At 57.0% G+C, this 54,234-nt stretch carries 42 protein-coding genes and 1 pseudogene (1 of these 43 cut by a window edge); 26 read left to right on the forward strand and 17 right to left on the reverse strand.

What is annotated here, in order from left to right:
* The 15 genes from tssC to tagF all read left to right on the forward strand — a co-directional run.
* A protein-coding gene (tssC, locus tag JWR17_RS18080) for a type VI secretion system contractile sheath large subunit (protein ID WP_299833328.1) crosses the window boundary here: on the forward strand, positions 1-1,282 show its 3' portion. It extends 206 nt beyond the left edge of the window; the window shows 1,282 of its 1,488 coding nt (coding positions 207-1,488); its start codon lies off the left edge, out of view; the stop codon is at positions 1,280-1,282.
* Between the two features lie 84 nt (positions 1,283-1,366).
* On the forward strand, positions 1,367-1,858 hold the full coding sequence (locus tag JWR17_RS18085) for a type VI secretion system tube protein Hcp (RefSeq protein ID WP_299833329.1): 492 nt from the start codon (positions 1,367-1,369) through the stop codon (positions 1,856-1,858).
* A 51-nt stretch (positions 1,859-1,909) separates the two neighbouring features.
* Positions 1,910-2,731, forward strand: coding sequence for a type VI secretion system accessory protein TagJ (locus JWR17_RS18090; protein ID WP_299833330.1), 822 nt, complete (start codon positions 1,910-1,912; stop codon positions 2,729-2,731).
* Positions 2,724-3,236 carry a type VI secretion system baseplate subunit TssE gene (gene tssE, locus JWR17_RS18095; protein WP_299833331.1) on the forward strand — a complete coding sequence of 171 codons (513 nt, stop codon included), beginning with the start codon at positions 2,724-2,726 and terminating at the stop codon, positions 3,234-3,236. The genes JWR17_RS18090 and tssE overlap by 8 nt, the downstream gene beginning before the upstream one ends.
* On the forward strand, positions 3,233-5,110 hold the full coding sequence (tssF, locus tag JWR17_RS18100) for a type VI secretion system baseplate subunit TssF (RefSeq protein ID WP_299833332.1): 1,878 nt from the start codon (positions 3,233-3,235) through the stop codon (positions 5,108-5,110). Before tssE ends, tssF begins: the two co-directional genes overlap by 4 nt.
* On the forward strand, positions 5,095-6,129 hold the full coding sequence (gene tssG / locus JWR17_RS18105) for a type VI secretion system baseplate subunit TssG (protein ID WP_299833333.1): 1,035 nt from the start codon (positions 5,095-5,097) through the stop codon (positions 6,127-6,129). The genes tssF and tssG overlap by 16 nt, the downstream gene beginning before the upstream one ends.
* A gap of 30 nt (positions 6,130-6,159) precedes the next feature.
* On the forward strand, positions 6,160-8,880 hold the full coding sequence (tssH, locus tag JWR17_RS18110; protein WP_299833334.1) for a type VI secretion system ATPase TssH: 2,721 nt from the start codon (positions 6,160-6,162) through the stop codon (positions 8,878-8,880).
* A gap of 111 nt (positions 8,881-8,991) precedes the next feature.
* Positions 8,992-9,879: a hypothetical protein gene (locus tag JWR17_RS18115; protein ID WP_299833335.1), complete on the forward strand. Its 888-nt coding sequence runs from the start codon at positions 8,992-8,994 to the stop codon at positions 9,877-9,879.
* A gap of 16 nt (positions 9,880-9,895) precedes the next feature.
* Positions 9,896-10,285 (forward strand): DUF4280 domain-containing protein, encoded by a 390-nt coding sequence (locus JWR17_RS18120; protein ID WP_299833336.1) that lies wholly within the window; start codon positions 9,896-9,898, stop codon positions 10,283-10,285.
* Positions 10,286-10,337: 52 nt separating this feature from the next.
* On the forward strand, positions 10,338-12,104 hold the full coding sequence (gene tssI / locus JWR17_RS18125; RefSeq protein ID WP_299833337.1) for a type VI secretion system Vgr family protein: 1,767 nt from the start codon (positions 10,338-10,340) through the stop codon (positions 12,102-12,104).
* A 216-nt stretch (positions 12,105-12,320) separates the two neighbouring features.
* Positions 12,321-13,826 carry a type VI secretion system-associated FHA domain protein TagH gene (gene tagH, locus JWR17_RS18130; RefSeq protein WP_299833338.1) on the forward strand — a complete coding sequence of 502 codons (1,506 nt, stop codon included), beginning with the start codon at positions 12,321-12,323 and terminating at the stop codon, positions 13,824-13,826.
* 42 nt (positions 13,827-13,868) lie between these two features.
* Positions 13,869-15,200 carry a type VI secretion system baseplate subunit TssK gene (tssK, locus tag JWR17_RS18135; RefSeq protein WP_299833339.1) on the forward strand — a complete coding sequence of 444 codons (1,332 nt, stop codon included), beginning with the start codon at positions 13,869-13,871 and terminating at the stop codon, positions 15,198-15,200.
* A gap of 6 nt (positions 15,201-15,206) precedes the next feature.
* On the forward strand, positions 15,207-16,544 hold the full coding sequence (gene icmH, locus JWR17_RS18140; RefSeq protein WP_299833340.1) for a type IVB secretion system protein IcmH/DotU: 1,338 nt from the start codon (positions 15,207-15,209) through the stop codon (positions 16,542-16,544).
* 46 nt (positions 16,545-16,590) lie between these two features.
* The gene (gene tssM, locus JWR17_RS18145) at positions 16,591-20,127 is read left to right on the forward strand and encodes a type VI secretion system membrane subunit TssM (protein WP_299833341.1); all 3,537 of its coding nucleotides are present in this window, start codon (positions 16,591-16,593) and stop codon (positions 20,125-20,127) included.
* A 1-nt stretch (position 20,128) separates the two neighbouring features.
* A complete protein-coding gene (tagF, locus tag JWR17_RS18150) occupies positions 20,129-20,842 on the forward strand; it encodes a type VI secretion system-associated protein TagF (RefSeq protein WP_299833343.1) in 714 nt (237 codons plus the stop codon).
* On the opposite strand, the gene JWR17_RS18155 is transcribed toward tagF, so the two are convergent.
* A complete protein-coding gene (locus JWR17_RS18155) occupies positions 20,843-21,718 on the reverse strand; it encodes a protein phosphatase 2C domain-containing protein (RefSeq protein ID WP_299833345.1) in 876 nt (291 codons plus the stop codon).
* 295 nt (positions 21,719-22,013) lie between these two features.
* On the opposite strand from JWR17_RS18155, the gene JWR17_RS18160 reads away from it, so the two are divergent.
* The 3 genes from JWR17_RS18160 to JWR17_RS18170 are packed head-to-tail and all read left to right on the forward strand — an operon-like array spanning position 22,014 to position 25,816.
* Entirely contained in the window at positions 22,014-24,626 is a 2,613-nt protein-coding gene (locus JWR17_RS18160; protein ID WP_299833347.1) for a cache domain-containing protein, read from the forward strand.
* 57 nt (positions 24,627-24,683) lie between these two features.
* Complete coding sequence (locus JWR17_RS18165; protein WP_299833348.1) at positions 24,684-25,271, forward strand: hypothetical protein; 588 nt, start codon at positions 24,684-24,686, stop codon at positions 25,269-25,271.
* On the forward strand, positions 25,268-25,816 hold the full coding sequence (locus JWR17_RS18170) for a DUF4123 domain-containing protein (protein WP_299833350.1): 549 nt from the start codon (positions 25,268-25,270) through the stop codon (positions 25,814-25,816). The genes JWR17_RS18165 and JWR17_RS18170 overlap by 4 nt, the downstream gene beginning before the upstream one ends.
* Positions 25,817-25,845: 29 nt before the next feature.
* On the opposite strand, the gene JWR17_RS18175 is transcribed toward JWR17_RS18170, so the two are convergent.
* The 7 genes from JWR17_RS18175 to JWR17_RS18205 form a co-directional block, all read right to left on the reverse strand.
* Positions 25,846-27,300, reverse strand: coding sequence for a serine/threonine-protein kinase (locus JWR17_RS18175; RefSeq protein ID WP_299833352.1), 1,455 nt, complete (start codon positions 27,298-27,300; stop codon positions 25,846-25,848).
* A gap of 43 nt (positions 27,301-27,343) precedes the next feature.
* Positions 27,344-28,222 (reverse strand): DUF3365 domain-containing protein, encoded by an 879-nt coding sequence (locus tag JWR17_RS18180; protein WP_299833354.1) that lies wholly within the window; start codon positions 28,220-28,222, stop codon positions 27,344-27,346.
* Positions 28,223-28,453: 231 nt separating this feature from the next.
* Positions 28,454-29,770: an MFS transporter gene (locus tag JWR17_RS18185; RefSeq protein WP_299833356.1), complete on the reverse strand. Its 1,317-nt coding sequence runs from the start codon at positions 29,768-29,770 to the stop codon at positions 28,454-28,456.
* Between the two features lie 107 nt (positions 29,771-29,877).
* Positions 29,878-30,699: an enoyl-CoA hydratase gene (locus JWR17_RS18190; RefSeq protein WP_299833358.1), complete on the reverse strand. Its 822-nt coding sequence runs from the start codon at positions 30,697-30,699 to the stop codon at positions 29,878-29,880.
* Positions 30,696-32,129, reverse strand: a complete 1,434-nt coding sequence (locus JWR17_RS18195) for an aldehyde dehydrogenase family protein (RefSeq protein ID WP_299833359.1) — start codon at positions 32,127-32,129, stop codon at positions 30,696-30,698. Before JWR17_RS18195 ends, JWR17_RS18190 begins: the two co-directional genes overlap by 4 nt.
* Positions 32,126-32,920, reverse strand: a complete 795-nt coding sequence (locus tag JWR17_RS18200; protein ID WP_299833361.1) for an enoyl-CoA hydratase/isomerase family protein — start codon at positions 32,918-32,920, stop codon at positions 32,126-32,128. The genes JWR17_RS18195 and JWR17_RS18200 overlap by 4 nt, the downstream gene beginning before the upstream one ends.
* Positions 32,917-35,007, reverse strand: coding sequence for an acetate--CoA ligase family protein (locus tag JWR17_RS18205; RefSeq protein ID WP_299833363.1), 2,091 nt, complete (start codon positions 35,005-35,007; stop codon positions 32,917-32,919). Before JWR17_RS18205 ends, JWR17_RS18200 begins: the two co-directional genes overlap by 4 nt.
* A gap of 166 nt (positions 35,008-35,173) precedes the next feature.
* On the opposite strand from JWR17_RS18205, the gene JWR17_RS18210 reads away from it, so the two are divergent.
* Complete coding sequence (locus JWR17_RS18210) at positions 35,174-36,070, forward strand: LysR family transcriptional regulator (protein WP_299833364.1); 897 nt, start codon at positions 35,174-35,176, stop codon at positions 36,068-36,070.
* A 325-nt stretch (positions 36,071-36,395) separates the two neighbouring features.
* Here JWR17_RS18210 and JWR17_RS18215 read toward each other — a convergent pair.
* A pseudogene (locus JWR17_RS18215) lies at positions 36,396-36,554 on the reverse strand (MBL fold metallo-hydrolase); the annotation flags it as partial.
* A gap of 50 nt (positions 36,555-36,604) precedes the next feature.
* Between JWR17_RS18215 and JWR17_RS18220 the strand changes: the two are divergent.
* Complete coding sequence (locus JWR17_RS18220) at positions 36,605-36,814, forward strand: dienelactone hydrolase family protein (protein WP_299833366.1); 210 nt, start codon at positions 36,605-36,607, stop codon at positions 36,812-36,814.
* 42 nt (positions 36,815-36,856) lie between these two features.
* Here JWR17_RS18220 and JWR17_RS18225 read toward each other — a convergent pair whose 3' ends face one another.
* The gene (locus JWR17_RS18225) at positions 36,857-37,588 is read right to left on the reverse strand and encodes a TerC family protein (RefSeq protein ID WP_299833368.1); all 732 of its coding nucleotides are present in this window, start codon (positions 37,586-37,588) and stop codon (positions 36,857-36,859) included.
* Positions 37,589-37,984: 396 nt separating this feature from the next.
* On the opposite strand from JWR17_RS18225, the gene JWR17_RS18230 reads away from it, so the two are divergent.
* Together JWR17_RS18230 and JWR17_RS18235 are read left to right on the forward strand one after the other, a co-directional pair.
* Positions 37,985-39,607 (forward strand): methyl-accepting chemotaxis protein, encoded by a 1,623-nt coding sequence (locus JWR17_RS18230; RefSeq protein ID WP_299833400.1) that lies wholly within the window; start codon positions 37,985-37,987, stop codon positions 39,605-39,607.
* Positions 39,608-39,707: 100 nt separating this feature from the next.
* Complete coding sequence (locus JWR17_RS18235; RefSeq protein WP_299833369.1) at positions 39,708-40,625, forward strand: GntR family transcriptional regulator; 918 nt, start codon at positions 39,708-39,710, stop codon at positions 40,623-40,625.
* On the opposite strand, the gene JWR17_RS18240 is transcribed toward JWR17_RS18235, so the two are convergent.
* The 7 genes from JWR17_RS18240 to JWR17_RS18270 all read right to left on the reverse strand — a co-directional run bounded on the left by JWR17_RS18240 (position 40,616) and on the right by JWR17_RS18270 (position 49,738).
* Positions 40,616-41,686, reverse strand: coding sequence for a lactonase family protein (locus JWR17_RS18240; protein WP_299833402.1), 1,071 nt, complete (start codon positions 41,684-41,686; stop codon positions 40,616-40,618). The genes JWR17_RS18235 and JWR17_RS18240 overlap by 10 nt on opposite strands.
* 23 nt (positions 41,687-41,709) lie before the next feature.
* Complete coding sequence (gene acnA / locus JWR17_RS18245; RefSeq protein ID WP_299833371.1) at positions 41,710-44,412, reverse strand: aconitate hydratase AcnA; 2,703 nt, start codon at positions 44,410-44,412, stop codon at positions 41,710-41,712.
* Positions 44,413-44,537: 125 nt separating this feature from the next.
* On the reverse strand, positions 44,538-45,419 hold the full coding sequence (locus tag JWR17_RS18250) for a LysR substrate-binding domain-containing protein (protein WP_299833374.1): 882 nt from the start codon (positions 45,417-45,419) through the stop codon (positions 44,538-44,540).
* 18 nt (positions 45,420-45,437) lie between these two features.
* On the reverse strand, positions 45,438-46,067 hold the full coding sequence (otnC, locus tag JWR17_RS18255) for a 3-oxo-tetronate 4-phosphate decarboxylase (RefSeq protein ID WP_299833377.1): 630 nt from the start codon (positions 46,065-46,067) through the stop codon (positions 45,438-45,440).
* On the reverse strand, positions 46,064-47,332 hold the full coding sequence (otnK, locus tag JWR17_RS18260) for a 3-oxo-tetronate kinase (protein WP_299833379.1): 1,269 nt from the start codon (positions 47,330-47,332) through the stop codon (positions 46,064-46,066). The genes otnC and otnK overlap by 4 nt, the downstream gene beginning before the upstream one ends.
* Positions 47,333-47,458: 126 nt before the next feature.
* The gene (locus JWR17_RS18265) at positions 47,459-48,529 is read right to left on the reverse strand and encodes an isocitrate/isopropylmalate dehydrogenase family protein (RefSeq protein ID WP_299833380.1); all 1,071 of its coding nucleotides are present in this window, start codon (positions 48,527-48,529) and stop codon (positions 47,459-47,461) included.
* Between the two features lie 279 nt (positions 48,530-48,808).
* Positions 48,809-49,738 carry a GntR family transcriptional regulator gene (locus tag JWR17_RS18270; protein WP_299833404.1) on the reverse strand — a complete coding sequence of 310 codons (930 nt, stop codon included), beginning with the start codon at positions 49,736-49,738 and terminating at the stop codon, positions 48,809-48,811.
* A 154-nt stretch (positions 49,739-49,892) separates the two neighbouring features.
* Here JWR17_RS18270 and JWR17_RS18275 point away from each other — a divergent pair, with 154 nt between their 5' ends.
* From JWR17_RS18275 to JWR17_RS18290, 4 genes are all read left to right on the forward strand, one after another.
* Entirely contained in the window at positions 49,893-50,552 is a 660-nt protein-coding gene (locus JWR17_RS18275) for an aspartate/glutamate racemase family protein (RefSeq protein ID WP_299833382.1), read from the forward strand.
* Between the two features lie 387 nt (positions 50,553-50,939).
* Positions 50,940-51,683, forward strand: a complete 744-nt coding sequence (gene phbB, locus JWR17_RS18280) for an acetoacetyl-CoA reductase (RefSeq protein ID WP_299833384.1) — start codon at positions 50,940-50,942, stop codon at positions 51,681-51,683.
* A gap of 113 nt (positions 51,684-51,796) precedes the next feature.
* On the forward strand, positions 51,797-53,128 hold the full coding sequence (locus tag JWR17_RS18285; RefSeq protein ID WP_299833386.1) for a CitMHS family transporter: 1,332 nt from the start codon (positions 51,797-51,799) through the stop codon (positions 53,126-53,128).
* A gap of 244 nt (positions 53,129-53,372) precedes the next feature.
* Positions 53,373-54,047 carry an HAD family hydrolase gene (locus tag JWR17_RS18290; RefSeq protein ID WP_299833388.1) on the forward strand — a complete coding sequence of 225 codons (675 nt, stop codon included), beginning with the start codon at positions 53,373-53,375 and terminating at the stop codon, positions 54,045-54,047.
* Positions 54,048-54,234: the final 187 nt, after the last annotated feature.

Below are 54,234 nucleotides of genomic sequence, written 5' to 3' on the forward strand. Positions count from 1 at the left end.
TGCCGAGCTGGACAAGAAGCTCAGCGACCAGATCAACCTGATTTTGCATACGCCGCAATTCCAGGCGCTTGAAGGCGCATGGCGTGGTTTGCATCACCTGGTCAACAATACCGAGACAGACGAAACGCTGAAAATTCGCGTGATGAACATCTCGAAAAATGACTTGGGCAAAACCCTGAAGAAGTTCAAGGGTACGGCCTGGGATCAGAGTCCGATCTTCAAGAAGATGTACGAAGAAGAGTTTGGCCAGTTTGGTGGTGAGCCGTTTGGCTCCATCGTGGCCGATTACTACTTCGACAACAGCGCTCCTGACGTCGAACTGCTGGCTGGCATGGCGAAAATCGCGGCCGCCGCGCATGCGCCGTTCATTGCCGCTGCCGCACCGTCGGTGATGCTGATGGAGTCGTGGCAGGAGCTGTCCAATCCGCGCGATCTGACCAAAATCTTCCAGACCCCGGAACATGCTGCATGGCGTTCTTTCCGTGAGTCTGAAGACTCGCGTTACGTTGGCTTGGCCATGCCGCGCTTCCTGGCACGTCAACCCTACGGTGCCAAGACCGACCCCGTCGAAGCGTTTGACTTCGAGGAAGATACCTCGGCTGCCGAAAGCAAAAACTACACGTGGGCCAACGCGGCGTATGCCATGGCTGTCAACATCAACCGTTCCTTCAAGGAATATGGCTGGTGCTCGCGCATTCGCGGGATTGAATCAGGTGGCGCTGTCGAAGGCCTGCCTGTGCATACCTTCCCCACCGATGACGGTGGCGTAGCGATGCAGTGCCCGACCGAAATCGCGATTTCCGACCGCCGCGAAGCCGAACTGGCAGCCAACGGCTTCATGCCGCTGATCCACAAGAAAAACACTGATTTTGCCGCTTTCCTCGGCGCGCAATCGCTGCACAAACCGGCTGAATACGACGATCCGGACGCCACCGCAAACGCCAACCTGGCCGCGCGCCTGCCGTACCTGTTCTCGACCTGCCGCTTCGCGCATTACCTCAAGTGCATCGTGCGCGACAAAGTCGGTTCCTTCAAAGGCCGCGACGAAATGCAACGCTGGTTGTCGGACTGGATCACCAATTATGTCGACGGCGATCCTGCTAACTCCAGTGAAGCCACCAAGGCCAAAAAGCCGCTGGCCGCTGCTGAAGTGGTATTGGAAGAAGTCGAAGGCAACCCGGGTTATTACGCTTCGAAATTCTATCTGCGCCCGCATTACCAACTGGAAGGTTTAACCGTTTCTCTGCGTCTGGTTTCCAAGCTGCCGTCGGCGAAAGGCTGACCGCTGCAGGGACTGAATCTATCCAAACACTAGAAGGGCACGTTGTTTTGTCCTTCGCCTCTCACGCGAACAGTGGAGCAAAAAATGGCAGTCGATCTATTTATCAATATGGGTAAGGACATCGTCGGCGAGTCAGCCGACAAGGTACAGGGCAAGGCTGGCGATATCGACGTGCTGTCATGGAGCTGGGGGATGGCCCAGTCGGGCACTACCCATATGGGCACCGGCGGCGGCGCAGGCAAGGCCAGCTTCCAGGACCTTTCGTTCAATAAATACATCGACGTCGCCAGTAACGCATTGATGGTGGCGCTGGCCAAAGGCACACACATTCCAAAGGTCACGCTGTTGGCTCGCCGTGCCGGTGCCGGCCAGATCAAATACATGGAAGTGGTCATGGAAGAAGTCCTGGTGACGTCTATCTCCACCGGCGGTGGCGGTGCTGAAGACCGTTTCACTGAAAACGTGACGCTGAACTTTGCGAAAGTGAATTTCAACTACATTCCGCAAAAAGCCGACGGCAGCGCCGGCGCAGTCAAACCGTTTACGTGGAACATTGCCGGGAACTCCGATTCGTAATTTTCATGCGGGGCGGCCGTTTTGCGGCTGCCCTCTTTTTTGGAAAGTGCCATGCATCCACTAGAGCTTATCAACGAAGGCAAGCTTGCTGCGGCGCTCGCCGGGCTGCAGGACCTGGTTCGCAAGGATGCTGCAAATGCGAAATACCGAATTTTTCTGTTCCAGTTGCTTGCAGTCATGGGGCAGTGGAACCGCGCGTTGACCCAACTGAACGTGGCCGGCGAGCTTGAGGCTTCGGCCTTGCCTATGGTGCAAACCTACCGCGAAGCCATTCAGTGTGAAGCGCTGCGCAACGAGATTTTTGCTGGCGCCCGGCTGCCACTGATTTTCGGTGAGCCGCCAGCGTGGGTCGGTCAGTTGCTCGAAGCACTCAAATTCGCTGCGGCAGGCGACGCGCAACGTTCGAGCACCGCCCGTGAACTCGCGTTCGACGCCGCACCTGCCACTGGCGGCAGCATAAACGGCGAACGTTTCGAATGGCTCGCTGACGCCGACCCGCGTCTGGGGCCCGTGCTCGAAACAGTGGTCAATGGTCGCTATTTCTGGATTCCGATGCAGCGCATCCGACGTATAGAGATCGACGCCCCCGTAGATCTGCGTGACACCGTGTGGACTCCGGCCAGTTTTACCTGGACCAATGGCGCGCAAACCGTAGGCCTGATTCCAACTCGCTACGACGCAAGCGTGGCCAATGGCGATGAAGCCTTGTTGATGGCCCGCCGTACCGAGTGGGATGAAGTCACCGGTCACGGACTGGGTCAACGGATGTTGGCCACGGATGCTGGTGATTACCCACTCATGGATGTGCGTACGATCGAGTTCGACGTTTTGCCCGAACTGGAAGACGTCGCGGACGGCCCCCGCAATGGCTGAACTGGCACCCCGCGAACGGCTTCAGCCGTCATTACTTGATCGCCTCAGCGATGACGAACCGGACAAGACGGCTGAGTCCCGTGACCGACGGGTGTTGTCCCTGCGCACCTTGCGCGAAGGGGTGCTGCGTGACTTGGCCTGGCTGCTAAATACCACCAACTTGCTCTCATCGATTCAGCCAATCAAGCTGCCGCACCTGAGTAATTCGGTGATTAATTACGGTTTGCCGGATATCTCCGGGGTGACGGTTTCAAACCTTAATGTCAGTCAGCTTGAGCGGGGTATTCGCCAGGCGATCTGGGATTTCGAACCGCGCCTGATCCGCGCGTCGGTGTCGGTCAAGGCGCTCGCCAGTGCCGACAGCGATCACAATAAACTCACGTTTGAAATCGAGGCTGACCTATGGGCCCAGCCTTACCCGGAACGCCTGTACTTGAAAACCGAACTCGATCTGGACAGCGCCTCGATGTCGTTGACTGAGAACAATGGGCGAGGCAAGTCATGAATCCGCGTTTTTTACGCTATTACAGTCAGGAGTTGCAGCACCTGCGCGAAGTTGGCGGCGAGTTTGCCAGCGACTATCCGAAGATCGCCGGTCGGCTGGGCCTTGATGGATTTGAATGCGCTGACCCCTATGTAGAGAGGCTGTTGGAGGGCTTCAGTTTTCTGGCCGCGCGCGTGCAGCTGAAAATTGACTCAGAGTTCCCACGCTTCACTCAGCATTTGTCGGAACTGGTGTACCCACATTTTTTGGCACCCACACCTTCAATGGCCGTGGTGCAGTTGCAACCTGACCTCAGCAATCCAAGCTTGAAAGAGGGTTTCGTGGTGCCGCGCCACAGCACGATGCGCAGCGTGCTGGGCAAGGGCGATAACACCGCGTGCGAGTACCGTAGCGCTCACGACGTTACGCTATGGCCTATCGAACTGGTCGAGGCGAAATTCTTTACCCATGGCGGCACCCAGGCTGGGCTCGATGTGCAATTGCCGACCACGGTCAAGGCCGCTCTGCGTTTGCGTCTGCGTACCCACGGCGATGTCCCGTTCAAGGATCTGCCGCTGGATCGTTTGTGTTTGCACTTACGCGGTGGCGACGATCTACCCATGCGGATCTACGAGAAAATTCTCGGCAGTGTGCAAGGGGTGTTGGTCACACCGGTCAGTCGACCCGCTGGCTGGCATCGGTTGCTGCCTAAAAGCAGCGTGCAACCGATGGGCTTCAAAGAAAGTGAAGCGTTGTTGCCCAGTGGCAAGCGTACGTTTGCCGGTTATCGATTGCTGCAGGAGTATTTCGCTTTCTCCCAGCGCTATCAGTTTATTGAGCTGAGCGGCCTGAAACCCGCGCTGTCGTTATGCGCGGACAACGAAATCGAGATCACGATCCTGCTCAACCGTGGTGATCCACAGCTGGAGCAGTCCCTCGACCATTCGAACTTTGCGCTGCATTGCACGCCAGTGATCAACCTGTTCCAGCGACGGGCCGATCGCATTAACATCACTGACGAGCAATTTGAGTATCACGTATTGGTCGACCGCACACGGCCCATGGACTACGAAGTGTTCCAAATCGAGTCCGTCACCGGCTATGGCAACGGCCCGAACGCTGAACAGGCATTTCGTGCCTTCTATGATGCCAAGGACATTGGCGGGCTGAATCAGGATCAGGCGTTCTATCAAATACGCCGCGAACAGCGAACGATTTCGCAGCGTCAGCGACGTGACGGCCCGCGCTCCAGTTACATAGGCAGCGAGGCGTACATTTCTATCGTCGATGGTGCTGAAACACCCTATAGCAGTGAGCTGCGGCAACTCGGACTGTCGGTATGGTGCACCAACCGCGACCTGCCACTGTCGATGTCACTGGGGGTCGGCAAGACTGACTTCATCCTTGATTCCGGCGCACCCTTGATCGCGGTGCGCTGCCTGACAGGGCCAAGTCAGCCGCATCCATCCTTTGCCGAAGGCAGCGTCGCCTGGCGACTGCTCAACCAGCTCTCATTGAATTACCTGTCACTGCTCGACAGCGACCCGCAACAAGGTGCCGTCGCGCTACGGGAAATGCTGGCGCTGTATTGCCATCCCGGGGACGTCAATGGGCAGCGTCAGGTCGAGGGCGTACGTTCGATCAGTTCTCAGGCGATTACGCGCCGGATGCCGTCACCGGGGCCGATTACATTTGGCCGTGGCCTGCAAATCACCGTCACCCTCGATGACGCGGCGTTTGAAGGTACTGGCGCCTTTTTGCTGGGGGGCGTACTCAGTCAGTTCTTTGCGCAGTATGTCTCGATCAACTCGTTTACCGAGACCGTGATCAAGACTGTGGCGCGCGGCGAAATAATGCGGTGGCCGGCGAAGGAGGGGTTATGCGCGATCCTTTAGCCCTTGATGCGCAACTGGAAGCAAGCGCGGCACGCATGGATTTTTTCCAGGTGCTGCGCCTGATCGAAAATGCCCATCCGGAATTGCCGCGTATCGGCGCATCGTTGCGGCCGCGAGATGATGCCGTGCGTTTCGCACAGGATCCGACGCTGATTTTCCATCCGACCGCAGTGGGTGAGTTCACGCGTGCCAGCGCAGACGCCCGCGCTCGGCTGGCGGTCAACTTCTTCGGCTTGCTGGGCGCCAACGGGCCATTGCCTACGCACTTGACGGAATACGTACGTGACCGTTTACGCAACGGTGGCGATGGTACGTTGATCGCTTTCCTCGACGTCTTCCATCACCGCATGTTGTCGCTGTTTTATCGCGCACGAGCCAGCGCCGAGCCAACCATCAGCCTGGACCGCACCGCCGATGCCGACCGTTTTTCAGTATTTGTCGGCAGCCTGTTCGGCATCGGCGCGCCTGCTCTGCGCGAGCGCGACCATATCGGCGATTTTGCCAAGCTGCACTTCGCCGGGTTGCTGGCCAACCGGGCGCGACCGGCGTCAGGTCTGATATCGATTCTGCGAGAGTATTTCCAGTTGCCGCTGCGCATCGAGCAATTCGTCGGTCACTGGATGCAGCTGCCGAGCGAAATCCAGAGCCGGATCGGCAGCAACGAAGAGGGGAATCGCCTCGGCACTTCGTTGGTACTGGGACGCAGCGTATGGGACTGCCAAAACAAATTTCGCATCGTGGTGGGCCCGGTTGGCTACGACGACTACCAACGCTTTCTGCCGGGTGGCGACAGCCTGAAACGCATGCTGGCCTGGGTTAAAAACTATGTCGGCCTGACGCTGGACTGGGATGTGAGGCTGATTCTGGAAAAACAACAGACACCTCCTCTGCGGCTTGGCGCGGGTATGCGGCTGGGCTGGAGCACTTGGCTGACAAGTAATGTTCCACACCGTGACCCCGACCAGCTGTTGATCACTCAAAGCGTCATTGAAGGCAAAACCACCCAGGCTTGCGCATAGATCGCCTGCATATAACTCTCAAGGAAAATCATGGCCGATATCAGTCGTGTTGCATTGTTCGGAAAGCTTAATAGCCTGTGCTATAGGGCGATTGAAAGCAGCACCGTGTTTTGCAAGTTGCGTGGTAATCCTTACGTTGAACTGGTGCATTGGGTGCATCAGATTCTGCAACTGCAAGATTCCGATCTGGTTAGGATCATCAAGCAATACGAACTGGACCCGGCGATCCTGGCCGGTGATCTGATGGCGGCGCTTGATCGACTGCCCCGCGGCTCGACATCGGTCACCGACCTGTCGTCGCAATTGGAAGAGTCGGTAGAACGCGCCTGGGTCTATGGCACGCTGATGTTTGGCGAATCGCAAATCCGTTCGGGTCATCTGATCATCGGCATGCTCAAGACCAAGGGCTTGCGCAATGTGCTGGTGGGCATGTCGAAGCAGTTCGAGAAGATCAAGGTCGAGCACCTGGGCGACAACTTCGCCAGCCTGTTGAACGCATCACCCGAGGCGAATATGGTCGCCACCGACGGTTTCAGCGGTGGCGGCGCTGCACCGGGTGAGGCCAGCGGTGCCATTGCTCCGGCGGCGATGGGCAAGCAGGAAGCCCTCAAAAAATTCACCGTGGACCTGACCGAGCAGGCCCGAGCCGGCAAGATGGACCCGATCGTTGGTCGGGACGACGAGATCCGGCAGATGGTCGACATCCTGATGCGTCGCCGCCAGAACAACCCGATCATGGTCGGCGAGGCGGGTGTCGGCAAGACCGCTGTGGTTGAAGGGTTCGCCCAGCGCATCGCCCGTGGAGACGTGCCTCCGAGCCTCAAGGATGTGCAACTGTTAACCCTCGACGTCGGCCTGTTGCAGGCAGGCGCGAGCATGAAAGGCGAGTTTGAGCAGCGCCTGCGCTCGGTCATCGACGAGGTGCAAGCCAGTACCAGGCCGATCATTCTGTTCATTGACGAAACCCACACCCTGGTCGGGGCGGGGGGCGCAGCCGGTACCGGCGATGCCGCAAACCTGCTCAAACCAGCCTTGGCTCGCGGCACGTTGCGTACTATTGGTGCCACGACGTTCGCCGAGTACAAGAAGTACATCGAAAAAGATCCGGCACTGACCCGACGTTTCCAAACCATCCAGGTCGATGAGCCAAGTGAAGAACGCGCGATCCTGATGATGCGCGGTGTCGCATCGACCATGGAAAAACACCACAAGGTGCAGATCCTCGATGAAGCGCTGGAAGCAGCGGTCAAGTTGTCGCACCGCTACATCCCTGCGCGGCAGTTGCCAGATAAATCCGTGAGCCTGATCGATACCGCCTGCGCTCGCGTGGCTGTCAGTCTGCATGCGACCCCGGCTGAAGTCGACGATAGCCGTAAGCGGATAGAGGCGCTGGAAACCGAGCTCAACATCATTGGCCGCGAAAGCGCGATTGGTATAGATATCGGCAAGCGTGCGACCGAGGCCACTGTGCTGCTGGATCAAGAGCGCACACGATTGGCGGGGCTCGAAGCCCGCTGGAATGACGAGCGGCTGCTGGTTGATGAGTTGCTGTCGTTGCGTGCTCAACTGCGCGACGGTGCGCAACCGGTGGAGGGCACCGGCAGTTCCCTGGAAGCTGCAGCCATTTCTGAAGTGCCTGCTACTGCCATGACGGTAGAACAGCGCGCTGATCTGATGGAGCAACTCAAGGCGGTGCAAAGCAAACTCAGTGATCTGCAGGGGGAAACCCCGCTGATTTTGCCGACTGTAGATTATCAGGCCGTGGCGGCCGTGGTCGGTGACTGGACAGGCATCCCCGTGGGCCGCATGGCCAAGAACGAAATGGAAACCATCCTTAAGGTGGCTTCTGTGCTGAGTCAGCGGGTGATTGGCCAAGACCACGCGATGGAGATGATCGCCAAGCGTATCCAGACCTCACGCGCAGGCCTGGACAATCCGAACAAGCCGATTGGCGTATTCATGCTCGCAGGCACCTCTGGTGTGGGTAAAACCGAAACGGCACTGGCCCTGGCCGAAGCCCTGTACGGCGGCGAGCAGAACCTGATCACCATCAACATGAGCGAGTATCAGGAAGCGCACAGCGTATCGTCGCTTAAAGGTGCACCGCCTGGTTATGTGGGCTACGGCGAAGGTGGTGTGCTGACCGAGGCGGTGCGACGCAAACCCTATTCGGTGGTGTTGCTCGACGAGGTCGAGAAGGCACACCCGGACGTCCATGAGATGTTCTTCCAGGTGTTCGACAAAGGCTCGATGGAGGACGGTGAAGGCCGCTTCATCGACTTCAAGAACACCTTGATCATCCTGACTTCCAACGCCGGGACCGACCTTATTGCCGGCCTGTGCAAGGACCCCGACCTAATGCCCGACCCCGAGGGCATGGCCAAGGCTCTGCGCGGCCCGTTGCTCAAAGTGTTTCCACCGGCCCTGCTGGGGCGCTTGGTTGCGATTCCGTACTACCCGTTGTCGGACGAGATGCTGGGCAAAATCGTCAAGCTGCAACTCAACCGCATCAAGAAACGCGTCGAAGGCCGCTACAAGATCCCGTTTGACTACAGCGAAGACGTTGTGAAGTTGGTGGTGTCGCGTTGCACGGAAGGCGAGTCGGGCGGCCGGATGATCGATGCGATCCTGACCAATACCATGCTCCCGGATATTTCCCGGGAGTTCCTGGTGCGAATGATGGACGGCGCCAGCATTTCCCGGGTGCAAGTCAGCGTGAGCGACGGTGAATTCACGTACAGCTTTGATTAATGCCGACGATTGTCCCTAGCGGATAACGAACGGTTTTTACAGTCACTCGGAGGTCGCCGCGCAGTTGATGCAACCGCGGCGACGGACCGGACCTCAAACAGGGAAAATAGCATGGCGATGGTCGATTTCAATGCGGCAATACGCGATCTGATAAGCTCAATCATGCTCAATGCGCATGCTGAACTAGAGGTAAAAGACAAGCACTACAAGTGGTACCAGAAAGTCAAACGTGGTGGTATTGCCACCGTGGATGCAGGTCTTAAAGCCGGTTCGGGGGTTGCGGCTGGCGTCGGCGGGATCAAGGTTGCCACGGGGATTCCGGCCATTGCCGCCATCGGTGGTATCGGCAGCACCTTTACCCCCATCGGCTGGGCGATAAAGCCCTGGGTAGCGGCGTTTGAGGTCTACGGCATCATGGGCAAGCTGGAAGAGCTTGAAACCTTTTCAAACCCCAAGGTAGCGGCCAGTAAAAGCGCAGTGCTTTATCCGTGCACCTGCCACCTACGCAAAAAAGCCATTGAAACCGATTGGACTCCAGACAAGACCAAACTGAAGTTCAGGTACGTACAACGGGATGCGACCACGTATCCATCCTGCACCCAAATTGAGGCTTACTACCGCCATCAAATGGATTTGAAGGCAATGAAAGTGGCCGTCATGGCCACCGTCGTCGGGGCGCCGTTCTATATCGTCGGCACCATGGGTAACTTTGTGATGCGAGCCATCAAGGGCACCCGTAGCGTCGAGCGTACGCACATGGCCAAATCGTTGATTATCAACGCGCTGCCGTACTGGGATCCGAGTAGAAGGCTGCCGGGTACTGAGTTGATGATTGTCGAAGACGGCTGCCGCCGTGCTCAAGCCATGGTCGCGTTGTTCTGTAACGAACTGAAGAACCTCTCGGCGCCAGCGGACAACCCGGATAAATACCCGACGTCGCTGAAAGTGCTGCTGCACCCTGATGGTTGCCAGCCCATCATGGCCGCCTTCAACCGGTAAACCTGGAGAAAGCTCAATGCCTAAGCAGGTGTCCATGGGCGCGTTGATGAAATGCTCGTTCGGCGTTGCGCCCTCTGCGCTGGTGGTTTTGCCGAAAAACCGGGTATTGGCTGAAGGGCCGCCCGCCGCGAACATCATGGATCACATACCGTTGGTGAATATCCTGCCCTTCGGCATGTGCAACTCGATGGGCAATCCCATGGTGGCCGCTGCGACGGCGGCCGCTCTGGGAGCGTTGACACCGATGCCGTGCTTGCCGGCCACCAGCGCACCTTGGGTGCCGGGTGCGGCGACGGTCTTGATCGCCAAGATGCCGGCGTTGGACAACGTGTCCAAATGCCTGTGTAACTGGGGCGGCATCATTGAGTTCAGCACGTCGGCCACGGTCAAGACCATGATCCCGTAGCGCACTGCAATATCCAGCGACTTCACTTCACCGACAGACGATCAGAGAATTTATGCCCGCCACCCAAGCCAATCGCGAAGTCTCCATCAAAACCGCATTGGGTACCGATGTGTTGCTGTTCAGCTCAATGGACGGTGCCGAGCAGTTGGGGCGTCTATCCGAGTACCGTGTGCAGTTATTGAGTGCCAGCAGCGACTTGAAAATTGCGGACGTCCTGGGCAAGACAATGACCGTCAGCCTCGATGTGAGCGACGAGGGCGTACGCCACTTCAATGGTGTGGTCACGCGCTTTAGCTGCACCGGGTGGCGAGGTGATTTTGCGACCTACGAGGCGATTCTGCACCCATGGTTATGGCTGCTGACCCGCGCCTCGAACTGCCGGATATTCCAGGACATGACCGTAGTCGACATCGTCAAGTCGGTCTGTGACGACGGCATGTACGGGGGCATGGTGACGCTGATGGTGAACTCGCTCAGCGGTTCGTATGCGCAGTTGCCGTATTGCGTGCAGTACCGCGAGACTGATTTCGATTTCGTCTGTCGCTTGCTCGAAGAAGCTGGCATCTATTTCTTCTTCACTCACGCCATGGACAAGCACACCATGGTGCTTGCCGATTCCTACAGTGCGCACTCGCCGATTGCGGGTTACGGCAATCTCAAGTTTTCCATGGGTCAGTCTCTCGACACCCGAGTGGAAGAAAGCGTGGCCTCCTGGACGGCCGCTGGCGAGATTCAGTCCAGTAGCTATGTGTTGAACGATTTTGACTTTGAGAAAGCATCGTCCAGTTCCAATGGCGGCTTGCTGTCGACGGCGAGAATTCCTGCGGCGTTTGGCCAGTCAGCCTACGAAATGTTCGATTACCCGGGCAAATACACCACGGCCACCGAGGGTAATGCACTGGCCCGTGCCCGTATCGAACGCTTGCACGGCCAGTGCGAGCGGATCGACGCCAGTACCAATGCCCGTGGCCTGTATCCAGGCGGGCTGTTCACCTTGGTCGAACATCCACGAGACGATCAGAACCGCAGTTACCTGATTACCAGCGCCCATTATCGGATCCGTGGTACTGACTACCGCAGCGGCAGTGGCAATGCCCGGCTCGCGGTCGAATGCACCTTCACCGCCATCGGTGACGATCATGCGTACCGGCCATTGCCGACCATTGCCAAGCCCATCGTACAGGGACCGCAAACGGCGATAGTCGTCGGCAAGGCCGGTGAGGAAATCTGGACCGACAAATTTGGCCGAGTAAAAGTGCAGTTTCACTGGGATCGCCAAGGCAAGGACGACGAAAAAAGCTCTTGCTGGGTGCGGGTCTCGCAAAGCTGGGCGGGAAAGGGTTGGGGGGCAATGTTCATTCCCCGAGTCGGCATGGAAGTGATCGTCAGCTTCCTTGAAGGTGACCCGGACCGTCCGCTGATTACTGGCTGTGTCTACAACAGCGATGCGTTGCCACCCTATGCATTGCCGGCTGCGCAGACTCAGTCGGGCGTGATGTCCAATTCGTCGAAGGGCGGTGGGGGCTTCAATGAATGGCGCTTCGAGGACAAGAAGGGTGAGGAAGAGGTGTTCATGCATGCCGAGAAAGACTTCAGTCGGGTGGTCAAGAACAACGACACACTTCAGGTCACTGGAGACCAAAAGATCACGGTCAACAAAACCATCGTCATTGAGGCCACCACCTCCATCGAGTTTAAGGTAGGCGGCAGTAGCATCAAGATCGAGCCGGCGAAAATTACCGTGAAATCGGTCGCGATCGAGATTGCGGCAGACGCCAATATCAAGATTGAGGCGGGCGCAATAGTGGAGATCAACTGATGCCGGCCATTCTCTGGGTCGTACGCTGCGAGTGCGGTCATTTATATGTAGGGGAATGCCATTGAGCACACTTATGATGGTGTCCCTTAACGTCGATCCTGCCGCTGTGCCGCCACCGTCTCGACGCCATGAAGGGCGCATCAAGGCGGTGCCTCCCACTTCGTCGAGACGCCTTGGCTACGCCATGGCTACCGTCCAATACATGTCGATAATCCCATGCTGCTAATCCTGCGCGTACACACTTACCGTAACCAGCCAGCGTCTACTCTGGCAGCGGCTCGCTATTCTGCAATCGGCGGCACATTGGGTCGCTCATCTGATAACGATCTGGTGTTGGAAGATCCGGGCAAATACATATCCCGCACCCATGCCAAGGTGGCGTTTCGCGACGGCTGTTTTTTCCTGGCGGATGTGGGCAGCAACCCAAGCATTGTCAACGATCGACCGCTGGGGCAGGGCAGGGAGATCTTGCTGGGCGATGGTGATCGGATCGTGATCGGTGATTACCAGCTTGAAGCCAGGCTTGAGGAAGAACAGATCGTCATTCCGGTGATCGCGCCGGCACCGATTAACAACCCGGCCTTGCCGCTGTTCGAGCCGCCGCCGCTGGTCATTCCCGAGGTTCTGCAGCCCTTGGCGCAACGCGTGGCGCCGGTGCTCGCGGCTCAACCTGCCTTGCCGGACGCGCTGGCCGGTGCCCGAATCCTCGACCTCGGTACCGGGTTTTCGATCCAGCAGGACGATCCGCTGGGCTTGAACCTGTTCGGTACCGCGACTTCCCAAGCCCCCCACGTGCCGGATTTTGGTCTGCATGATCTGAATCCTCCCCGAGCCTTCAGCGCCACCGACAGTGATCATGTTTCACCTGAACGTGCATCGTTCGCCTTGCCGCCGGTGGCGCCTACACTGGCCGGTCGCATGGCGATTCCGGATGACTATGATCCGTTGGCCGATTTCGCTCCGCGTCCGGCGGCAACAGTGCCGTCACCGCTCGAGACATTACTGCCGGCTGCCCCTGTCTTGATGACCAGCCCACCGCCAGCAACTGCCAACCTGCTGCAACCGGTTGCCATGCCTGACACTGCGCCTTACGCCAGTCCGCAGTCTTCGATGGCTTCGCCCGCCACTGAGAGTGAGATTCTCCAGGCGTTGCTGCGGGGCCTCGGTCTGCCTGATCTCAAGCTTGATCGCTCCGGCGCAGAGCTGGCCGAGAACGTGGGCGCAATGCTCCGTGAGGCTACGGCCGGCACCATGGATGTGCTGATGGCACGGGCATTGACCAAGAAAGAAAGCCGCATAGACATGACCATGATGGCCGTGCGCTCAAACAATCCGCTGAAATTCTTCCCCAACGTCGACAGCGCAATGACTCAACTGCTAACCAACACCATGGCCGGTTATATGCCGTCGGTGCAGGCCATGGGCAGTGCCTTCGATGATCTGAAAGCACACGAATTGTCTGTTATCGCCGGCATGCGGGCGGCGCTGGAATCGTTGCTGCTGCGCTTTGACCCGAGCCGGATCGAACAACGCACTCCGGCGGCGGGCATGATGGACAAGATGGGCGGCGGTACGTCGCGCAAGGCCAAAATGTGGGACCAGTTGGTGGAGGTTTACGCCGAAGTAACCAGCGAAGTCGATGATGTGCAGGGCTTGTTCGGTGACAAATTTTCGGCCGCTTATGAAGAGCAGGTCGATCGGCTGCGCCGGGGCGGCAAATAACCCGCAGTTGGTCACAACACTATTTATTGGGGTCAAGGCATCATGGCGTGGAAGAATAAAGTTGTCTGGTCAGAGGGCATGTTGTTACAGCCCCAGCATTTGCAGCAACATGATCGCTACTGGCAAAGTCAGCTGGAAGCACGGGTCGCGGCGTTGCGTCCTTATGCCTGGGGCTTTTCCAGCCTGAAGATCGACGAACAGCAATTAGCCCTGGGCAAGCTCGCCCTCCAGGCCTGCAACCTGGTGTTGCCCGATGGCACGCCTGCAAACTTGCCCTCCGACGATGATTTGCCGCTGCCGCTGGACATCCCCGCCGATGCCCGCAACCTGCTGGTGGTGCTGGCATTGCCGCTGCGGCGCCATGGCGTGGCCGAGGTTGGTAATCAGAGTGGCCTGGATAACTTCGCCCGGCACAGCACCGACGATTACGAAGTGTGGGACAGTAACGGTCTGGACAACAGCGCGCTGATGCAGGTCGGGAAATTGCGCCTGCGCCTGGCATTGGAAAGTGAAGTTGCCAACGCCTATACCACGCTGGGTATTGCTCGGATCATCGAACGTCGCGCCGATAACCGGGTAGTGCTCGACCCGGATTACTGCGCACCGTGCCTGGATTTCCGCACTGCGCCGCGGTTGGCGGCGTTTGCCGATGAACTGGTGGGGCTGCTGCATCAGCGCGGCGAAGCATTGGCGTCGCGGCTGTCTCAGCCCGGGGCCAATGGTGCTGCCGAGATTGCTGACTTTTTATTGCTACAACTGTTAAATCGCGCCGAGCCGTTGTTCGCTCACTTGTCCGGCGCCACCGGGGTGCACCCGGAAACCTTGTACCGGGCAATGCTCGAGCTGGCCGGCGAGTTGGCGACCTTTACCGCCGCCAGCAAACGTGCGGCAGTTTACCCACTGTACCGCCATGACCAGTTGGCCGAGAGCTTCGCACCGCTGATTGGCGATCTGCGCCAGTCGTTATCGACGGTGATGGACAGCCAGGTGGTTGCGATTGCGCTGGAAGAACGGCAGTTCGGCATCCACGTTGCGGTGTTGGCCGACAAGGAACTGCTGCGCTCGGCCACCTTTGTGCTGGCGGTGAATGCGCAGATGTTGCCAGAAACGCTGCGCTCGGTGTTCCCATCTCACGTCAAGATCGGTTCGGTCGAGCAGATTCGGGACCTGGTCAATCTGCAGTTGCCGGGAATCGGCCTGCGTCCGCTGCCCGTGGCACCGCGGCAGTTGCCGTTTTATGCCGGCTTCACCTATTTCGAGCTGGACCGTGGCAGCGAATACTGGCAAGCCCTGAGTAACTCCGCGGGTTTTGCGTTGCATGTGGCGGGCGAATTTCCTGGATTGCAAATGCAGTTCTGGGCCATCAGAAGGTAGATCGCGGTGAGCACAAACGAACCATTCGGTCCTGCTCAGGACCCGGATGCAACCATGATGGTCCCGACGCCGGGTGGACGTCGCGCGCCGGCATCCAGGCCGACGGAGCCTGGGCAAGCCGAGACGCTGTCACTCGCGGCGTCTGCCATGGCGGTGCCCGGCCAGGGCCTGAATCCCCTGGTGCGTGCCGCCAATCCGTTGCTCGACCTGGTCGTACCGCTGCGCACCACCACCCAGCCGCCGGATATCGAGGAATTACGCCAGCGCCTGGCGCGAGCGGTCCAGACCTTTGAAAGCGAAGCACGAGCGGCGGGTGTCGATTCGGAGTCCATTGCCGCTGCACGTTACGCGCTCTGTACCGTACTCGACGAAACCATCGCCAGCACAGCGTGGGGCAGTGGCGTATGGGGTAGTCGTGGACTATTGGTCGCGTTCCATAACGAAGCGTCGGGCGGCGAAAAATTCTTTTTGATCCTGCAACGCCTGACTCAGGACCTGCGCAGCAACCTGAACCTCATCGAGTTGATGTACCTCTGCCTGGCACTGGGCATGGAAGGGCGCTACCGCTTGGTCGACCGCGGCCAGGAGCAACTGACCGCCTTGCGCGAGCGTTTGCAGCAGCTGATCGCCCAGCAACGAGGTACGTTCGAAGCCGAGCTGTCGCCGAATTGGCGAGGCGGTTCGGTGCTGCCTCAGTCATCGTTGCGCCGCGTTCCTCTGTGGGTGTTGGCGACGGCGGCCGGTGTGGTGTTGGTGGCGTTGCAGATTGGCTATGGGATCGTCCTGAACAACGCGTCAGACCCGGTCTACGCCAGCTTGCATCAGGTGCATGCCGCGCGGCCGGTACAGACACCGGCCGACCCTGAGCCAGCCCAGCCACCTGCACCGATCCCAGCGTCGTCGGTGCGCGTGGCGGGGTTTCTTGCTCCTGAAATCGCTGCCGGCAAAGTGACCGTGACCGAGAGCGCGGACCGTTCAGTGATCACGCTGATCGGTGAGGGCATGTTTGGCGCCGGCAAAGCCGAATTGACCCCGGCGTTTCAGACGCTACTGACCCGCATTGGTGAGGCACTGAAGCCGATACCGGGAAAGGTACTGGTGATTGGTCATACCGATAACAGCAAGCCCGGGCTATCGGCACGCTACCCGTCCAATTACGACCTGTCCAAGGCTCGCGCTCAAAGCGTCCTGCAGCGCCTGGCGCAACAGGCGGGGCCGGCTGATCGCTACAGCGCCGAAGGACGCGGCGATACGGAACCCGTTGTGAACAACGACACATCCGCTAATCGCAGCCGCAACCGTCGTGTGCAAATTATCGTGTTGACCCCGGCGCTGCCTCAATGATTGCAGGCTCGCGTGGTTTTTCTTTTGGCCGTTACGGCGGATGTCTATGAAGCGTTTGTTTGTGGGATTGCTCAAACCCTGGGTCTTGTCGCTGCTGGGCGTGTCCCTGCTGTCGTTGCTGCTCTGGTTTGAAGGGCCGCTGCTGGCTTTCAACGGTCAAGAGCCGTTCGCCGCGACAAGCACCCGCTGGTACTTCATCCTGTTTTTCGTGCTGCTGTGGGCTGGCTATTTCCTGTTCAAATATGTCGCGGGTTGGCTGGCCAATCGACGCTTGATGGTTTCGCTGGGCGGTGCCGACACGCCTGCACACGAGTCGGCACTGGAATCGACGGTGTTGGCCAAGCGCATGCAAGAGGCTCTGGCGGTGTTACGCAAGAGCAACAGCGGCAAACGCCTGGGCGGGCAATACCTCTATCAATTGCCCTGGTACATGTTTGTCGGCGCTCCGGGCAGTGGCAAGACCACTGCGCTGGTGCATTCAGGTCTTAAATTTCCGGTGGCCGACGCATTGGGCCCGCAGGCCATCGGCGGCGTTGGCGGTACCCGCAATTGTGATTGGTGGTTCACCGATGAGGCCGTGTTGCTTGATACCGCCGGCCGCTATACCACCCAGGACAGCCACGCCGAGGTGGACAATGCTGCCTGGACCGGTTTCCTCGGCTTGCTGAAAAAGCACCGTCGTCGTCGCCCGATCAATGGCGTGATAGTCGCAGTCAGCGTGTCCGACCTTCTGCAGCAAGGCGCCGCTGGCCGGCAACTGCAAGCGAAAGCGATCCGGGCCCGGATCAAGGAGCTGCACGAGCAATTGGGGATCGTCTTTCCGATCTATGTGGTAGTCACAAAATGCGACTTGCTGGCGGGTTTCGTCGAGTTTTTCGAGCCGATGGGGCGCGAGGAGCGCACGCAAGTTTGGGGCATGACTTTCCCGCTCTCACCGACGGACACGGTGGATCAGGCGTTGGCCAACTACCCCGAACAATTTCAGGTGCTTGAGCGCCAGTTGCAAGTGCGTGTGTTGTCACGCATGCAACAAGAGCGCGACCTGCAGCGACGCGCGTTGCTCTATCGTTTCCCCCAGCAATTCGCGGGGGTTGGGCAAGTGCTGGGGGACTTCCTCAACGAGGCCTTCGCGTCGACCCGTTACGAATCCCAGGCGTTGCTGCGTGGCGTGTACTTCACCAGCGGTACGCAGGAAGGCAGCCCGATTGATCGAGTGATGGCCTCGTTGGCCGGGGCTTTTGGCCTCGATCGCAAAGTATTGCCGGCCAACGCCGGGAGTGGCCGTAGTTATTTCCTCACCACTTTGCTGCGCGAGGTTGTGTTCAAGGAGGCCGAACTCGCGGGCACCAACTGGCGCTTCGAGCATCAGCGGCGGCGCCTGCAATGGCTGGGTTGTGCCGCAGTCGCAGTGTTGTTATTGCTGCTGACGGCGGCTCTTACCACCAGTTATCTGCGCAACCAGCGGTACGTCGAGTCGATCCAGACCCAGGCCGGGAAGATTGATCAACTGGCCCAATCCACCTCGTCCGACGCCAACTTGCTGGAACTGTTGCCACTGCTCAATGCCGCCCGGGATTTGCCGGGCGGGTACGCTGTGCGCACGGCCGATATCCCATTCCTGAACCGCTTTGGTCTGTCGCAAAATGACAAGTTGGGGAGCGGCGCTCAGGCCTTGTATCAGCGCCTGTTGCGCGACACCTTGCAGCCGCGGATTGTCAGTCGTCTGGAACAAGCGTTGCGTCGCGGTGATGCCAATAACCCGGAATTCCTTTACGCCACGCTACGGGTCTATTTGATGTTGGGGGACCGCCGTCACTTCGATGCCGAGTCGGTGCAGGTGTGGCTGGAAACTGACTGGTTGCGTAGCCTGACGCAAACCAACGACGCTCAGCGTGAGCAATTGTTGAACCACGCCGCAGCGTTGCTGCGCGATGGCGATGACAGCGCCGCGCCCCCCGTACTGGACGCCAACCTGATCGCGCAAACTCGCCTGACCCTGGCAATGATGCCGTTGCCACAGCGCGTGTACAACCGCGTCAAACGTCAGGTTGAGCAGGCCGGGTTGCCCGAGTTTAGCGTCAATGCTGCTGTCGGCCGTGACGTATCTTCGGTGCTGATGCAGCAAAGCGGAGCACCGCTGACCCGTGGCGTCCCAGGTTTGTACAGCGTGGCGGGCTTGCGCCAGTTCGAGCAGCAACTCGGGTCGTCGATTGCCGACATCGCCAAAGACAGTTGGGTACTCGACCGCCAGGAGTCAGCGGCAGCGACGAGTGACACGTCGTTGCAGTCGTCGGTGCAGCAGTTGTATTACAGCGACTACATCAACCAATGGGACCAGTTCCTGGCAGACGTAAGGATCGTGCCTTTTTCCAGTCTGGATCAGGCGGCGCGCATTACCAATGTCCTGGCTGCCGTCGATTCCCCGTTACGCACGTTGCTCCAGGCGGCCGCGCGGGAAACCACCCTTGAGGGTTTGAAGGCATCTCCATCAGCCGGTCAAAGCCTGGACGACTCGGTTCGCAGTAAGCTGGATGCGGCGCGCAAGAAGTTGGAGGCCGCGCTGGGCTCCAGCAATGATGCATCGGCCAATGCTGCCGAGGTGCCCGTTAATCCGGTTGACCAGCACTTCGACGCGCTGCACAAGATGGTGGGGGCGGCTGGTGCTACGACCCCGGCCCCGGTGGATCAAGTGCTGGCCATGCTCAAGGACGCCTCGCAGTATTTCGATGCCGCTGATGCGGCCCGGCGTGGCGGTATGCCTGCACCCGCCGGTGACACACTGACCCGTCTCAAGCGCGAAGCCGACGGTAAACCAGAGCCGTTGGGCGGCATGCTACAAAACATCGACAGCGTTGGCGGGGCGCTTACGCTTGGCAGTGAGCGGGCGCGCCTGAATGCGCTGTGGACTGCCTCCGCAGCCAACTTTTGCCAGCAGGCCATCGCCGGGCGCTATCCGCTGGTGCGCAGCGCCAGCAAGGATGTAACGCCTGACGATCTCGGTAAGTTCTTCGGTCCGGGTGGCGTAATGGATGATTTCTTCACCAGGAACCTGGCGACCTATGTCGACATGAGTGGTGGGCAGTGGCGCTGGCGGGTCACGGGTTCCGCGCCGCTGGGCATTTCTGCTGAAGTGCTTAAGCAGTTCCAGTTGGGCGCGCAGTTGCGCGACATGCTGTTCGTCAATGGCGGCGGGCGTCCATCGTTGCGCTTCGATCTGACCCCAATCAGCGCTGATCCCGAACTGACCCAAGTCAAACTGGACATTGATGGCCAGCCGGTCGAATACGCTGCCAATACAGCATCGCAGACGTCATCAATTCTGTTGCCCAGTGGCAAGGGCAGCGGTCAGGTGGGGTTCGAAGCAACACCGGCGTTGAGTGGCAAGCTACTCACTTCGGGTCCATGGGCCTGGTTTCGCATGATGGATCGGGGCGCGTTGCAGCCGACCGCCCAGGGAGAGCGCTACCGCCTGACCTTCACGCTCGATGGCCACAAAGTGACCTACCAACTGGATGCCAGCAGCGCGATCAACCCGTTTCGACGCAAGGAACTGGAGCAGTTCCGCTGCCCGGTAGCGCTTTAGTATGAACGTGCCATCTGATGCAAGTGCCGGCTTTTTCGGCAAAGTCACCAGCCACGGGGACTTCGTTTCTCGCCGTTTGCCTCCGGCCTTTGTCACACGGTGGGACGGCTGGTTGCAGTCTGTATTGCAAGCCAGTCGAGCTGACCTCGGGCCACGCTGGTCGAGCACCTACCTGAGCAGCTCGATTTGGCGTTTTGCATTGGCTCCCGGTGTATGTGACGACCGTTCATGGGCGGGACTGATGATGCCCAGCGTGGATCGGGTAGGGCGCCAGTTTCCACTGACCATCGTTGCTAGCGTGGCCGGCAATGCGCCGTTGCGCGAATGGGCGGCTGAGGCAGGTCCCTGGTTCGGTCAATTGGAGGCGTTGGCGCTCTGGTCGCTGCGCGAAGACTTTTCGCTGGAACAGTTCGATACAGCGTTGCGTGCTATCGCTGCACCCGCCACTGCAAAGCCCGCACCGATGGATGACATCACCCAAGGCGAACTCCCCATGGGCAGGGTGTTCGCACTGGCGGGGCTGGAATCGCTGCCCACGGCAGTGGCGCAGCTTGACCTCGCGTTTTCGGGGGAAAGTCTGTGGTGGACTGATGGTTCGGAGCAGGTGATGCCCTGTCTATTGCATTGTCGCGGGCTGCCAGCGATTGCTGCGTCCTCGGCGATGTTCGACGGTCAGTGGCGTGCACGAGGTTGGGAGGGCAGTGGGGCGCAATGATCAACCAGGATCGCTGTGACACAACATCAGCAACACAGTGATGTTGTCGCGCCCACCGTATTTTTTTGACAGCGTAACCAGTCGGGCGCAGTCCTGCTCCAGGGTGACTTCGCAGGTCGTGGCCAGAATTTGCTGAATCTCGGCATGGGACACCGCCCCGTGCAATCCATCGCTGCACAGCATCAACAGGTCATTGGGCTGGAGCTTGAACGTGCGGATTTCCGGGAGTACATCCGGTGTCGGGCCAAGCGCCTGAAGCAGCATGTTGCGCGGGGGAAGGTTGTCTCGGATGCCGGCGTCCAGCGCCTGTTGATACAGGGTCTGGTCGCGGGTCAATTGCATTAAGGCGCGATCGCGCAAGCAGTACAATCGACTATCGCCGACGTGGAAAAAGATCAGCTCGCCGTCAGCGAACGGGCGGCAGAAACCAGTCAGGGTCGTGCCCATGCCGCCCTCGGCGCGGTCATGAGCGAGGTTTTGCGCGTAGAGCGTCTGATTAGCGAATTCGACGGCGTCAAACATCAGCGAAACGGCCATGATGCCGAGGTCGGAGACCGTAGCGTCCTGGTCGTGATCAGCGCTGCGGGTGGCATCAGGGTCAATCGTCGCACTGTGATCGGCGGCCACATAAGGAACGCCATGGGCACGGGCCCGGCGAAGAAATTGCTGCACGGCATTCAGTGCGCCGGCACTGGCCACTTCACCCGCCGCATGACCGCCCATGCCGTCGGCAACGATAGCCAGATCCAACTTTTCGTCGATCAGGAAATTGTCTTCATTACTCCTGCGCACCGTGCCGATATCTGTGATGCCAAAGGCTGTTCCGATCGTCATGCGGTACGGGCGGCTGGGTGAGAGCGGTATCGAAGTATTCAAAGTGCCCTCATAAGATGACAGTGCCTAAGGAAGAACGTATCTGCTCCTTGAAAATCAAACCCTTGGGTGTCCGACTGGCGTGATATTCATCGTGTGAGCCGATGGCGATCAACGTATTGCATCCTGTGGTTTTTGTACAGAACGCCTGATTCATTGAGTGTGCGAAAAGCGGGCGTTATGGGTTCAAATCCATGGCGTTATGATATCTTTGCGCTCGCCATCTCTCATGTGGATGAGGTCCGGATTTTCGCGCCAATATCTGCGCACTCATGATGCACGACTGTCAGGACCGCGAATGAGTCACGATCATCCATTGAGCCCCTCTTGCGACCCGGACCTGACCGTTCCTGCCACACCTGCGGAGTTCGAGCGGCTATTCAAGGCCGCACCCTCCGATGCTCCCGTGTCAGGCGTGCACGATGAGGACGCCACGCTAGTCACAGCCCTCTACGCAGAGGACGGGACACAATTGGTTGCTCGCTCGACCGCAACCTCTCAACGCGCTGCGCCATCGAGGATTGCCCCTGCGCCGGCGATGGATGGCGGCACCCATTCGGCGTCCGTGTCGCTGTCGAACTCTCAGGTGTCGACCGGTTCTTTTTCCAACTCCTCGTCGTCTTCCCGCGGACCTTCGCAGTTGCGAATGCTGGCTCAGGAAGCAGCTGCGATGGAGTCGTTGCCCGTGCCCCACTACGTGGGTCCTTCGAGCTCGTTAGCGTTGCCTCCCGGTTTCGGTTTATTCGAATATCGTATCGACAAGGTCCTGGGGCAAGGCAGCTTCGGTATTACTTACCTCGCCACCGATGTGAACCTGAACATACAAGTCGCGATCAAGGAGTACCTGCCGAGCCATTGTGCCAGCCGCTCGGTTGATTATTCGGTGGTTGCGCGCTGGGCCGAGGCTGAAGAGTTTTATCTGGATGGCCTGGAAGCCTTTCTCATCGAAGCGCGTACCCTGGCGACCTTTCAACACCCGAACATTGTGCGTGTGGTGCGTTTTTTCGAGGCGTATCGAACGGCCTATATGGTGCTCGATTACGAGCAGGGGCATTCCCTGAAGCACTGGTGGGTGGCGTCGCGTGCCTCTCGGGAAGCCTGGCTGGTAGAGCTGTTGCAGCCTTTGCTCGATGGACTTGCGTTGGTACATGAGGCCGGTTATCTGCACCGGGACATCAAACCGGACAACATTTATGCAGGGCTGGACGGTGGCCGCCTGGTTTTGCTGGATTTCGGAGCCGCACGTTTGGCTGCAGGTGGTGAGCAAGCGGTGGCTGATGTACTGACTCCTGGGTATGCACCCGCTGAACAATACAACGGTGGCGCCCAAGGACCCTGGACGGATATCTACGCCTTCGGCGCCACCTTGTATTGGATGATCACCGGCAAGAAACCCGAGGCGGCGCCCGCCCGGCTGTCTGGCGAAGTCACGATGGTCGCTGCCGTGGAGGCGGGCGCCGGGCGTTATGGAACTCCTTTCCTGGCTGCCATTGACTGGGCGCTGCAACCCGAAGCTGCCAGACGCCCGCAAAACGTGCAGGATTTTGCCAACGCCTTATTCGCGGGTCATGCCGGCACGCTCAACCTGCAAGAGGCACTGCACAACAGTTCTCACAGCAGTCGTGTTTATGGGGCGCCAGCGTCGCGGCTGTCTTTTTGGCGTAGAACCGGGCGTCTGATTCAGCGCGTGCTGCATCCCAACGGCTGGCCGCTGATGCTGAAAATGACGATGCTAATGATGATGGCGGCCTTGATGCCGATGACAATCACCGCCTATTACAACCTGCACGGTTCCAGGGTGGCGATGACCGCCAACGAACAGCAGAACCTTGAAAGCCTGGCGCTGAGTACTGCGGGGCGCATCTCGCAACTGATTGGTGACAGCCGTCACCTCGCCGCTTATCTGGCCAGCGACGTGCGCTTCATTGACTATCTGAAAGATCCAACACCCGACAAAGGATCCGCGCTCCAGGCACGCCTGATGAATCTGGTCGACAGTAACCCGGATGTGCAGTTGGCGTTTTTGATGACCAGCGATGGCAGCGTGCCGGTGTCGAGCGACCCGGAAGTAGCGGGAATGAGTTTCGGCTTTCGCGAATATTTCCAACGGGCGATGGCGGGGGAGTCGTACACCTCAAACGTGGTGCTTGGCACCACCACTGGCACCGCAGGCATGTTTTTTTCCAACCCGGTACGAGACGCCGATGGCACCATAGTCGGCGTGATGGTGCTGCGCCTGAAGGCTACGTCGATCAGAGCCGTTCTTGATGAAGTGCAGGCCGGTGGCGACGAAAGCATTCCGATGATGATCGACGCCGATGGCGTGCTGATCGCTTATCCGGATGAGAAACGGCTCTATAGCACGCTGCGCGCCTTGCCCAATGAGACGTTGGTGCGCTTCGTCGCCGATCAACGTTTCAAGCGAAGCAGTTTCGATGACCTGCAAATGCCTGAGTTGGCGCAGGCGCTGATTGGTGCCAATAAGGTCGGCAACGTCAGTTATCACTCTACGCTGAGCGGCCTTGATGAATACGCGGGATTTGCGCCTGTCAAAGGCACCGGGCTGGTGGTCGCCATGAGCGAATCACGCGCTCAATTTGAGGCACCGCTGCGACGGCTGGTGCGCAATGTGCTGTACAGCGTACTCGCCGTAGGCTTGATTTTCCTGGTGTTGGTTATAGGACTGGCACGCGGCGTCGTTCGTCCGGTACTGCGTCTGATAACAGCCACTGAGGCGTTGAAGAACGGCAATTTCGAAAAGGCCAGGATCGAGGTCAGCCCGGGTCGTCACATTGACGAAATCGGCCGACTGTCCCGCACTTTCAACGTGATGATCGACGTGCTGCGCCAGCGTGAGCGAGAACGCGAACAGACCGGCCAGCGTCGACGGGGTCGTAGCCGTAAGGAGTGAACAGGCGACAGGTCTTGAGCCTGTGCAGACCCTGTGAAGCCCACACCAAGGAAGACGATGCGCATGGTGTTTTACGATCAAAGTCGACGCTTCCATATTCTAAGCGATGGCAATCTACTTCTGAGCCGGTGCCCTGGGGCCCAGGACGATTCTCAATCTAGCACCGTCATCAGTGATGAATGGCAGGCCAAAAGCTTTATCCGCAGGTGTTTTCCGGATTCGTTCGCGCTTATCCGCCTGCGCGATGCGCTGGCCCGGGATCTTTTCAACGCGACCCGATATTCCGACGATCATGTTGTCAGGGAGGCCGCTTTGCGTCTGGTCAGCGGCGCCTGGAGAGTGGTCTATGAAGAGGTCGAGGGTTCAACGGTGACCGCTTCAACAGTAAGCGCACCGGTGCCGTACCTCAAGCCGGTGCCTGGCATGCGCCAACCGGTAACTGCCCCCAGACCGGCCGCCGTCGCCAGGCAGGCTCCGGTTCTGGTCCCTTCGGAAGAAGCCTCACCGCCTGGGTCGGAGTGGCCGGAAGACGCCGATCAGATCGCCCAGGCTGACACGCTTATCAAAGCGGCGCGCCTGGGCACGCCTTTTTGCGAACCCTGCGCCGCGAAGGCAAGGGCCGTCCCGGAGAGACTCGCGTCGTGAATGAACCCACCCTTGCGCAGTTGACCCAGCTGCTCTGGCCGAACGGCGACCACCTGCAGAGCCCACAAGTGTACTGGTTGCTCGACGGCGCACGGGATCCAGACATCGCCGGTCTGGTACGGTTCGGGAATCTGGAGCATGCGTGCCTGTTTACGGGACGGCTTCATCCACGTTTACAGGCGGCCGCTCCGTACCTCGTGCATTTGTCAGCAGGTTCGCCGACGACCAACCTGCTGCTTGGCCGTGGTTGGGGGAAGGCATGGGGCATTCTGATTGTTGCGCCGCCCAATGTGACGCTGAATCAGCAGCGGCTGCACTTCAAAAAATTGTTGCGGGTCCAGACGGAAGACCGCCGCGAACTTGTCTTTCGCTTTTACGACCCGCGTGTCCTGAATCTATATTTGCCAACGTGTACGAGGGAAGAGTGTCGTACCGTTTTCGGCCCTGTGAGCCGATTCGTTGCAGAAGAGCAAATGGGACGTGCCGTCCGCGTATTTGAATTCCAGAGTGACGATTTGCGTTTCCAGGAGCATTCACTGTCCTGAGGGTCTCCGCCTTGCCAGCACAATAGGCGTCAGGCGTTTTTGGCTTCGCTGAGGAAGCGGCTGCGCTCGGCTGGCACCTCGATGTGCTCCGCCAACAGGTCGAGAAAGGCTGTCTTGTCGTTGGTCTGACGCAAGGCTCGCTTGACCACGACCTTGGCGATGGGTCCGATGAACACGGTCAGGCGCTGGGTCATAGCGTCGGCGTAAGCGGCGTCGAAGATCACCGGCGCCTGCACCTGGTTTACCGCCCAGGCCGGCGGGTTCAAGCCGCTGCCACTTATTGCCTGGCTGCGAAGCCGGTTGCCGGTTGCGGTACCGTTGGCGAGCAATTTTTTCTTGATGCCGGCAACGGCACTCTGGAACTGCACGCGCCCGACTTCTGACGGGATATGCGCCAGCAGCGATTCACACAGCTCATCGATGCCCTCAGCCTTGGACGCGGTCTTCTTCAGCAGCAGTTTAGCGATGGGGCCTATCTGCCGTGACAATACGCTCTCAAGTTCGGCAAAGGCTTCCTGTTTCCAGGGCGTAACGGTTTCGATGCCGCTGCTCGATGACGTGCCGACGGAGTAGGTGGGCGGCGTCGCTGCCACCATGTCGAGACGTACCTGGGCCACCATTTGGGTATGTTCGGCAATCGCCAGGGTGGTGGCGTCGGGATCGAAGTCACCCTCCCGTTGAGCCGTTTCCAGCGCTTGGAGGAACGCCTGCGCCGAGGCAAATCGATCGTCCGCTACCTTGGCGATAGCCTTTTCCATAACCCGGTCGAACGCCGGGCTCAGTGCTGGGTTCAGACTGGAAGGAGGCGCCGGTTCCTGGCTGAGGATCTGCTGCATGACCACGGCAGTAGATCCCGTGAAGGGACGTACTCCGGTCAGCAACTGGTACAGCACGATACCGGCCGAGAACAGATCGCTGCGGCCATCGACGGTTGCCCCGCGGATCTGCTCGGGTGACATGTAGCTCGGCGTGCCTATCATCGAGCCAACCTGGGTCAGGGTCGAAGATTCGATTCGGGCGATGCCGAAATCACTGATTTTGACCTGTGCCATATGGGTGATCAGCAAATTCGCCGGTTTGATGTCACGGTGTACCACGCCGCGTTCATGGGCGTAGGCCAGCGCCCGTAGCAGGTCTGCCATCCACAATGCAACACGGGCTGGGGCGGTGGGGCGATCGGCGACCATCAACGTATTGAGCGGCGTGCCGTCGACGAATTCCATGGCGATGTAAGCCGAATCTGGGTCTTCGCCGTAATCATAAACCGCGACGATATTCGGGTGATTCAGGCGCCCGGCGGCCTGGGCCTCTTTTTTGAAACGTCCGACTATCTCGTCTTGCTCGGCGTCGCTAAACAGCTCCTTACGAATGGTCTTGAGCGCCACGACGCGTTCGATGAACGGGTCGAATGCCTTGTACACCACGCCCATGGCGCCTTTGCCGAGAACACTGTCGATGCGGTATTTGCCCAGGTATTCAGTCATTGATGGCAGCTCTAGGTACACCGGCAGATATGAGATTAGTCATTCAGTCCTCAAGCATCTTCATGGCGCTGGCCAGGCTCGTGCGCATGCGGCTGAATGAGCGCGCCAGGACCGAGAGCTCATCGTTGCCCTTGACGTCCAGTTCCTCGGCATCCACTTGGCCCAGGCTGACCTGATCGGCGAGTCGTGACATCTGTGTGATGCGACGGGTCACGAACAGGTGCACCATGATGTTGAGCGCAATAAACAGGAAGATGAATATCCCCAGCATCGACACCATGTAGCTGCGCAGCATCAGGTTGGCACGATGGAGTGGTACGTCCATGGGCACCGAGACTACTTGGGCGCCAATGATTTCCATGTGCTTCCAGCCAAAGCCATTGGCCCGTCCGTAGATGTCCAGCATAGTCTTGGGCGCGGCATCCGGTGTGCTGTGGCATTGCAGGCATGCTTCGTTTTTGATTTGCATGGGTTGCGCGACATACAGCGCGGAGCCTGTGGACGTCAGGCGCTCGCCCACCAGCTCCGTCAGGCCTGGTTTGGCGCGCAGCGTGTTGATCAGATCGGCCTCCCAATCGGCGGCGCGGTCACGCAGGTTGGTCGGGTTCAGCGTAGCTTCTTTGTAGCTGAACTCGGGATAGGAGGCGAGCAACTGGCCCAGGTGCTCGGTGGCCGCATACGAAGGAACCGATTGCGGCACGAACTCCGTTTGCAGGCGCTCCTGCAGCAGCGGTACGATCTGGGTGGTGGTGTAGGAGCGAGCTGCCATGGCCGCTTGCATCAACAGGCGGGCATTTTGCAGCGTTTCCTGGCGGGCATTTTCTTGAAGCATGTAGTTGGTGACAGCCGTGGCCGACGCGAACCCTACGCCGAAGGTGATCAAAAATACGATGTTGAATTTTGCCGCCAGCGACAATTTCATGGTGGGCCTTGAGTGCAGAATCAGGTTGGTTTGCGTGGAGCGAGGCTGCACTCAAAAGCCCCCGTGCTCGCCGCATGCGCCCACGCAAAATGTTGGGTATTTACGTGGCTCACGCGTGGGAGCGACAGGATATGGCAGGTCGCCATATTACAGGATTACGTAGCGTTTAAAAGGGTGGTTGGGGCTGTCTCTTAAACGCTGCTGGACACTCTGCGGCGGGCGGTGTGCTATTCATCTATTTACCATTTTTGCCGGCACGAAAAGCAATATTGCCATCGCTGAAACAAACACACAGGCAGCTACAATCACCAGGCCGCTGGTCATCGATTGCGTCAAGTCTTTCAAAGCGCCAAGTAGAGCCGGGCCAACGAAGCTCGCCAGGTTGCCAGTAGAGTTGATCAGTGCAATGCCGGCCGCCGCACCTGCGCCGCCCAGAAAAGAAGTGGGTAAAGCCCAGAACATTGGCAGGGAAGTAATAATCCCTGCGGTGGCAATAATCAGTCCGGTAATGGCTAGCCACGGTGTTGACGGGAAAAATGCGCAGATCAGGAAACCGGGTACGGCCACCAGCAGCGGGATGACTGCGTGCCAGCGTCGTTCACGATGGCGGTCGGAGCTTTTACCCGCCAGATACATGCCTAGCAATGCTGCCAGATAAGGCACTGCCGAAAGGGCCCCCACCATGCGGGGGTCAGCGATACCCGAGTTACTGATAATACTTGGCTGCCAGAACCCGATGGTGCTGGTGCCCATGACCAGTAAAAACAGAATCCCGCACATCAACCAGACTTTGCCGCCCAACAATCCCTGGCGTACGGAACTGTGGGTTTTGGTGCTGTTGTCGTGCTTTATTTCTTGCGCGACCAACGCTCTTTCATCGTTGCTCAGCCACCGAGCGTCGGTGACTTTGTCGGTGAGGAAAAACAACACAACAATACCGAGGAGAAGTGCAGGTGCGGCTTCGATAATGAATAGCCACTGCCAGCCTGCCAATCCTTGTACGGCGTTCATGGCATGCAGGATATAGCCCGATACCAGGCCACCCAATATTCCTGAGACGGGGTTTCCTGCCATCAATAACGCGACCATTTTTCCACGACGATGGGCTGGAAACCACAGGGTGAGATAGAGCACGATGCCGGGGAAAAATCCGGCTTCAGCAATCCCCAGAAAAAAACGCAGTATGTAGAATTGCATCGGCGTATGGACCAGCGCAGTAGCGGCCGAGATCAGTGACCACGTGATCATGATCCGGGCGATCCAGCGTCGCGCGCCCACCCTGTGCAAGATCATGTTGCTGGGCACTTCGGCGAAGAAGTAACCAATGAAGAAAATACCGGCGCCAAGGCCGTACACCGCGTTGCTGAACGACAAATCATTGAGCATAGTCAGCTTGGCGAAGCCGACGTTGATTCTGTCCAGATAACTGACGACGTAGCAAAGAAACAGCAGCGGCATGAAGCGCCACATTATTTTCTTGAACGTTGATTCCGCCAGCGTTCGGCTGATTTCGCCGACGTGCTGCTCTGCTGTGTTGAGAATAGTCATCGCTGACTCCTGATTATTTTTATGGAGTACTCGTGATATCAGTGCCCTGTGATCGCCAGCGAAGGGGTCGTTGGCGATTGTGGCAGTTTTGAATGTTTCCTTAAAAATCAGCTTCCGCTGAAGCGCGCCGGTCGCCGTTCTATGAAATGCGCTACACCTTCCGTGAAGTCGTCGCTCTGGATACTCAGAAACATCTCGCGATTGGCTAGCGCAATGGACTCGGCAAGGGTCTGGAAAGGCGATTCACCCAACTGCTGTTTGATCACCCGCACAGACCGAGGCGAGACATTCAGCGCCAGGTCTTCGGCGTAAATCAGCGTTTGATCCAGCAAGGTATCCGGCGAAAACAGCCGCTCGACCAAGCCCATGCTCAAGGCTTCCTGAGCCGTGACCTTGCGTGACGAGAACAACAAGTCGGCGGCGTGCCCAGGCCCGACAATGCGCGGCAGTAAGTAGGCGATACCGTGTTCAGCGATCAACCCGCGCTTGGCGAAGGCCGTGGAAAATATGGCCTTATCGCTGGCAAATCGCATGTCGCTGTATAACGCGAGTACCAATCCCAGACCCGCGACAGCACCGTTGATGGCACTGATGATGGGTTTGCGTACTGCAGGAAAATACGAATAGCGGCTTTGATAGTCAGCTCGGCGATTCATGTCATACGGCCGCATCCACGCCATCTCGCTGATGTCGTCGGGCGGCAATACTTCAAGTTCATCGATGTCCATGCCAGCACAAAATGCTCGGCCGTTGCCGGTCATCACGATGACCCGAACGCTGTCATCGCGATCCAGCTGAGCAAACACTTCCCGCAGCTCGGCTTCCATGACTTTGGTCAATGCGTTCATTTTGTCGGGTCGCATCAGCGTGACGACCGCAACGCGCTCTTGCTCGCCGAAGCGGCTGAGTTCTATCTGGGTGAAGGTCATGATTTATCCCTCGCAACGGGCATCTGAATGGCACGTATTTCCACGAACTCCTCGATACCAAATGTTCCGCCTTCACGCCCCAAGCCAGAGTCGCCGAAGCCGCCGAAGGGCGCTGCCGCGTTATAGGGCGCGCCATTAACGTCGACCTGGCCGGCGCGCAATTGGCGTGCGAGCGTTAACCCCTGGTCGATTTCGCCTGCCCATACCGCAGCGGCCAATCCATAGGCGGTGCCGTTGGCAATGTCCACTGCCTGCTGTTCGTTTTCATAAGTGATGACGCTTAGCACCGGGCCAAATACTTCCTGCTGCGCCAGTGCCGAACCTGCTGGCACACGACCGAAAATCGTAGGCGCGATGAAGTAGCCATTTGCAGGTATTGCCGCTTGGCTGCCGCCGGCAATCAGGTCGAACCCTTGGGATTCGCTGTCGGCGATGAACGCCCGTACACGATCCCGATGGGCCGCAGAAACCAGTGGCCCCATGCGGGTGGCTGGGTCCAAAGGATCCCCCAACGTCAGCCGCGTTACGGCGTCAGCGAGCAAGTCGCGATAGATGTCGTACAGCTCAGCTGGAACGAGCAAGCGGGTCAGTGAATTGCACGATTGTCCCGAGTTGAGGAAACACGAGCCAACGACCTGGCGGACTACGCTTTCGGGAGACGCATCTGGTGTCGCGATGCACGCGGACTTGCCGCCCAGCTCCAGGGAAACACGCTTCAGAGCCTGGCCGGCAGAGGCGGCGATGCGGCGACCAACTGCGGTAGAGCCGGTGAACGACAATAAGGCGACATCCGGATGATCGACGAGCGCCTGGCCGGTGGCCGCATCGCCCAGAACGATGTTCAACACGCCATCAGGCAGGCCGGCTGCGAGCGCCGCTTCACCCAATGCACGCGCGGTGCATGGCGCCAATTCCGACGGTTTGAGTACCACGGTGCAGCCGGCAACCAACGCTGCGGCAACCTTGCCGGTCATCTGGTGCAGGGGATAATTCCACGGCGTAATTGCGCCGACCACTCCGACCGGAACATGGGTGATCGTGGAGTGACCGACAAAGGTGTCTGCCAGCGTCTCGACGGCCAGATCGGCTGTCCCACGCCATGCAAGAATGGGCGCCTGCACTTGAATTCTGTGGGACAGCTTGAGTGGCATGCCGACCTCGGCGGCGATCCCTTGTGCAAGCTGTTCAACCTGCTCTTCGAGTTGATCGGCGATAGCGCGCACATAGTCAGCGCGTGTGCTGACCGGTAACCTCGACCATGATGCAAACGCTTTTTTCGCAGCCCGGACGGCGAGGTCGATTTCCCCGCAGGTGCCATGGGCTACCTGCGCAAGCTCGGCTTCTGTTGCAGAGTTATAGAGGGGTGTGGTTTCGGCAGATTGCGCCGCGATCCACGACCCATTGATCAGGTGGTGTTGATAGGCAGTCATGGCTTGGTTCCTTTGCGTGAACGGGCGTCTATAAACGCACTCATCAAGGTCTGCGGTTCACCGCTGGCGTAACATTCGAGCTGTGCCCGAATGCCAGCAGTACAGGCTTCGTCGAAGCCCGGTTGAGTCATCGCCCGAAAGCGTTGTTTGGACAAACGAACGGCGGTTGCCGGGTGCTGCGCCATCGATCGGGCGCGAGCAAGCGCCGCATCTAGCAGGTCAGCGGTCTGCAGCTCTGTGATCAGTCCGATTTCATAAGCACGCTGCCCATTAATCAGTTCGCCTGACAAAGACATCTGCGTGTTGTGGGTCAGGCCCACATGCAGCGACAGTAGATATGAGCCGACAATGCTGGCGAGGCCGGCTTTTACCTCGGGTTGACCGATCCGCGCGTTGGGCGAGGCCATCCGCCAATCAGCGCACAGCGCCAACTGCATACCCGCACCGGCGGCCACGCCGTTAATCGCGACCACGCAGGGCTTGTCCAGGTCGCGTACTGCCTGATACATGGCGCGTTGCGCGGTGAGCCAAGGCGCGATCTGTTGCCATTCAATAGCGCTGGCTTCTTCCAGGTCCTGACCGGCGCAAAACGCTCGGTCTCCGGCGCCGGTCAGCACAATCGCGCCAACAGTCGGGTCTTGATTAAGCTGCTCCAGCGTTGCGATTAATGCGCAACGCAGGCTCTGATTGACCGCGTTCAAATTGGCGGGGCGATTAAGCGTCACTAGCGCAACCTGATCTTCGATTTCAACCAACACGCTGCGTTGGTTATCGACCCTGGTGATGCTCATGGTGCCTCCCGGTATTCGATAACTGCGTCAACAGCCACTACGCCTTCGGCCATAACCATGACCGGATTAATATCGACGCTCAGCAGGTTGGCCTGGTGTTGCAGGGCAAAGTTGCCCAGTGCCACCGCCGCTCTGGCCAGCGCAGGCGCGTCCAGTGCAGGTTGACCGCGAGCGCCCTTGAGTACCGGTGCGATACGCAGTCGACCGATTGCCTCCAGGGCCTGGGCCTCATTGAACGGGGCGAGCAACGACACGGAGTCGTTGCGAATCTCCACCAGGGTGCCGCCTTCGCCGATCACCACCAGTGGACCGAACAGCGGATCGACGACGACACCGAGCATGAATTCATGCAGCCCCTTGACTGAGCGGGCAACGATTAGCCGTCCATGGGGCACACCCAGCTTGTCCAGCGCTCCCAGGCATTTACGTGCTGCGTCTAAAGCGGCCTTTGGATCAGCAAGGTTGAGGTGCACCAAGCCGTGCTCACTTTTATGCGGCACCTGCGCAGCGCAACCTTTGATCACGACGCGCCCGCCAAAGTCAGCGGTGATACGCGCCGCGTTCTCGGGGTCGTGGCACACCTGGTGTTGGACCACCGGCACGCCGGCATTTGCCAGCAGGGCCAAGCTGTCGGCCTCGTCGAGCAGGCCGGCGTATGCAGCCGGCTGCGAAGCAAAAGGGGTGGGAACGGATGAGCCGTTCCACTGACAGTGCCGGGCATACTGACGAAGCGCTGACACTGCATCACTTTCGTTGCGAAAGCTCGGTACGCCTGCCTGGTGAAAAATCCCTCGAACATCTGCCTGTGGCGCCGTCATGACGACGGGTTTGCCAGTGCGCTGCATAAATTGCGCAGTGGTCTGGGCAAGTCCCGGCACATCGTAGCCTGGGCCCGCCACCGGTATGCCTATGAGAAACATGTCAGCGTCAGGGTCGTCGCCGAGGGCCTCCAGAACCCGCGGAAACATCTCTCCATTGCCCAGCAGAGCGGCCGTCAGATCCAATGGGTTAGCGGCGTTGGCGAAGTCGGGAATGAGCCCTTTGAGGCGTTCGCAAGTAGCAACAGCCAGCTCAGTCAGTGCCAGTCCGACACGGTCTGCGGCGTCCGCACACAGCACGCCGACGGCACCGCTGTGGCTCATGACTACGGTACGGCCTGCGCCCGGCTCAAAGCCATTCAGGTACAGCGGCGCGGCGTTGACCAACTCATGAATATCATGGGCGCGCCAGATGCCGTGCTTATCGAGAAAGGCGTTCAAGGCGCCGTCCTGACCGACCATGGCGCCCGTATGAGACGCGGCGGCGGCGGCGCCCTTATCGCTGACGCCTCCTTTAAGCAACACAATGTGGCAGCCGTTTTGACGACCTGCATAGGCGGCTTCTGCCAGTAATCGCGGATTGGAGACGGTTTCGACGTATACCAGAATCAGGCGAATCTGCGGGTCGTCAACCAGTAGCCGGGTCAGTTCGGAGACACCCAAATCAGCATCGTTGCCGGTGGCGGCCACATAACGAACGCCATAGCCCTGTTCACGCAGCATCGCGTAAGGCATGACGCTCGCCGCACCGCTTTGGCTTACGATCGCGATCGGCCCGTCTGCTGGCATCACTTCCATGAACATGGTGCTGAAATTCAACACGGCACCGTTGGAAAAATTGGCAAAGCCTTGTGCGTTGGGTCCGATCAATCGCATCCCATGCAAGCGCGCAAAGTGGACAATATCATTTTGTAACTGGCGACCCATCTCACCGGTTTCGGCAAAGCCGGACGCCATCACCACTGCGGTGGCTACGCCTAATCGAGCGCAGTCCTTGATTGCTTGGACTGCGGCCAAGCCAGAAACCGCGATGATTGCTGTGTCTGGAACGAGATCAAGTGCGGCCAGGTTGGGATAGCACTGAATCCCTTGTACTGATTCGCGCTTGGGATTGATGGGTAAAATGCGGCCGGTATAACCGAACTTGAGCAGGTAATGAACGGGTCGTCCGCCCACTTTATTGGGATCGTCCGACGCGCCAATGATAGCGACGCTGGAAGGGTCCAGCAGCGATGCCGCTGCCGAGCCAGTTTTATTGTTATGGGCCATAGGGCTCTCGATTCTGAGGGTGACTTCAGGGCTGATTCCGAGTCTATGGATCGGGGATGGCATCTGGAAGTGTCATATGAGCGATATCAGATAGACCGAAAAGAGATGGCTGCATGGCAATGAGTGGTTTATGTTCTGGTCACGAAAAGACGTAAGAGCGCACCCCATGAATCTCAAACAGCTACAAAGCGTGCTGCTGATGGACGAGTTGGGCTCTATCTCCAGGACCGCCGTTGCGTTAGGTACCGCTCAATCACTGGTCAGCCGCCAACTGGCTCAGCTAGAAGTCGAGTGGGGCGATCAATTGTTTGTGCGCACGGGGCGGGGACTAGTGCTGTCTGACTTTGGGCGGCTTGTTCTGCCGCAGATCCGTCTGCTGCTGGATCAAGCAGAACGGTTGGAGACCCTGGTTAGAGAGTCCGCAGGCATACCAGCAGGCACCGTACATATTGGCGTTCTTCCCTCCATGTCCCGCAGGCTATTACCCTCGTTGTTCGCCCAGTTACGAATTCATGCCCCGGCTGTGCGCCTTCACGTCGTTGAGGGTTTCAGTGGCGACCTGGATGAAAAACTGGCATCAGGTGAGCTCGATTTGATCATTGTTAACCGCTATGGCGTTTCCAACGCCCGGGATGAAGAAACGTTGGGCATCGTTGACACTTATCTGGTTGGAAAGGCCGGGAGCCTGTCGGCCCATCAACCGCAGGTACACTTCGCCGCCTTATCGGATTTCCCGCTGATTCTGCCGTCGCGTCCCAACGGATTGAGAACCACGCTCGATCAGTTGGCGCGCAAGCACCAGGTCACATTAAACGTAGTCATCGAGGTGGATACGTTGAACGCCATGAAAGATGTCGCGGCGGGGGGTGAAGCGTTCACCATCCTGCCGCTTCTGGCCGTACAAGAGGATGTCGAGCGTGGGCTGCTGGACGCGGTGCAAATTTGCAGACCGGATATCAAACGAACGATCGCATTGGCGTTCACCCATCAACATCCACTGTCCAAAGCCGCCAGGGTCGTAGGCAGTTATGTCCGGGAACTGGCTAAACCGCTTCTCGTCTAGATTGCGTTAGTACCCAAAGGACCGAGATTGAAACGCTGAGTTTCTCTCCAATGGTCGACCCACACCCCGGTCTAGATTAAGCCGGGGATGGACCTTCAATTATGAAAACGCAAGATGGTTAAACGGCTTATGGCATTGAGGATCCGGGTTGCAGCTCCTTGGCCTGTTCCACCTTGGCAGCCGAGCTCTTGCCAGTACTGACTATATTTCGCTTGCCGAATATCAACCAGTCGCCCGATAAAACAGGAGCACGGCGACTACTGCGATTGCGGTGCGCAACGCACGAGCGAAAAATATGGTATCCAGCAGACCGGGACAAATAGGGCGACAGTGAGAGGCCTATCAAATCGGGAGATAAATCGTTATAACCGTCGAAGACGGCGGTCACTTCAAAGTTGCCGACGTTAAGTCTGAAGTAGCCTGGAACTTGTGTCTTGACCTGGGCGGGCACAGTGGCCTGGACGGCACACGCTGTCAGCAGCAGATTAGCCAAAGCGCCACACGCCAGGAGATTCAGGTCTTCGACGCGCGCATTTGGCGGGTGAAGACGAGTTCATTGTCAAGTCAGCGCAACAAATCATCAATAGAGTGCCTGGCGCCAATCCCGACATCGAGATTCATACCTATCCGGGTCGCAACCATGCGTTTGCCCGGCCGAAGGGCGATCACTACGATGCGATAGACGCGGCGATGGCCAATGGCCGGACGGCAACGTTTTTGAAGAAGCGATTAGCCCTTTCTTAAGGTGATCGGCAAGCCCCTCGGGAAAGGGCTTGCCGGCACTGATTAACCTTCAGACTTCTTCCTTTGACTAGCAGTGCGCAACCGAATGTTGAGTGCTTCGACCGCCAAAGAGAACGCCATTGCGAAGTAGACGTACCCCTTCGGAATATGGAAATCGAGGGACTCACCGATTAACACGACACCCACGACAATCAGAAAGGCCAAGGCCAGCATCTTTAAGCTTGGGTGTTTGTCGATGAAGTCGCCAATAGTGCCGGCGGCCAGCATCATGAGAAGGACAGCAACAATGATCGCCGCAATCATGACTGGGACTTGCGAAACCATACCGACGGCGGTGATCACTGAATCTAGCGAGAACACAATATCAATAATCGCGATCTGAACAATGGTGCCAAGAAATCCGCTGCCTTTTTTGCCGTGAGCCTCAGGATTGTCTTCTGCACCTTCTTCACTTTGATAAATTTCAGTGCTGCTCTTCCATATCAGGAAAAGTCCGCCGAAAAACAAGATTAGATCACGTCCGGAAACGCCCTTTCCCAGTACGTTAAACAGATCGACAGTAAGCCGCATGACCCAAGTAATCGACAGCAGCAACAAGATTCTCGTCACCATTGCCAGTGCTAGACCGAAGAATCTGGTCTTGGGCTGCATTGCCTTAGGCATACGGCTCACCAGAATCGAGATCATGATGATGTTGTCGATGCCCAAGACGATTTCCAGGACGGTCAGGGTGAAGAAAGCGATCCATATTTCAGGATTTGTAAGCCATTCCATAATGCGTACGTCTCTTTGCTGATGCGTTAGAAAAACAGGTATGAAAGCCCACCGGGCTGGAAGGGAAAAGGGCAACCCGCAACGATTGGAGTTTCAGCATATTTACGCGCAAATAACCATATTATGGAAAACCGGCGACGATTCGCCTGACGTTTCAGGTGCGTTGTCTTTTCGATTATTAGTGCTTATGACTCGATAATATCCGGCTGGCTCAGTTAGCTAATTCCGGCCTGGGCTGAATAAAAACCATCCTGAATTCCAAAAAAGATTCGCACATTGGCACTCCAAAATGCAATAGTGCTTCGTCTGTTTGATGCGTTTTTGCCCTGCGGCAGATCAGCTGCTATGCGAAATTGCCCAACGCACTCCCCCATGATCGAATGCGAGACGCTACTTATGCTGATGAGGAAAATCCGGATTGCACCGCGAGCTTTCATTGGGTTCGCGGCCGTCGCTTTACTCAGTGTTTTTCTAGGATTATTTGCACTAAAGCAGATTCGGGATGTTCAGGCGCAAGCCGCGGATATCCAAGACAACTGGATGCAGAGAGTACGAACGCTTGGGACATCGAACGCGTCGCTCAACCGGTACCGCATGGGGTCAATGCAGCATATTCTCTCGACGACTGATGACGAGATGCAATCCTACGAAGAAAAGACAGCAGGGCGTTTGAAAAACGTTCATGAGCAGATGTCGATCTATGCGGGCTTGCTGAATACAGATGACGATAAAAGCCGATTGGACGCGTTTAATCGGAGCCTTGAGGCATACGCTAAAAACCATTTGGAGTTGCTTAGGCTTTCGCGCCAAGGAGATAAGGCTGGCGCTCGCGCGTACCTTATGACCATCCGCGAATCCTACGATCAAATGACCAAAAACTTCGATGATCTGATCGATCGGGCAAATTCAGGGGCTGAGATTGCCGGTAATCATTCTGAGGCCGCCTATGCAAAGGCGGTGAAGGGCATCAGCCTGGCGATTCTGCTGGTGGGTGTGGGGACGACGCTTGTGGCATGGCTGCTCACCCGAAGCATTACCTTGCCCATCATCGAGGCCGTCCGGGTGGCAGAAACTATCGCAAAGGGAAACCTGACGAAGCCGATCAATCCCCAAGGAAACGACGAAGCAAGTCGGCTGCTTACTGCTCTAGCTGTCATGCAGAGCAGCCTGCTTACAACTCTCAGGCAGATCACCGGATCCTCCACTCAACTAGCGTCCGCTGCTGAACAACTCAACGCTGTCACTGCAGAAGGTAGTCGGGATCTGCAACAGCAGCATGGGGAGATCGAGCAAGCTGCAACCGCAGTCACAGAGATGACGACTGCGATTGAAGAGGTGGCCAGGAACGCCTCTTCAACATCTGACCTTTCCAGGGAGTCCCGTACGATTGCAATGCGGGGACAGCAGCGGATGACCGAGGCAGTTACTGCTATCCAGGCGCTGACGCGCGATGTAGAAGTCGGTTCGAAGCAGGTTGGCGGGTTGGCCGATCAAGCCCAAGGTATTGGCAAGGTGCTTGATGTAATCCGTACCATCGCAGAGCAAACCAACCTGCTGGCACTCAATGCTGCAATCGAAGCTGCACGAGCAGGTGAAGCTGGTCGGGGTTTTGCTGTGGTGGCGGATGAAGTTCGAGCATTGGCACATCGCACCGCGCAGTCCACCCGGGAAATCGAGGCGATGATCGGCGGTATTCAGACGGGCACTGCCGATGCAGTGAGTACCATGCAGAACAGCAGTGACATGACGCAAAAGACCCTGGAGCTTGCAGAGCAGGCGAAGACCGCGCTGGCGGAACTCGTCGCGGCCAATGATGAGATCAATGACCGAAATCTGGTCATCACGTCTGCTGCTGAAGAGCAAGCTCACGTTGCTCGGTCGGTGGACCAGAACCTGCTCAACATACGAGAACTGTCGATCCAGTCTTCAGAGGGCTCGCATCAAACAACCGCAGCGTCCCAGTCGCTTGCTAACCTGGCCTCGGAACTCAACACAATGGTCAGGCACTTCCAGATTTGAAAACGCTTCAGAAATCAGTCGCGGGCCGTATACTCCGATGGCAATGGCCGAGCCACCACCAGGCTCCTAGTTCAGGTTTTAACAAGTCAGTGGGTCGAGAATGGCTTCAAGCGCGTTGGTCCAAAGAATCGTCGCAGAAATCCGTCAGAAAATTCAGGTGCGAGAGCTTGGAGTGGGGGCTCACATGAGCGCTCAAAAAGTGGCGGACGAATTCAAGGTGTCACGGTCGCCGGCCCGTGACGCGTTGCTGATGCTTGCGAACGACGGATACCTGGAGCAGTTTGCCAACCGAGGCTTCTTTGTTCTGGAACAGGCCCACGAAGCTGAAGCACCCAATGACGAAGTGAGATCACTTGAAGAGCCGGAGGAATATTACCGGCTTTCCGAAGACTGGCTGAATAACCAGATCCCGCAGGAGGTCACCGAGCAGTTCCTGCGCAATCGGTATAACCTGACCAAGGTTCAGGTCATTGATATCCTCAACCGTGCAGCAAAGGTCGGTTGGGTAGAGCCAAAGCCGGGTTATGGCTGGCGCTTCCTGGACGTTGCCAAGACGCCTGAAACCCTGGAACAGATCTACAAGATACGATCGCTCATCGAACCTGCGGCGTTACTCGAATCGACCTACCAGCACGACATGGAGACGTTGCGCCGTCTCAAGAAAGAGCAGCAGGACATGCTCGATGGAGGGATCGATACGCTTCCCGCGGATGTGCTACTCAGGAACGGCATTCGATTTCATGAGGACTTCATCAAGCTTTCTGGTAACCCGCTCTACCTGATGATCCTTAAACAGATGAACAACATGCGACGCCTGATCGAATACCGCTCGATGATCGACCGCAAGCGGCTCTACAAGCAGTGTGCCGAGCATATCCAGATGATCGAGCTGGTAGAGCAGGGGAATAACCTTGAAGCGGCGCATTTGATGAAGCGTCATCTCAGTGGATCGTTTGCCCACAAGTCGCCGATCTTGCGGTTGCGCGTTGAGGATCAAGCATCTACCGATCATGCGTGACACGCTCGGTCAGCAAATACCATACACACAGGACTGCCGGTCTTAACGGTTTGTTCTGTCTGGGTCAGGCGGCCCGTCTCCAGATCAACTGAGAAAGTGATTATGGTGTCGGTGTCTTCATTGGCCGCATACAGGAATTCGCCTGACGGGCTGAGCGCGAAGAAGCGAGGCGTCTTCCCACCACTGGGGAAAGCCTCCACGAACTTGAGCAGCCCACTCTTCTGGTCAATGCAGAACAGGGCGATGCTGTCGTAGCCGCGATTGGACGCGTAAAGAAACCGTCCGGTTTTATCCACTTCGATCTCAGCCGCTCGGCTAGTTCCCACGAAGCTTTCAGGCAAGGCAGAAAGTACCTGTAGGGCGGTAAGCGCCCCGGTGTTCTGGTTGAAATCGTAGGTGGCCACGGTCGAGTCGAGTTCGTTAATTGCGTAAACACGGGGCAGCGAAGGGTGAAACGCAACGTGCCGAGGGCCGGCGCCTTCTCGCGCTACAACGTGGGGAATATCAGCTGGCTTGAACCCGCCGGTCATCCCATTAAATTCAAAGCTGAAAATCCTGTCTAGCCCCTTGTCCGGGACTATGACAAAACGGCCGCTCGGATCAAACGGATTGAAATGAGGTTTCGACCCATTTTGCTCCACGCGATGCGGGCCGATTGGCCCCTCCATTGCTGTGCTTTGCACAATTGCCCCAAGTTTTCCGTCCCCAAGGATTTCAACAACGGCGAGTGAACCGCTTGAATGGTTGCTGATGACCAAAAAGCGGTTACCGGAGTCGATAGCAAGGTGCACCGGGTTGAGTCCACCGGTGGTAACGGTATTCAACAGTGACAATGTCCCGTCTTGGTTGACCGCAAATGCACTGGCCTCTTCGCGATCACCGTGGACACAGTACAGTTTGTCCTGATTCTTGTTCAATGCGAGAAAGGACGGATTAATCAGGCCTTCTACGCGTTGTATGTGAGTCAATTTACCTGTCGCGTTATCAACCTTATAGACACAAATCCCCTCACCACGAGCGTTCCTTTCTCGCGTGGTGCGAGACCCTACGTATGCATACATGGCGAGTTCTCTCATTCAACGAGTCAGGTGATTAGGCCGGCATCATGCGTTCTTGTATTGGCGACAACTTTTCTCACAACGTAAGGAAGTATTCCGCCGTGACGCAGGTAAAGAATTTCCTGCCTGGAGTCGATTTTCAAAACCAACTCGAAGATACGTTGCTCGGCATTTCGAGTAATCAGCAAGCGAATAGGGTTGACCCCAACCGTTAAAATGTCGAGCCCCTGAAGATCAAAGTATTCCGATCCGTCGAGTCTCAGGTTTGTAGCGCTTTCGCTGGTATGGAACTCGATGGGGAACACACCCATGCCGATCAGGTTACTACGGTGTATCCGTTCGAAGCTGCGAGCGATCACCGCCTTTACGCCTAGCGTTGCCTGGGCTTTAGCTGCCCAGTCTCTGCTCGACCCTGCGCCGTAGTTGAAGCCGGCGAATATGAGCAGAGGGACGTTGCTCTTTACATAAGTACGCGCCGCGTCATACACCCGCCTCACATCGCCCGAAACGCTTTTTGCCCAGCCGCCTGCAGCTGGCTGCTCCGACAACAGGAGGTTTTTCACCGCCCGGTTGACGAAGGCCCCGCGCATCATCACTTCATGGTTGCTACGTCGAGTCGAATATTGATTCAGATCGTCCACCGCTTCGCCACGATCAAGCAGCCACTGGCCGGCCTGGCTGTCGCTTGGAATTGCACTGGCAGGGGAGATATGGTCAGTCGTGACGTTATCGCCCAATACCATCAATGGTCTAGCACCCTTGATGGTCAGTGAATCAGCGGGCAGGGGGCTGAGCCCTTGCAAGTAGACCGGTCGGCGCAGATAGGTGGACGCGGGATTCCATGGGAATTGAACGCTGCCAATCGCCGGCAGTTGTTGCCAGTGATGGGTGCCATCCCACAGCGTTGCATTGCGCTTGCGAAACAGCTCCGGCAATACAGTGCGCTCGACCAATGCATTTACTTCGTCTTCGTGCGGCATCAGCTCACGCAGGAATACATCGTTACCGTCCGCATCCCGTCCCAATGGATCATGCTGAATATCCGTATCAATAGTTCCAGCGATGGCATACGCCACCACCAGAGCAGGGGATGCCAGATAACCTATCTGCACTTTTGGATTGACCCGGCCTTCGAAGTTACGGTTTCCAGACAGCACGACCACTGTCTTCAGTCCGTCGTCTGAAAACGCTTCCATATGCGACTCCAGTTTCCCGGAGTTACCGATACAGGTCATGCAGCCAAAGCCGGCCAGATCGAAGCCCAGGGCGGAGAAATCAACCATCAGGTCGGCCTTCTCAAGGTAGTCCGCGACAACCTGCGAGCCAGGCGAAAGTGAAGTTTTCACCCAAGGTTTACGCTGCAAGCCGCGGGCTCTGGCGTTGCGCGCAAGCAGTCCCGCTTGAATCATCTGGCTTGGGTTTGCGGTGTTTGTGCAACTGGTAATGGCAGCTAGCGAGATCGCGCCATGGGTGATCGGTTCGCCAAACGAAGGCTCAAAAAAGGTCGCGGTCCTGTCGGCGGAGGTGGCTATGATCTCGGCGCTCTCGCCCATGATGTCGTGGCGAAAAGACTGAGCTGCATCGGCAAGCTTGTGCCACTGGTGTGGCTGGTGAGGGCCCGCAACGCTTAACTCAATGGCATCCAGGTCAAGATCGATCACTTCTGTGAACTCGGGTTCAGGATCGTCGTCATGGCGCCAAAGCGATTGCACGCCAAGGTAGGCGTCTATTTTCGCCAGCGTGTCATCGTCACGACCTGTAAGACGCATGTACTGCATGGTGGTGTCGTCGAACGGGAAAAACACCACCGTAGCGCCGTACTCCGGTGCCATATTAGAAAGCGTGCCGCGAGCCGCCCAACTCAGTCCTGACAAGCCAGGGCCGCAGAACTCAACGAATTTACCCACGACGCCCCGGGCACGCAGAATTTGCGTCATTCGCAACGCTAAGTCCGTTGCAGTCACCCCAGGGCGCAGGCGATTGGTCAGGCGGATACCAATGACTTCGGGGAACCTGATAGGTACGGGCTCGCCCAGCATGGCTGCCTGCCCTTCAAGACCACCGACGCCCCAGCCCAGAATGCCAATGGCGTTGATCATGGGTGTGTGGCTGTCGGTCGCGACCATGTTGTCCGGGTGCAACAACGGCTCGCCATCAGTGGTACGGCTTTCCCAAACGACCGTGCCCAGAGATTCCATGTTGACTTGGTGAATGATGCCCGTGCCAGGCGGTACTACCTTGAAGTTATCCAGGCTTTCCTGCGCCCATTTAATGAATCGATAACGCTCCGAATTCCGTCGGTAGTCGATATCCAGATTGCGCTCGGCTGAGTCCGGTTGGGCATAACTTTCTACGATGACGGAGTGGTCGATGGTCAGTACGGCAGGGATCATCGGGTTCATCGTGGCGGATTTGCCTCCCATCTCATGCACCATGTCCCGCATGCCTGCAAAGTCAGCGAGCGCCGGCAAGCAGGTGGTGTCGTGAAACATCAATCGATTGGGGAAGAATGGCACTTCGCAGTCGGCTCGCTGGGTGTCCAGACATTCCAGAAAGTCTGGCAGCGCGTCTGGAGAACAGCGGGCTACGTTTTCCAACAAAATTCGCAGGGAGTAGGGGAGGGTTGCGAGATTCTCTGCTGGTACGACTCGTTTGAGATCAATAAAGGCGTATTGACGCTCACCCACGTTCAGGTGGTTGAGAAACCGAGGGTCGATGGCTGAAATCATATGACCTGCACTGCGTTCGTGGATCGAGGCGGGTGTTTGGCACCGTTTGATAGGCTGATGCTAATCAACCAACCCGCGGACGAAAATTGATCCTTAAAGAAGGTGTCGTTCTTCGCACACGAACGTTAGGCCGTTAGGTGCCCGACGAACGCCTTCGCCGTTGGGGCCAGCGCTTCAAAATTTCGAGCGACGATATTCAATTGCCGGTGGGCCCAGGTTTCTTCCAGCGCTACAGCGTGCAAGTGCAAGGGCCTGATATATCGCTTAAGTACGTCCCGCGGCAGGATACAGATGCCGAGATTGGCGGCCGCCATCTGGCACATGCATTCGAAACTGGTGACACGGATTCGCTGCCGTACAGATGTGCCAAGCTTGCTGGCATGCTCTGAGAGCAGGTTGTGTACGGAGCTTTCCTGATGCGGGCCAATAAATTCATAGGTCAGCGCCTGCTCGAACCTGACGCCTGAGTAGGCGGCCAGGGGGTGCGTCTCGCAGACAGCAACGACCAGTTCGTCAGTTCGATAGGCAATTGATTCAAGCCCCATTACCGGTGTTTGCTCGGCAATAATCCCCACGTCAGCGCGTCCGTCCGCCACCGCCCTGACAATGGCTGCACCGACACGCTCTTCGATGTCGAATTTGATTTCGGGGTAACTACTCAGGAATCGGCCGATGTCGATGGTGAGATGTTGCGCGAGTGCTGAAGTAATGGCGTGCAGACGGATATGGCCTTTAGTGCCTGATCCGTATTCGCCAAGCTCGGAATCCATGCGCTGCAGCGTTTCCATCAGTTGCACGGTGTAGTGTCGTAGGGACTGACCAGCAGGGGTGAGTTCCATACCTCGTGGGTATCTGACGAACAGACTTGCCCCGACTTTTATTTCCAGTTCACTGATCCGTTTGCTAACGGCAGAGGTCGCCAAGTGACAGCGTTGAGCTGCCTTGGTCAGGTTTCTCTGCTCAGCAACTGCCATGAAAATTTCAAGGCTCAGCAGGTCGTGGCGCATGTGTTATCTCGCTTAGCGCTATGGATACCGTCGTTGCAAATCAGCAATCTGCTCAGGTGTCAGCGTCTTGAATTTATGTTGAAAAATCAGCAGAAAAAGCTGCGCTGTCGCTTCGAGTTCTTCGGTGGCATCCACGGCGGCGCTCAGATCAGAACCCGCTACCACCGGGCCGTGGTGTGCCAACAGCATGGCGTGGTGCTTTCCGGAGAATACGCGCACTGCGTCAGCCAACGCCGGGTCACCTGGAGCGTAATACGGAACGAGCGGAAGTTTACCAATGCGCATTGCGTAGTAGGCGGTAATCGCAGGTAGCAAGTCTTCGGGATCAAGCCCGTCCAGCACAGATACGGCAACAGAGTGAGTCGAGTGCAGATGCACGACGGCACCGCTGGTAGGGCGTTCTTCGTACATTGCTAAATGCAGCAGGGCCTCTTTGGAAGGTTTGTCACCACTGAGGTGACGCCCGTTCCAATCAAGCTTCGACAACCGAGCAGGATCAAGCCTGCCCAATGAGGATCCAGTTGGCGTCAGAAGCCAACCGTCGTCTACCCTCGCGCTAATGTTCCCTGTGCCTCCGTGAGTAAGTCCACGGTCATACATGGACTTACCGAGCAGCACAATTTGTTCGCGAAGTTTGTTTTCATTCATTGCACGACCCCCAATGCTTTCTCAAAGAAGTCCACTGTTCCGAAATTGCCAGACTTCAACGCGAGGGCGATGGGCACATCTCGCAGGCCAACAGTCCAGGGTACGCCAGGATCAATCGGCGCACCGATGCGCAAGGCTTCAATGTTTAACGCCTTGACTACCGCCCCTGAAGTTTCGCCACCGGCAACCACAAGTTTCCTGACACCGAGCGCTACCAAGCCTGAAGCGATACGAGACAGCGCATCTTCTACAATCTGCCCGGCAGCCTCGACACCGAGTAGTTGTTGCGCCGCTTTAACGACTTCTGGTTTAGCACTTCCGTAAATAAGGACGGGCTCTGTCTGAATGAGGGAGCTCGCCCACTCCAGCGCCTGGGTAACCTGATCCTCGCCTTTTGACAGCGCAATAGGGTCAAGCTGAAAGCTTGGTCGGCCGAACTGCCAGTGCTCTACTTGCGCATTGGTCGCAACAGAGCAACTACCGGAAAGCACTGCACTTAGCCCACCAACCGATGGAAGTTCAGAAGCCGCTTCGCTACGAACCAGCAGTCCTTTTCGGGCGAAGTTTTCGGGCAACCCAAGCGCTATCCCCGAGCCACCCGTGATCAGCATATGGTCTTGGATAACGACGGAGATCGCCCGTAAGTCATCGTCGGAAACGGCATCGACAATTGCATAGGAGCAGCCGGAATCCTTGATTGTGGCCATGGTTTTTTCGAGAAAACGGTTGCCCTTGGATACGGCGCTATGGGGCACCAAACCAACCTTTCTCCTGGTTTGCTGTTGAAGGACACGTACCAGATTTGAATCTGTCATTGGAGTCAGCGGGTGATTTCTCATTCCAGATTCGCTGAGCAACGTGTCATCCACAAATAGATGACCTAAATAGACGGTACGTTTGTTCTCGGGAACCGCCGGACAGGCAATGGCGAAGTCGATTCCGAGGGACCCCATCATGGCGTCGGCCACCGGGCCGATATTACCTTCAGGGGTAGAGTCAAACGTCGAACAGTATTTGAAGAAATACTGGCGACATCCGATTTGTTTAAGCCACTCCAACGCCTCAAGCGATTCCCTTACCGCGTCTTCAGCCGGCAAGGTGCGTGTCTTTAGTGCAACAACCACTGCATCTATATCGTTCGGGATGGTGCCTTTAGGAACACCAATAACCTGCAGAGTGCGCATGCCGCCACGAACCAGCGTGCTGGCAAGGTCGGTGCCTCCGGTAAAATCGTCGGCAATGCAGCCCAGTAACAATTGAGTCACTGCAAATCCTCCCCACTTCAATCATTGCGCTCAGTGCCCACGATGATTGAACGTTGAATTCTTGTTGGTATGGAAGCGCCTGGATAGCGAAGCGGGGCAACACAGGACGGCTTGCCCCTCTGTCAGTCACGCCAGGATAACCTTGGCCACTTCTTCTCCAAACGCCTTGGTGCCCAGCTTTCCACCCAAATCAGGGGTGCGCTTTTCTGGGCTTTCCAAGACGACGTCAATCGCACGATCCATCTCTGCGGCGGCAGCCAACAGATCTCCGTTGTTACGTTGCTCACCCATCCACTGCAGCAGCATGGCCACAGACAGAATCATCGACACTGGGTTGGCAATGTCCTTGCCCGCGATATCTGGGGCCGAACCGTGCTGAGCCTGGGCGCAACAGTGAACATCACTGGCCATCATCGAGCCTGCAAGGCCGAGACTGCCAGATAACTCGCTCGCCAAGTCGCTGATAATGTCGCCGTAGAAGTTGGTCGCGACCAATACGTCGAAGCGCTCTGGGGTTCGCACCAAGTGCGCGGTAGAGGCATCAACCAGCAGGTCGTCGAGCTGTACTTCAGGGAAGTCTTGAGCGACGTGACGCACCGCTTCCAGGAACAGGCCATCGGTCATGTGGAAGCTGTTGGCTTTGTGGATAGCGGTAACTTTCTTGTTGCGCTTCATTGCCAGCTCGAATGCCCGACGTGCAATGCGTTCGCTGCAATGGCGGGTGATTTTACGAGTCGACAGTGCCATGTCCGGGGTAGGCATTACCTCCCCCCAGCCACGGCTCATGTTGCGGTCTGGATAGAAGCCTTCGGTGGCTTCACGCATGATCACTAGATCCATGGTCTTGCCTTCCTTCATGTTCGAAGTCAGGAAAGGACGAGTGCGTGCAGGACGAACGTTTGCGTACAGATCAAGACCGATACGGAAACCGGCAGATACGTTACGGCCGCCTTTTTCCGGCACCGGATAATCGGCATGGGATTGGGTGCCCAAGATGATGCCGTCGTATGTCTTGGCCTTTTCAAGGATTTCGTCGCGCAGGGTAGTCCCGTGCTTTTCGAGACTTTTGAAGCCGACGTCGTCGTAGTCAAACGTCAAGCCCAGGCTATACCTTTTATTTACTGCGTGAAGAACCGACATCGAGGATTCAACGATTTCAGGGCCGATACCGTCGCAGGGTAGAACAAGAATACGCATCACACTCTCCTAACTTTTTTATTCGAAGCTGAGGCAGGCCGTAGGGTTGCCAGGGAATTTATGTACCTCGTCTACACGAAATACAATATCGTCAAGACGCTTGCCTCGCCATTACCGTCTGGCGACTCAGTCGCTTTCCGGTCTCAAGCCGCCTGTTGCTGTCCTGACATATTGCATTTTATTGCATCAATATCCAGTCTGTGCAACATTTGTTTTCATGAATGCTTTTTTACTGACGCTCGGAGTGTTTATGTCCTTTAAAACGACAGACCTGTGTGTCTATGTGGCTACCAAGGCATCAAGGATCTTCTGCTGCGCCAGTTCATCCTTGGCCTCTTTGTCCGTTTTCAGGCGGCCAACAATATCCAGGTGGTTGCGCAGAAAGTTTGCCGCCTCCTCGCGGTGCCCCGTTTCGATGAGATCGAGCAAGTGAATATGCTCTTTGCATTGAGTGATCAGTCGAGGCCTGTCGACATTGGCTTTGTACGCCATGAAACGTCGCAGCTGGTTTTGACGCCTGATCGCCTCAAGGAAAAATGCATTTCCCGAGCATCGGACAATCAGCTCATGAAGCTGCGCACCGATTTGGAAAAGCTGGGAACGGGAAAGCTTGAAGATATCGCCGTCGAGCATTTCTTGTTGCGTCCGGCGCGCTTTTGCGAACGCAGCCTTATCCACGACGTACCCCGGTTCAAGAATGGCTGCCGGCTCAATCGCCATGCGGAACCGATAGCTCTGGATGTGGGCCTTGGAGTCGTGAAGGAAGTTATTGATTACCCAACCTTGTCCAGGCTTGCGCTCAATCATGGCTTCGTTGGCCAGGCGGTTGAGCACTTTGATGAGTTGTCCCCGAGGGACTTCGTAACGGCGAATCAGTTCTGCCTCGAAGAAGGTCGTTGGCACGTCACCTCGAAGCACATCGTCGACGACCCGCAGGTAAAAGTCCTCGAAGGGGTCGACCTCCAAAGGCAGATTTCCGGTATCAATGGTGCGTGCATCACGAGTAAGGAAATAGCCCCGATTTGGCTCTTTAGTGGCAAGACCCAGTTCCTCAAGCAAAGCAAAACCACGGCGGACGGGGGACCGCGAAACTCCGAGTTCTTTGGCAAACGCTTCTTCGCGCAACGGGTCACCTGCACGCATGGACCGCGCCCGCGCCATATCGATGATCTTGGGGGCCAATTGCTCTGCGAGATCCTTTTTTATCATCGGCTTCATTCGGGTCATAGCGCCTGGAGATTACGTTATCGGGAGCAATCGTAATTGCATTCCGTAGCACCAAAATACTATACCAACGATTCATCACCTACGGCATGCGCTAACGCTTCAGTTGCCAGAATACGAACGAACAGACAGGATCGCCATGACAACCAAACGTATTTTCCTCATCCATGCCACCCCCGTCGCCATTGAACCGATCAACCGAGCCTTCGCCAGGCTTTGGCCTGAGGCGGAGTTGGCCAACTTGCTGGAAGACTCTTTATCCAAAGACCTGGCGGCGGCTGGAAGCCTCACCGAGGCGTTAAAACAGCGATTCCTCGCTCTTGCTCAGTACGCCGTACGAGCGGGGGCAGATGGAATTCTGTTTACGTGCTCGGCATTTGGCGAGGCTATTGATTTGTGCAAAAACGAGCTCTTGATTCCGGTGCTCAAGCCTAATGAAGCCATGATTGATGAAGCGCTCTCCCAAGCCTCTCGGATCGCCGTCGTGGCCACATTTCCTCCTGCTATCGATTCGATCACCGACGAGTTCAGCCAAGCAGCACAATTGGCAGGCCATCCAATCGCATTAACGGCCTTTACCTGTCCAAAAGCATTTGAAGCCTTGCGTTCAGGTCAAAGCGATTTGCACGACCAATTGATTACTGACCTTGTAAAAGAAATCGAAGATCAGGATTTGGTGTGCTTCGCACAGTTCTCCATGGTGAGCGCTGCGATGAGGACCAGGAAAGCAACGACGTTGAGCATTCTTACTACGCCAGACAGCGCAGTGCTGAAGCTTCGCGCCCGCTTGGACGCCTAAGGTCGCTCCTTCCATTTTTGAGGGTCAGGTCATGTCCTTCAGCTGATTGCTACTAACGAAGGGCTCGGCTGGCTAAACGAAAGGTGTGGGCCGAAACCAGGCTGCGTTCTCCTAGGGAGAACAGCTTTTAAGGGTGTATAAGTGCAAATCGGATGAGCGTTACGCTGTGCGTCAACTGTGCCATGTTTTAAGGTGATATTTAAGCCGTTTGGGAGATGAATGACCTGAATATTCGTCGAGCACACCATTCCGTCTGTAATAAACGTTGCCTTTTGGAGAATTGTACTGCGTCGCCTTGCAAAACAATTTTGGGTAGCGTTTAGTACGGTCAGTAGTCCAACGGCTCATTCGTCGTACTCCCAACAAAAACAAAACAGGAGTGTTCTTATGCCTAAGCGCATCGCTTATGTCACAGCGGGTATGGGTGGTCTAGGTACCGCTGTATGTCAGCGTCTTGCCAAAGATGGCTTCACTGTCGTGGTTGGCTGTGGCCCGAATTCAGCGCGCAAAACTGCCTGGCTCGCCGACCAAAAGAAGTTAGGTTTTGACTTCGTTGCCTCTGAAGGCAACGTCGCTGACTGGGAATCGTCGAAGCTCGCTTTCGAAAAGATTACCAACGACGTAGGCCCCGTTGATGTGCTCGTGAACAATGCAGGCACCGCATGCAACGTAATGTTCCGTGACATGCAGCCGGGCGACTGGAAGACCGTCATCGATACCAACCTCAACTCGCTATTCAACGTGACCAAGCAAGTCATTGACGGCATGGTCTCCCGCGGCTGGGGGCGAGTTATCAATATTTCGTCGGTCAATGCACAGCTTGGGCAAGTAGGGCAGGTGAACTACTCTACTGCTAAATCGGCGATTCGAGGTTTCACTCGTGCGTTGGCTAAAGAAGTCGGGTCTCGTGGGGTTACTGTCAACACCGTGTCCCCAGGTTACGTGGCAACCGCGAAACTCAAGTCGGTCACCACTGTGAACGTCATGGATCGCATCATTAACGAGATTCCTTCACGGCGCCTGGGTACGCCTGAAGAGATCGCGGCAATGTGTTCCTGGCTAGCCTCCGAAGAATCCGGCTACGCGAATGGCGCTGACTTTTCAATCAACGGCGGCTTGCACATGAGCTGACAGTCGTTGTCTCGGTACTTAACTACTGGACCCCGCTGTAGCCGATGTAATTCTCGAATGCGCTTTGGCGCTAAAACACAAAAACAATTGTACTTCTAGTCGAGGAGATACAAATGCTGTCTTTGCTTGGTTACGGCATGATCGTGACCTTTATGGCCTTGATCATGACCAAGCGGCTTTCGCCCTTGGTCGCGCTCACAATTACACCGATTGTCTTCGCCCTGATTGGTGGCTTCGGCCCAGAGATGGGCAACATGATGGTCGATGGCCTGAAGAAGGTTGCACCCACTGCAATCATGGTGATGTTCGCCATTCTCTATTTCGGGATGATGTTCGACACCGGACTGTTTGATCCCGTCATTCGCACTTTTCTGAAAATCATCAAAGGGGATCCGGTCAAGGCGGTGATTTTTTCCACCCTGTTGGCAGGTATGGTTTCGCTCGACGGTGATGGCTCAACCACTTACATGATTACCGTCACGGCAATGCTGCCGCTGTTCAAGCGGTTGCGGCTCAATCCCCTTGCGCTTACATGTGTGGTGATATTGGCCGCCAGCGTGACCAATCTGCTTCCGTGGGGCGGACCGCTTGCTCGCGCCGCCGCTTCGCTGCAAGTCGAAACGTCAGACCTGTTCCAGCCAATCATCCCGTCCTTGGTGGTCGGCTTCCTTGGTGTAATGGCACTGGCTTACTACATTGGTCTTCGTGAACGTAGCCGCTTGGGCAAACTCACGCTGCCAGATGACGCTGAGGTGGTCTCCTACGATGACGATGTCACAGGCCTACCGTCCATGTCACAGGAAGATGCAGATCTGCGCCGTCCTAAGCTGTTCTGGTTAAATGCGTTGCTTACCATTGTGCTGATGGTGGGCTTGGTAATGGAATTGTTACCACTGGCTATCATGTTTATGGTTGCGTTCTCCATTGGCCTGGTAATCAACTATCCACATATGGCGGATCAACGTCGCCGGATTGCCGCTCACGCGCCGACCGCACTAAACCAAATCGCGATCTTCCTGGCGGCGGGTATTCTTGCCGGCATCCTGTCAGGCACGGGCATGGTCAATGCGATGTCTGCGAGCTTCCTGGCGTTACTTCCGCAGACTTGGGGCCCTTACATGGCGCCAATCACTGCGTTGGCCAGTATCCCCGGCACGTTTTTCATGTCCAACGATGCTTTTTACTACGGTGTTCTCCCGGTATTGGCCAAGGCTGCGGAAGCTTATGGCATCAGCCATGCGGAAATCGGTCGTGCATCGTTGATTGGTTCGCCCGTCCATTTGCTGAGTCCTCTCGTGGCTTCTACCTATCTGCTCTGTGGTTTGGCCGGGGTGGAGTTCAGTGACCACCAGAAGTACACGATGAAGTGGGCATTCGCACTCAGTTTCCTGATCATGGGAGCGATGATTGTGTTCGGTGCGTTTTCACTTGTTCCGGGTAAATAGTCGCATTGTGGTGTTGCTAACTGCAGTGCCAGGCAGCGAGTCGTTGATCGAGTTCGGTTATGTTGTCTACTTGCCTGGCGCGTGCTGAAGAACTTGATTGACCATCCTTTCTGGAACCTTTTTATTCAAGGCTGGTGCGTCAGCGATAGACCACTTGTCCGTGCAGAGCTGATTCTTTAGGAATTTTCCGAAAATCTGGAAATCAGTAAATATACGGGCAATATCATTACGAATGGGTACGTCTATGCCATCGCGGACATCTTTCATATTCGACCTGGACGGTACTCTTACCGATAGCGTTTATCAAAATGTGAGCGCATGGAAAGAGGCGCTCGACTCCGAACAAATACCCTTGGCGATGTGGCGCATTCACAGGAAGATCGGTATGAGCGGTGGGCTTATGTTGAAGTCGTTATCACGCGAAACCGGACTGAGTATCAGCGCCGAGCAAGCTCAGCGGTTAAGTGAGAAACATGCAAAAGCGTACGATAGGCTTAAAGGTCAGATCATCGCGTTACCCGGCGCGGTGGAGCTTCTTGAATCACTCAGCCAAGACAAGTTCAAATGGTGTATCGCATCGAGCGGAGGTGTAGACACCGTAAAAATCAATCTGAAGGCCTTGAATTTAGATTTTGATGATATCAACGTTATTTCTCGTGATGATGTGAAATACGGTAAGCCCGATCCGGATCTGTTCTTGGCTGCGGCGCATAAGATGGATGTCCCAATCGAAGAATGTCTCGTTATTGGCGACGCAATCTGGGACATGCTTGCGGCTCGAAGGTGCAAAGCCACGGGAATCGGTTTGTTATCTGGCGGTTATGACATCGGTGAGCTTGAACGAGCGGGAGCTTTGAGGGTTTATGAAGATCCACTTGACCTGCTCAACCATTTGGACGAGATCGCTTCCCGCCCGTAAACGCAGTGTGTCTAGTCCTGAAATAGGTTTACACCTGTTTTAGTCTAAAAACGCCACGATACCCTCCGTGGACGCGGGCGCTACGGTATTGCACAGCACACCGTGAGCAGCTTATTTGTAAGAGAGATTTTTTATGAGCCGTCAGGGGTGTTTTTCGTCGGCTTTAAATAGCCGTTTTAGCCTTCCT

The organism is Pseudomonas sp., assembly GCF_028293835.1.
In the GTDB taxonomy this organism is placed as follows: domain Bacteria; phylum Pseudomonadota; class Gammaproteobacteria; order Pseudomonadales; family Pseudomonadaceae; genus Aquipseudomonas.

Bases quoted from the DNA above. Each gene is read 5' to 3' on its own strand.
- JWR17_RS18085 (WP_299833329.1), top strand. From the start codon at position 1,367: ATGGCAGTCGATCTATTTATCAATATGGGTAAGGACATCGTCGGCGAG.
- JWR17_RS18090 (WP_299833330.1), top strand. From the start codon at position 1,910: ATGCATCCACTAGAGCTTATCAACGAAGGCAAGCTTGCTGCGGCGCTC.
- tssE (WP_299833331.1), top strand. From the start codon at position 2,724: ATGGCTGAACTGGCACCCCGCGAACGGCTTCAGCCGTCATTACTTGAT.
- tssF (WP_299833332.1), top strand. From the start codon at position 3,233: ATGAATCCGCGTTTTTTACGCTATTACAGTCAGGAGTTGCAGCACCTG.
- tssG (WP_299833333.1), top strand. From the start codon at position 5,095: ATGCGCGATCCTTTAGCCCTTGATGCGCAACTGGAAGCAAGCGCGGCA.
- tssH (WP_299833334.1), top strand. From the start codon at position 6,160: ATGGCCGATATCAGTCGTGTTGCATTGTTCGGAAAGCTTAATAGCCTG.
- JWR17_RS18115 (WP_299833335.1), top strand. From the start codon at position 8,992: ATGGCGATGGTCGATTTCAATGCGGCAATACGCGATCTGATAAGCTCA.
- JWR17_RS18120 (WP_299833336.1), top strand. From the start codon at position 9,896: ATGCCTAAGCAGGTGTCCATGGGCGCGTTGATGAAATGCTCGTTCGGC.
- tssI (WP_299833337.1), top strand. From the start codon at position 10,338: ATGCCCGCCACCCAAGCCAATCGCGAAGTCTCCATCAAAACCGCATTG.
- tagH (WP_299833338.1), top strand. From the start codon at position 12,321: ATGCTGCTAATCCTGCGCGTACACACTTACCGTAACCAGCCAGCGTCT.
- tssK (WP_299833339.1), top strand. From the start codon at position 13,869: ATGGCGTGGAAGAATAAAGTTGTCTGGTCAGAGGGCATGTTGTTACAG.
- tssM (WP_299833341.1), top strand. From the start codon at position 16,591: ATGAAGCGTTTGTTTGTGGGATTGCTCAAACCCTGGGTCTTGTCGCTG.
- tagF (WP_299833343.1), top strand. From the start codon at position 20,129: ATGAACGTGCCATCTGATGCAAGTGCCGGCTTTTTCGGCAAAGTCACC.
- JWR17_RS18160 (WP_299833347.1), top strand. From the start codon at position 22,014: ATGAGTCACGATCATCCATTGAGCCCCTCTTGCGACCCGGACCTGACC.
- JWR17_RS18165 (WP_299833348.1), top strand. From the start codon at position 24,684: ATGCGCATGGTGTTTTACGATCAAAGTCGACGCTTCCATATTCTAAGC.
- JWR17_RS18175 (WP_299833352.1), bottom strand. From the start codon at position 27,300: ATGACTGAATACCTGGGCAAATACCGCATCGACAGTGTTCTCGGCAAA.
- JWR17_RS18180 (WP_299833354.1), bottom strand. From the start codon at position 28,222: ATGAAATTGTCGCTGGCGGCAAAATTCAACATCGTATTTTTGATCACC.
- JWR17_RS18185 (WP_299833356.1), bottom strand. From the start codon at position 29,770: ATGACTATTCTCAACACAGCAGAGCAGCACGTCGGCGAAATCAGCCGA.
- JWR17_RS18190 (WP_299833358.1), bottom strand. From the start codon at position 30,699: ATGACCTTCACCCAGATAGAACTCAGCCGCTTCGGCGAGCAAGAGCGC.
- JWR17_RS18195 (WP_299833359.1), bottom strand. From the start codon at position 32,129: ATGACTGCCTATCAACACCACCTGATCAATGGGTCGTGGATCGCGGCG.
- JWR17_RS18200 (WP_299833361.1), bottom strand. From the start codon at position 32,920: ATGAGCATCACCAGGGTCGATAACCAACGCAGCGTGTTGGTTGAAATC.
- JWR17_RS18205 (WP_299833363.1), bottom strand. From the start codon at position 35,007: ATGGCCCATAACAATAAAACTGGCTCGGCAGCGGCATCGCTGCTGGAC.
- JWR17_RS18210 (WP_299833364.1), top strand. From the start codon at position 35,174: ATGAATCTCAAACAGCTACAAAGCGTGCTGCTGATGGACGAGTTGGGC.
- JWR17_RS18225 (WP_299833368.1), bottom strand. From the start codon at position 37,588: ATGGAATGGCTTACAAATCCTGAAATATGGATCGCTTTCTTCACCCTG.
- JWR17_RS18230 (WP_299833400.1), top strand. From the start codon at position 37,985: ATGCTGATGAGGAAAATCCGGATTGCACCGCGAGCTTTCATTGGGTTC.
- JWR17_RS18235 (WP_299833369.1), top strand. From the start codon at position 39,708: ATGGCTTCAAGCGCGTTGGTCCAAAGAATCGTCGCAGAAATCCGTCAG.
- JWR17_RS18240 (WP_299833402.1), bottom strand. From the start codon at position 41,686: ATGTATGCATACGTAGGGTCTCGCACCACGCGAGAAAGGAACGCTCGT.
- acnA (WP_299833371.1), bottom strand. From the start codon at position 44,412: ATGATTTCAGCCATCGACCCTCGGTTTCTCAACCACCTGAACGTGGGT.
- JWR17_RS18250 (WP_299833374.1), bottom strand. From the start codon at position 45,419: ATGCGCCACGACCTGCTGAGCCTTGAAATTTTCATGGCAGTTGCTGAG.
- otnC (WP_299833377.1), bottom strand. From the start codon at position 46,067: ATGAATGAAAACAAACTTCGCGAACAAATTGTGCTGCTCGGTAAGTCC.
- JWR17_RS18265 (WP_299833380.1), bottom strand. From the start codon at position 48,529: ATGCGTATTCTTGTTCTACCCTGCGACGGTATCGGCCCTGAAATCGTT.
- JWR17_RS18270 (WP_299833404.1), bottom strand. From the start codon at position 49,738: ATGATAAAAAAGGATCTCGCAGAGCAATTGGCCCCCAAGATCATCGAT.
- JWR17_RS18275 (WP_299833382.1), top strand. From the start codon at position 49,893: ATGACAACCAAACGTATTTTCCTCATCCATGCCACCCCCGTCGCCATT.
- phbB (WP_299833384.1), top strand. From the start codon at position 50,940: ATGCCTAAGCGCATCGCTTATGTCACAGCGGGTATGGGTGGTCTAGGT.
- JWR17_RS18285 (WP_299833386.1), top strand. From the start codon at position 51,797: ATGCTGTCTTTGCTTGGTTACGGCATGATCGTGACCTTTATGGCCTTG.
- JWR17_RS18290 (WP_299833388.1), top strand. From the start codon at position 53,373: ATGCCATCGCGGACATCTTTCATATTCGACCTGGACGGTACTCTTACC.